Source organism: bacterium, from assembly GCA_041648665.1.
GTDB lineage: Bacteria > UBA10199 > UBA10199 > 2-02-FULL-44-16 > JAAZCA01 > JAFGMW01.
Genome location: JBAZOP010000019.1, coordinates 1 through 45,061, shown reverse-complemented (window position 1 = coordinate 45,061; position 45,061 = coordinate 1). Strand labels below are relative to the sequence as shown.

43 protein-coding genes, 2 tRNA genes and 1 other RNA gene are annotated in these 45,061 nt (G+C 56.7%); 25 read left to right on the top strand and 21 right to left on the bottom strand.

Translation table 11 applies throughout. The features are described from left to right. The 5 genes from WC683_08490 to WC683_08470 form a co-directional block, all read right to left on the bottom strand. The coding region (locus WC683_08490; GenBank protein MFA4972638.1) for a deoxyguanosinetriphosphate triphosphohydrolase at window positions 1-788 on the bottom strand (788 nt) is incomplete at its 3' end. After that, entirely contained in the window at window positions 785-1,528 is a 744-nt protein-coding gene (locus WC683_08485; GenBank protein ID MFA4972637.1) for a 7-carboxy-7-deazaguanine synthase QueE, read from the bottom strand. The genes WC683_08490 and WC683_08485, both read right to left, overlap by 4 nt. A 222-nt stretch (window positions 1,529-1,750) precedes the next feature. Further along, the gene (locus WC683_08480) at window positions 1,751-2,191 is read right to left on the bottom strand and encodes a HEPN domain-containing protein (protein ID MFA4972636.1); all 441 of its coding nucleotides are present in this window, start codon (window positions 2,189-2,191) and stop codon (window positions 1,751-1,753) included. Continuing rightward, entirely contained in the window at window positions 2,176-2,724 is a 549-nt protein-coding gene (locus tag WC683_08475) for a nucleotidyltransferase domain-containing protein (protein MFA4972635.1), read from the bottom strand. Before WC683_08475 ends, WC683_08480 begins: the two co-directional genes overlap by 16 nt. Window positions 2,725-2,917: 193 nt before the next feature. Next, window positions 2,918-3,403 carry a hypothetical protein gene (locus WC683_08470; GenBank protein MFA4972634.1) on the bottom strand — a complete coding sequence of 162 codons (486 nt, stop codon included), beginning with the start codon at window positions 3,401-3,403 and terminating at the stop codon, window positions 2,918-2,920. Window positions 3,404-3,519: 116 nt separating this feature from the next. Here WC683_08470 and WC683_08465 point away from each other — a divergent pair, with 116 nt between their 5' ends. Both WC683_08465 and WC683_08460 read left to right on the top strand, forming a co-directional pair. Then, window positions 3,520-4,029: a hypothetical protein gene (locus WC683_08465; GenBank protein ID MFA4972633.1), complete on the top strand. Its 510-nt coding sequence runs from the start codon at window positions 3,520-3,522 to the stop codon at window positions 4,027-4,029. Between the two features lie 138 nt (window positions 4,030-4,167). Further along, entirely contained in the window at window positions 4,168-5,391 is a 1,224-nt protein-coding gene (locus WC683_08460; GenBank protein MFA4972632.1) for a hypothetical protein, read from the top strand. Window positions 5,392-5,398: 7 nt separating this feature from the next. Here the strand turns inward: WC683_08460 and WC683_08455 are convergent, their stop codons facing one another. From WC683_08455 to WC683_08420, 8 genes are all read right to left on the bottom strand, one after another. After that, window positions 5,399-6,028, bottom strand: coding sequence for a hypothetical protein (locus WC683_08455; GenBank protein ID MFA4972631.1), 630 nt, complete (start codon window positions 6,026-6,028; stop codon window positions 5,399-5,401). 372 nt (window positions 6,029-6,400) lie between these two features. Beyond that, window positions 6,401-7,093 carry a hypothetical protein gene (locus WC683_08450; protein MFA4972630.1) on the bottom strand — a complete coding sequence of 231 codons (693 nt, stop codon included), beginning with the start codon at window positions 7,091-7,093 and terminating at the stop codon, window positions 6,401-6,403. Next, complete coding sequence (locus tag WC683_08445) at window positions 7,086-7,820, bottom strand: RNA-binding domain-containing protein (GenBank protein MFA4972629.1); 735 nt, start codon at window positions 7,818-7,820, stop codon at window positions 7,086-7,088. Before WC683_08445 ends, WC683_08450 begins: the two co-directional genes overlap by 8 nt. 232 nt (window positions 7,821-8,052) lie before the next feature. Beyond that, entirely contained in the window at window positions 8,053-8,889 is an 837-nt protein-coding gene (locus WC683_08440; protein MFA4972628.1) for a hypothetical protein, read from the bottom strand. A 30-nt stretch (window positions 8,890-8,919) separates the two neighbouring features. Then, on the bottom strand, window positions 8,920-9,405 hold the full coding sequence (locus tag WC683_08435; GenBank protein MFA4972627.1) for a DUF6650 family protein: 486 nt from the start codon (window positions 9,403-9,405) through the stop codon (window positions 8,920-8,922). Window positions 9,406-9,417: 12 nt separating this feature from the next. Then, window positions 9,418-10,644, bottom strand: a complete 1,227-nt coding sequence (locus tag WC683_08430; protein ID MFA4972626.1) for a hypothetical protein — start codon at window positions 10,642-10,644, stop codon at window positions 9,418-9,420. A gap of 406 nt (window positions 10,645-11,050) precedes the next feature. After that, a complete protein-coding gene (locus tag WC683_08425; protein ID MFA4972625.1) occupies window positions 11,051-11,959 on the bottom strand; it encodes a nucleotidyl transferase AbiEii/AbiGii toxin family protein in 909 nt (302 codons plus the stop codon). Continuing rightward, on the bottom strand, window positions 11,956-12,564 hold the full coding sequence (locus WC683_08420) for a type IV toxin-antitoxin system AbiEi family antitoxin domain-containing protein (GenBank protein MFA4972624.1): 609 nt from the start codon (window positions 12,562-12,564) through the stop codon (window positions 11,956-11,958). Before WC683_08420 ends, WC683_08425 begins: the two co-directional genes overlap by 4 nt. Before the next feature lie 433 nt (window positions 12,565-12,997). On the opposite strand from WC683_08420, the gene WC683_08415 reads away from it, so the two are divergent. Further along, a complete protein-coding gene (locus WC683_08415) occupies window positions 12,998-13,519 on the top strand; it encodes an ORF6N domain-containing protein (protein MFA4972623.1) in 522 nt (173 codons plus the stop codon). Window positions 13,520-13,551: 32 nt separating this feature from the next. Here the strand turns inward: WC683_08415 and WC683_08410 are convergent, their stop codons facing one another. Both WC683_08410 and WC683_08405 read right to left on the bottom strand, forming a co-directional pair. Next, window positions 13,552-15,777 (bottom strand): transglycosylase SLT domain-containing protein, encoded by a 2,226-nt coding sequence (locus WC683_08410; protein ID MFA4972622.1) that lies wholly within the window; start codon window positions 15,775-15,777, stop codon window positions 13,552-13,554. A gap of 7 nt (window positions 15,778-15,784) precedes the next feature. Next, the gene (locus tag WC683_08405) at window positions 15,785-18,883 is read right to left on the bottom strand and encodes a hypothetical protein (protein MFA4972621.1); all 3,099 of its coding nucleotides are present in this window, start codon (window positions 18,881-18,883) and stop codon (window positions 15,785-15,787) included. Between the two features lie 409 nt (window positions 18,884-19,292). Between WC683_08405 and WC683_08400 the strand changes: the two genes are divergently transcribed. Both WC683_08400 and WC683_08395 read left to right on the top strand, forming a co-directional pair. After that, on the top strand, window positions 19,293-19,670 hold the full coding sequence (locus tag WC683_08400; protein MFA4972620.1) for a hypothetical protein: 378 nt from the start codon (window positions 19,293-19,295) through the stop codon (window positions 19,668-19,670). A 34-nt stretch (window positions 19,671-19,704) separates the two neighbouring features. Next, on the top strand, window positions 19,705-19,941 hold the full coding sequence (locus tag WC683_08395) for a hypothetical protein (protein MFA4972619.1): 237 nt from the start codon (window positions 19,705-19,707) through the stop codon (window positions 19,939-19,941). A gap of 2 nt (window positions 19,942-19,943) precedes the next feature. On the opposite strand, the gene WC683_08390 is transcribed toward WC683_08395, so the two are convergent. After that, window positions 19,944-23,162 carry a CehA/McbA family metallohydrolase gene (locus tag WC683_08390; protein ID MFA4972618.1) on the bottom strand — a complete coding sequence of 1,073 codons (3,219 nt, stop codon included), beginning with the start codon at window positions 23,160-23,162 and terminating at the stop codon, window positions 19,944-19,946. 243 nt (window positions 23,163-23,405) lie between these two features. Between WC683_08390 and ald the strand changes: the two genes are divergently transcribed. From ald to WC683_08375, 3 genes are all read left to right on the top strand, one after another. Continuing rightward, window positions 23,406-24,497 carry an alanine dehydrogenase gene (gene ald / locus WC683_08385; GenBank protein ID MFA4972617.1) on the top strand — a complete coding sequence of 364 codons (1,092 nt, stop codon included), beginning with the start codon at window positions 23,406-23,408 and terminating at the stop codon, window positions 24,495-24,497. Then, window positions 24,488-25,543 carry a DUF362 domain-containing protein gene (locus tag WC683_08380; GenBank protein ID MFA4972616.1) on the top strand — a complete coding sequence of 352 codons (1,056 nt, stop codon included), beginning with the start codon at window positions 24,488-24,490 and terminating at the stop codon, window positions 25,541-25,543. Before ald ends, WC683_08380 begins: the two co-directional genes overlap by 10 nt. Before the next feature lie 93 nt (window positions 25,544-25,636). Further along, the gene (locus tag WC683_08375; GenBank protein MFA4972615.1) at window positions 25,637-26,671 is read left to right on the top strand and encodes a hypothetical protein; all 1,035 of its coding nucleotides are present in this window, start codon (window positions 25,637-25,639) and stop codon (window positions 26,669-26,671) included. A 9-nt stretch (window positions 26,672-26,680) separates the two neighbouring features. On the opposite strand, the gene WC683_08370 is transcribed toward WC683_08375, so the two are convergent. Together WC683_08370 and WC683_08365 are read right to left on the bottom strand one after the other, a co-directional pair. Continuing rightward, a complete protein-coding gene (locus WC683_08370) occupies window positions 26,681-27,430 on the bottom strand; it encodes a hypothetical protein (GenBank protein MFA4972614.1) in 750 nt (249 codons plus the stop codon). Window positions 27,431-27,650: 220 nt separating this feature from the next. Then, the gene (locus WC683_08365) at window positions 27,651-27,923 is read right to left on the bottom strand and encodes a hypothetical protein (protein ID MFA4972613.1); all 273 of its coding nucleotides are present in this window, start codon (window positions 27,921-27,923) and stop codon (window positions 27,651-27,653) included. Between the two features lie 93 nt (window positions 27,924-28,016). Between WC683_08365 and WC683_08360 the strand changes: the two genes are divergently transcribed. Together WC683_08360 and WC683_08355 are read left to right on the top strand one after the other, a co-directional pair. Beyond that, window positions 28,017-28,760, top strand: a complete 744-nt coding sequence (locus WC683_08360; GenBank protein ID MFA4972612.1) for a type III pantothenate kinase — start codon at window positions 28,017-28,019, stop codon at window positions 28,758-28,760. A 32-nt stretch (window positions 28,761-28,792) separates the two neighbouring features. Continuing rightward, window positions 28,793-29,950 carry a hypothetical protein gene (locus tag WC683_08355; GenBank protein MFA4972611.1) on the top strand — a complete coding sequence of 386 codons (1,158 nt, stop codon included), beginning with the start codon at window positions 28,793-28,795 and terminating at the stop codon, window positions 29,948-29,950. A gap of 10 nt (window positions 29,951-29,960) precedes the next feature. On the opposite strand, the gene WC683_08350 is transcribed toward WC683_08355, so the two are convergent. After that, the gene (locus WC683_08350) at window positions 29,961-30,932 is read right to left on the bottom strand and encodes a ParB N-terminal domain-containing protein (GenBank protein ID MFA4972610.1); all 972 of its coding nucleotides are present in this window, start codon (window positions 30,930-30,932) and stop codon (window positions 29,961-29,963) included. Window positions 30,933-31,044: 112 nt separating this feature from the next. On the opposite strand from WC683_08350, the gene tadA reads away from it, so the two are divergent. Further along, a complete protein-coding gene (gene tadA, locus WC683_08345; GenBank protein MFA4972609.1) occupies window positions 31,045-31,518 on the top strand; it encodes a tRNA adenosine(34) deaminase TadA in 474 nt (157 codons plus the stop codon). Here tadA and WC683_08340 read toward each other — a convergent pair whose 3' ends face one another. Next, complete coding sequence (locus tag WC683_08340; GenBank protein MFA4972608.1) at window positions 31,519-33,171, bottom strand: hypothetical protein; 1,653 nt, start codon at window positions 33,169-33,171, stop codon at window positions 31,519-31,521. It lies immediately after the preceding gene. Between the two features lie 186 nt (window positions 33,172-33,357). On the opposite strand from WC683_08340, the gene WC683_08335 reads away from it, so the two are divergent. The 10 genes from WC683_08335 (at window position 33,358) to WC683_08290 (ending at window position 38,299) form a co-directional block, all read left to right on the top strand. Beyond that, window positions 33,358-33,446: transfer RNA gene (locus WC683_08335), tRNA-Ser, on the top strand. Window positions 33,447-33,535: 89 nt separating this feature from the next. Then, complete coding sequence (locus WC683_08330) at window positions 33,536-33,697, top strand: hypothetical protein (GenBank protein MFA4972607.1); 162 nt, start codon at window positions 33,536-33,538, stop codon at window positions 33,695-33,697. Between the two features lie 26 nt (window positions 33,698-33,723). Further along, a tRNA-Ser gene (locus WC683_08325) sits at window positions 33,724-33,811 on the top strand. 6 nt (window positions 33,812-33,817) lie between these two features. Beyond that, window positions 33,818-34,225 (top strand): peptide chain release factor-like protein, encoded by a 408-nt coding sequence (locus tag WC683_08320; GenBank protein ID MFA4972606.1) that lies wholly within the window; start codon window positions 33,818-33,820, stop codon window positions 34,223-34,225. 69 nt (window positions 34,226-34,294) lie between these two features. Beyond that, window positions 34,295-34,393, top strand: an RNA gene (gene ffs, locus WC683_08315) — signal recognition particle sRNA small type. A gap of 22 nt (window positions 34,394-34,415) precedes the next feature. Continuing rightward, on the top strand, window positions 34,416-36,035 hold the full coding sequence (dnaX, locus tag WC683_08310; protein MFA4972605.1) for a DNA polymerase III subunit gamma/tau: 1,620 nt from the start codon (window positions 34,416-34,418) through the stop codon (window positions 36,033-36,035). Window positions 36,036-36,042: 7 nt separating this feature from the next. Then, window positions 36,043-36,357 (top strand): YbaB/EbfC family nucleoid-associated protein, encoded by a 315-nt coding sequence (locus WC683_08305; GenBank protein ID MFA4972604.1) that lies wholly within the window; start codon window positions 36,043-36,045, stop codon window positions 36,355-36,357. Continuing rightward, window positions 36,354-36,941: a recombination mediator RecR gene (recR, locus tag WC683_08300; GenBank protein ID MFA4972603.1), complete on the top strand. Its 588-nt coding sequence runs from the start codon at window positions 36,354-36,356 to the stop codon at window positions 36,939-36,941. The genes WC683_08305 and recR overlap by 4 nt, the downstream gene beginning before the upstream one ends. Window positions 36,942-37,051: 110 nt before the next feature. Further along, window positions 37,052-37,399 carry a hypothetical protein gene (locus WC683_08295; protein ID MFA4972602.1) on the top strand — a complete coding sequence of 116 codons (348 nt, stop codon included), beginning with the start codon at window positions 37,052-37,054 and terminating at the stop codon, window positions 37,397-37,399. Between the two features lie 45 nt (window positions 37,400-37,444). Next, on the top strand, window positions 37,445-38,299 hold the full coding sequence (locus WC683_08290; protein MFA4972601.1) for a cation diffusion facilitator family transporter: 855 nt from the start codon (window positions 37,445-37,447) through the stop codon (window positions 38,297-38,299). A 22-nt stretch (window positions 38,300-38,321) separates the two neighbouring features. On the opposite strand, the gene WC683_08285 is transcribed toward WC683_08290, so the two are convergent. Further along, entirely contained in the window at window positions 38,322-39,635 is a 1,314-nt protein-coding gene (locus tag WC683_08285) for a hypothetical protein (protein ID MFA4972600.1), read from the bottom strand. 790 nt (window positions 39,636-40,425) lie between these two features. Here WC683_08285 and WC683_08280 point away from each other — a divergent pair. The 4 genes from WC683_08280 to WC683_08265 all read left to right on the top strand — a co-directional run. Then, complete coding sequence (locus WC683_08280; GenBank protein MFA4972599.1) at window positions 40,426-42,186, top strand: FAD-dependent oxidoreductase; 1,761 nt, start codon at window positions 40,426-40,428, stop codon at window positions 42,184-42,186. Between the two features lies 1 nt (window position 42,187). Continuing rightward, a complete protein-coding gene (locus tag WC683_08275) occupies window positions 42,188-43,354 on the top strand; it encodes a transketolase C-terminal domain-containing protein (protein MFA4972598.1) in 1,167 nt (388 codons plus the stop codon). Then, on the top strand, window positions 43,355-44,065 hold the full coding sequence (locus WC683_08270; GenBank protein MFA4972597.1) for a hypothetical protein: 711 nt from the start codon (window positions 43,355-43,357) through the stop codon (window positions 44,063-44,065). 13 nt (window positions 44,066-44,078) lie between these two features. Next, on the top strand, window positions 44,079-45,061 hold a 983-nt coding region (locus tag WC683_08265; protein MFA4972596.1), incomplete at its 3' end, for an adenosine deaminase family protein.

Sequence of the window (45,061 nt, the reverse complement as noted above, 5' to 3'; positions counted from 1 at the left end):
AGATCTGTGACCAGCAGGTGTATGAGCCTCCTGATCGCCTGGCTCTTCTGCATCTTGGGCGCGATACCGGGGTGATCTTTCGAGACTTCAGAGTTGACCCGCTTCCAGAGCTCGACGTTGTCGAGGTCGGCCGTCTTCAGCATGCCGGACTCGAGCCCATCGTCCAGGTCGTGGTTCATGTAGGCGATCTCGTCCGCCACGTTCACCACCTGCGCCTCGAGCGAGGGATATCTCTTCATATCCACCGCTAGGCCGCCGAGCTCCGGGGAATCGTACTCGCCAGCGTGTTTGAGCAGCCCCTCAAGGACCTCGGCGGAGAGATTGAGGCCGGGAAAATCAGGATAGCGGCGCTCCAGCAGCGTGACCACGCGGTAGCTCTGGCGGTTGTGCTCGAAACCCCCGTGGTTCGCCATCAGTTCGTTGAGCGCGGTCTCGCCGCGATGGCCGAACGGCGTGTGCCCGAGGTCGTGCGCAAGCGCGATCGCCTCGGCGAGGTCCTCGTTGAGCCGGAGCGTGCGCGCGAGCCCCCTGGATATCTGTGCCACCTCGAGCGTGTGCGTGAGCCTCGTGCGGTAGTAGTCCCCCTCGTGGTTGACGAAGACCTGGGTCTTGTACTCCAGGCGGCGGAAGGCCTCGCAGTGGACTATCCGGTCGCGGTCGCGCGCAAAGCAGGTGCGGAACTCGCACTCGGGCTCCTTGTGCACGCGGCCGCGGCTGCGAGCGCTCTTGGCCGCGTAGGGCGCCAGCATCTCCTCCTCGCGGCTCTCGTATTCCTCTCTTGTGATCATAATACCCCCCACTGCCTGTGCATCTGAGGCTGGACGCGCACGTCCGTCAGGTAAGCGCCGCAGAGGCGCTCGATCGAGGAGAGCCTCTCCTCCGAGATGGCTGCGTTCAGGGAGAGATCGTCGAACGCCGGCTGGATGAATATAGGCAGGTACGTGTTGACGCTGCCCACGAGGCCTATGGCCCTCTGTATGTCGTTGTCCGAGGTGTCGCCCGTCACCACGATCTTCACGTACGCCTCGACTCCGGCCGCGAGCACCGCCCTCAGAAACTCCTCATGTTCCGCCCAGACGGCGGGCCTGCGCGTGGACGACGGAAGCTTCAAGTCCATGCTGACCACCGAGACATGGGGAAGCACCTTGCCGAGGGCCGAGTGCAGCACGCCGTTGGTCTCGAGCAACACCCTCCTCTTCGCAGCGACCGACGGCAGCCACTCGGCCAGGAAATCCGCCTGCTCCAGCGGCTCGCCTCCGGTGATACTCACGAACTCGTCGTCAAACGCCTCCATCATCTCCGCGAGCCTTGTGATCGCAACCGGATTCTTGTGCATGGAGAACGTCCGGGAGCCCGGCGGCGTCTCAACGCGGAAGCCGGCCTCGACCCTCTGAGCCCCCCTCGTGTCGCAGAACGCGCATCTCATCGAGCATCCGCTGAAGCGCACGAAGGTCATGGGCTCACCTACGTATCGCCCCTCCCCCTGCAGGGAGCTGAAGATCTCGACTATGTTGGCCCTGGTTTCCATGGCTGTAGAGACAATCTAGTTCGCATAATATGACACTGAAATCAAACCCATTCGCCTCCGGGTCCCTGCCTACCGGCAGGCAGGCTGTCGCCGGACCCACCCGGAGGCGACCGAAGGCTGATCTATCTGACAATCGGTGGCAGCGGGCGGCCCGTCCAAAAACGATCCGGAATGTTTTCAATTATCTAGGACGCGAAGAACCGACTCATTTTTTCAACATGGCTATTTGATCAGCAGCGTTTCCGCAGCTTCGATGAACTCCTGAGCCGCCTTCACAATCTTCTGTGCGCCTTCATGAGTAAACTCCTCCTCGTAATCGGCATTCTCACGCATGATTTTCGCCACCTGAAGGGCATCGACGTGTTTCTCCTCCAGAGCGCCTTTCTTCACGAAGAGCGCCTCCACCGCGACCCTCAGACAATGATGCGACTTTTCACGGTAACCTGCGCTGTAGATCAAAGCCCGAGCAGCATGAAACATCGAGTAGTAGGCCTGTATCGTGCACCACTTCCATCTCTTATCCTTCATCCCTGTCTGCGCAGTCTCAAGATCGCCCCTGGCTGCTCTCAACTCTTTGTCCACCAGTTCCTTTGCAGCGGAGAGCCTGGTTATCTTTCTCTGCTCTATGCACTCCTGAAACTGCGCCTCTAGCTTCTTTCCCATAGCACCCTTCCCTTTTTGATTTCTTTCGACAAGGCAGGTTCGTCCCTGTCGAACGTAAGCATCTGCTCCGGCCTTTTGATGAGAGGCTGGATCATCTCTGCAAAAGGATGCTTCTTTATTACCTTGAGCACACGATCCTCTGCCGAGGTCACAATGAATATGTCAAAATCGCTTTCGGATGTATGCGTGCCGTCAGCCCTGCTGCCGAAGAGCACTACTTTGGCGCAAAATGGCTTTATCCGCTCCGTCAGTTCCGAGACCGCGAGCATGTTGCTCAAGATCTTGAGCTCAAAGGCCAGAGGGCTTTCGATGAGTCTGCTGAAGTTCATCCTGCCGCGCGGCGTCCTCTCGATCAGGCCGAGCTCGGCGAGCCTGCGCAGGGCCATATTGACCGCCGACTTCCCTGCGCCAAAGAGCCTGCCGGCTATCTCGGTATCGTTGAGCTCGAGGTCGGGATGCTGGAGCATGAAGTCCAGCACCTTGTGGAGTGTTGTCGAAAAGACAGCGGACTTTATGTCGGTCTCTTTTTCCATTATTATGGATTATTATCCATTATTTTGGAACGAGGGTCAAACCTTCTTTTCTGTGGGCTCAGTCACAGGAATATTTCCTGAGATATATCTTAATCATTTCAATAGATTATTCAAATAATCTTATCTCTTCATCCATACCCACTTGAATTTCTTGCCGTCGCAGGGGCAGACGGTGGGGGACCTCCCTTTGCAGCTATTTCACCTTCCCCCAGATCGTCTTAGCGGCGCCTGCGCTCGGCCCTCCCCTGTAGGTGTAGACGAGCCCCCCGCCCTTCCCGTAGACAAAGACGCCCGTCGCGTCGCGAGCCTCGCCCAGGACATTGCGTACGCCCCCCTTCTCGTCGAGAAGGAGCATCGGCGGCACGCCCGGCTTCCAGTCCTTGCGCATGTCATTCTCGGCTATCGACTTCCAGGCGCTCACAGACATGTCCTCGATGAAGATGAGCATCCCCCCCTTGGGCATCGCATCCGGCAGGCACTTGCTCCAACCCTCCTGCACACCCTTCTCGGGAAGGGTCGGCGCTGTCATCACCAGCACCCCTCCGCCCTTGAGGAGCGAAGCCACGTTATGCATCCCCCCGTCCGGATCGGGCAGCGTCACGTCCGGGGCCTCAGCCGCCGCAAGCGCCGCGGCGGGAAATATGATCAAGGCCAACGCCGTCAAAACAAATATCTTCATCTGGCCCCCCTTTCACCAATTGCGAGTTATGATATCGTCGAAGCGGCGACAATGCAAAGGGCCTCTCCCTGACGCAGGTCACACCACCCTCTCCCGCCCATCTTGATTCGGTTGCAGTGAAAGTGGGAGGGGGGTATAGAGGCCTTGTTGATGAGGTGGGGCTTTATAAGCAAAGGATACTTAGCATGAATGGTTATTTGCTTGATACCAATATTTTTAATCATCTAGTGGAAGGTAAAATTAAACTGGACGATCTGCCGCTGGATTATCCAATTTTCGTGACACATATACAACAAACTGAGTTCATGCAGTTCCCCCACTGCGAAAAAAGAAGCCAACTGCTCAAGTTATTAAAAGTACTTCCAGATCATCAAGCGAACTTGCAAACTCTTCTTGCTGACATTTCATGTGCTGGCGATGCTTGTGGGAACGGGAAAATATATGATCAGATTTTATTACGCTTAAACAAAATAGAAAAACGAAAAAGTAACGCCAATGTTCATGATGCACTAATAGGCGAGACCTCCATCATAAACAGACTTGTTTTGATCACAAATGATAAGGACTTTGCACAGGCCGTTAAATCGTTAGGTGGTTATGCGCGTAATATTCCAAGTACAACTTAATTGAAATTCAGTTCAACAAAGAAGCCCTGCTGAAGAACAGGGCTTTATTTTTTGTGAATTATGTGTCCCTGGAATTTCTTAGAATTTGCAAAATAAATATTTTGAAACCGATAGTGCACAAATAGAATACGAGGCCATATGTCCGAACAATCAAACAAATCATCTTCATGCCCTTCTGAGAGCACATGGAAGACTCATTACGAACAACTTGTCAGGAAAGCCCAACAACCATTTAAGTCAACTGTTACATACACCTATCTTGATCATCCGGAGCGTCTTGTTGAACCATTTGGATTGCTGAAAGCACTTGATCTCGATGATTCATTCCTTTCGGATAGTGCTAAAAAAACACTGAGTTGCATAGAGGGAGTTGAGAGTCAATTAGACAATGAACTTTATTGTAAATTCAGATGGCAATTGATGTCATTTGTATATCTGCAAGATATATTTGATGCACCTCTATTTAATCCGAATCCCTTTCCAAACATGTTCCGCCAATGGTACTTCTATTATGAGAGCGGATATATCTTAAGGGAGTTGATTCTTTGTGGTTTAAATAATTTCCAAATATCCGTCCGGGTTTTGTTAAGGTTGTTCATGGAATTTAATATACAGCAGCTCTATATATACAGAGCTATTAACAGAGATAATAGCTATGCAATTCTAGAGAAATATTTTAAGGATCGAAAGAAGCCAAGTTGGAATACTCTTCTAAATGGTTGCCTTCCAAAGGATGGGTTTTCAAAGCCCATTAAAAAAAGATTACATATGCATATGTGCGGTTTATCAGAAAAAGCATCACACGCTTATCATCCAACATCATCTGCGATGCGTTCAGGCTGTTCAAAACCAGAACCTGTTTTAGAAGGGCTGTTCTTTTGGTGTACAGTCCAATTTATATTAGAGTCAGTGCTTTGGGCATATTATGTCAACTTCCCGATGCTGTTCCATCCAAAAAATATTCTAAGAAAGTTTGGCTACAACTCACCAGTCGGCATATATATAGATGAGATGGGCGGTCATGTCGTAAAATGTAGTCTGGATTCAGATGATTATACGCACTTCACTAGATATACGGGACAGAATGATGTCGTTATGGCTACAAATAAATTCTACGATGATCGAAAAGACCTTACTGATGAAGAGATAGCAAAAACATGGGATGGGCCCCTTAAGGGAAAATTGACTGGAATTGTTCAAGGTTATTGCCAAACCATGGCGGGGCAAAGAGGTTTAAAGGAGCTCATGGCAACCAGTTGGGATGATCCTTCATGCGACTATGCAGATAGTGACATTAAAAAATATATCGATATGTTTAGGTATGATCAATGGCGAGCTATATATAAGCATATCAGGTCATAATGACAAACTAAGATTGAGTCTCTTTTTTTAATGCATCCATAATATTATCGATCAGTTGGTTAAACTTATTTCCATATTCGTCACCAGAATCGGATGCAAAAATAATCTTTTCATCCCGCTCAAAAGCCGTTTTGCTTTTTATAGCTTCTTCTCTACCATATTCTTCACATATTAAACGAGATAATCCAAAGTAGAGGCTAACAGCCCTTCCAAGAGCAGACACCTGGTCTCTTAATTCTTCTAGCCATTGCAGATATTGAGGCAATTTAAATAATGCGCAAATATCAGAACGTAACGAAAGCAAGTTAATGAGATTTTTATTAATGGAATCAATTTGTTTTTCGTAGATCCGTACATACGCATCAGGAATTGCTGCTTCAAACGGTTCATCGGTTTCACACCACTCACTATGAGTAAGTCCAAAAGGCTCCATTGAACGCAGTTCATGTACTGACATTTGCAATTCATCGACATATCTGATTGCCATGCGCGCTATATCGAATTTGGTTTTTCCATGTAGCTCTCTACGCCACTGTCTAAATCCAGCAAAACCTAGAATGGGCACTAATAATGCCGATATACCTACCGCCACATTATGAAACCATTCACTCGAAATGCACATTAACAGGGAAATCATCTGTGACCTCTTTCATTACTAGTTGGTGCTTCCGATTTTTCTAGCTATTAATATGTAAGCAAATGCATCCATTAGAATCTTTAAATCTCTACATCCCCATCCCATATATAGTAGAGCTGGGATATGGAGACCATGGCGATATTAACCTCAAACATAACCCTCAATAGCCCTTATCAAACCGTCCTTGCCTCCCGCAATTTGAGTTAACAAGGGGAGTCCCACGCATTTGTATTCACCAGCTATCTTTCCGACCCAGAACTGCCTTTTGTTCCCTTTAGCCTCGTATGTGACTGTGCTTGTTGCGGGGTTTTGTTTTTTGAGTCGTATCCCCGGAACTTGCTTATTTCCAATTTTACTTAAAAACTAATTACCTCATATCCTTGATCTCATAAAGTCAGCTATAACTCCTTCAATAACACCTGGGGCAGGTTCCCATCCATCGAAAAGAATAAAGAGCTCTTTACATAGATCGACTGAATATGATTCGATATTATTTGTTAAGTCCAACAGGGAGAATTCAAGCGAAGAATCAAGTTCATCTTCGTGGCAAGTACGTTCATTCATAGAGAAAGCTCGATCGGGGTTGGATGCTGTTAGTACTCTATTGCTTAAACCATAGTGGTTTAAATCGAATCTGATCGCAACAGTTGGTTCTACACCGAGATTCGTATATAGTCTTTGACAGTGAAGAAGTGCTTCGGTTATTCGCCATATTCTGACGTCAAAAAATAGAATATTATTCTTCTTGCCCCCACGTTTTATATCTTCACCGAATACCCTCATAAAATAGAAGCTGCCATCACGCTTGAGTTTCCATTCATCATAACTGTCATTAGAAGTAATTATGGCAGCAATTGAATCCTTATAGTATTTAGGACGCGCATCCTCGCGATGAAGAGTAACCCCAATGGGCCATCCAGTATTTCTACATTCAGCCTTTTCTTTTGCAGTCAGAAGTTCTTTTTGGGACCAATTATACTTATGATCGCCACTAAGCCAATGCGCCACCTCCCAATAACCCATTCCTTTGATATAGTCTCTTTGTGTCATATTATTATCACCCATTTGTCACATCCTTCTTTGTCTTCTTTATTATATTGTCAATCCAGTTTGGACGTTTATATGGTTTGCTTTTAGTCAAAGATGGTTTTTTTTCTTCTGTGATTATCAACCCAAACTGATCTAGGACATTCTTCATCGCTTGTGCTAATTCTATCTTTTTAACATTAATGCAGTTATGAATTAATTGTTTCCAATGCTCCGTATCTGAAACACGTACAATTTCACCGGCGTTTGTTCTTAAATAAATTCGTCCTGATTCTAATATGTGACATTTATCTTCATTGCAGGTATCGCTCGGGTAGTTTTTCACACAAAAGATTGGGTCTGAAGTGAAAGGGAAAATGGAAAAAATAGGATATTTTTTACCTTCAAACGGAATGAGATCGATAGTAAATAATTCTTCCGCGTGATTAGATGTTGCTATAAATGAATTAACTGCCCTGCGAACTTGGGTAATATCATATGTCGACCAGATATCTTCAGATAAGGTGTCATCCCCAATCAATACGCGTTTTGAACCGCTACTGAATTCTTTAACGCCAACAACAATAGTACCACCACCAGCATTAGAAAAACCCACTATCTCTTTGATTAAGCGTGCTGTGAAATATCCGTTGTTTCTAATAGAAAAGGAACCTGCTGGCTTGTATTCAATACCAGGGTCTTCATAAGGATTAATCACCAAATCTAGTAATCTCTCCTTTTTTTTCTCTGCTTTTGCTTTATTCATTAGATATATTCCTCAATAGCCCTCATCAAACCGTCCTTGCCTCCCGCAATTTGAGTTAGAAAGGGGAAGCCAATGCATTTGTATTTGCCTGCTATCTTTGCAATCTAGAACTGCCCTTTCTTCCCTTTGGCTTTGTATGTGACTGCACATATTGTGATGTTTTATGAGTTATGTGTTGTGCCTGAAATTGCAACTCACACAAATCTCAATTGTACAGTTTCCTTGCAGATTCTTACTTAACTTCTTCTGTTCTTATCTCTCCCCAACTTATTTCATAAATATTTTGTTCACTACTTATGTTAGGCTTTGAGAAGGCACTGGGATTGAATTGAATTTGATAATTCGTATTATAGGTATTATTCTCAATATCGAAATATTTTATATTGACGGATAACTTAGGAAACTGATCAATCGTACTAAAAATAGTATTGTGATTCGGATTATTCAATGTGTACAGACTTACCATTACCAAATATAGTTCCAAATAAGCATTGGGAATTTGAATTAGCTGATGGGCAGAGTCAACATTTCGTAACATTGTACGGAAATGAGCTTTCGCTTGAGAAGTAAGAACGTGACCATGAGCATGTATGGTATTGAAGGGATCGCATGATTTAATTGTCAGCATTATTGAATTGTGTTCAAATTCAAATGTGTATAATTTGTCTGTATCAGCTTTTTTAAGAAACCGAAGAAGTTCGCACAAATCATAATTCCATCTTATTTCTATGTGTTTAGCATGACCATTCCCGATATTGGCGATTTCGAGTCCTACATCACCATCCTCAAAGTGAAGCCGTGAACCTCCAGAACTAGAATTGACCAAGGCAATTTTGTAATTGCTCTCACGAATTATGATATCTGGTCTTTGCGAGCTTAGCCGTTGTTTCTTGATTTCCCGCACCATACACCAGGTCACTATAGCTGTGATAAGTGTAGATACCCCAGCCAGTTCAGGCACATGGTGCGTAATGATGTCTATAAGTTTAGAGACAATTTGAAGAACAGTACTGAACACAACAACTATAAATGCGGTGACTACATGTATATAATCCATGATGCCATCCATATTCTCAGATACAATTTGAAAGGATTCAATTTATTCAACATCTTCCCTTGGAAGAATCAACGACAAATCATTTTCAACATTGAGTCCATAAGCAGCTGCAATTTTTGCGATATGTATGCCAAATACGCCTCTCAGTTCACCAAGCGCACCATTGAATTGCCAACTAGCCCAATGACCTGAATGTGCGCCGTATCTAACAATATCTCCATTTCTAGAATCGGTCAGCTCTAGGAATTTACGACAAGCTGCTCTCAAAGCACGTAGTGATTTTGCAAGTTCACTGTCCTGCTCCAGTTTTGATATCGCATCAGTCAAATATTTTCTGATCTCCAATATCGACATAACACAATGATGTGGCTGTTCCATTTCTGATGGGACATATAGTACACGTCTATCCTCTAAATACGTGACAACATCTTTAGCGATGTCTCGTTCTGTAGATGTGGGATTCCACGAAACTCCAAATACTGGGGTGCTTATTCCCGTAAGGCGTTTAATGATTTCCTTGAATTTCATTATTCCTCCTGTTTAAACAAGAGAAAATAAGCTACCTGGTTGAGCAACATGTGCCTTTCCGTCGAAAAGACGATCCATAATTAATTGAGGTACGATTCGCCGTGCAGCACCTTCCATGGCACGTAACACTGCGTAGCTTGCATCAAGTTCTCCTTCTCGAATTTCTCGCCATAGTCGTGGACGATATCTTACGAGAATGCTCGCTCCATATAAACAAGCAAATAACAGTGTCAGTGGTTGAAACTTTGTCCCCAAAAGAGGCTTTATCCACGACGTGGGGCAATTTGCAGAATGATACACACCAAGCTCACTCCCCCAATGCGATTCAGATGGAACGTATATTTTTCCAATCCAATAGTTGCTATCGTTTGAGGCATTATACAGCTGAATGTCTTTCAAGGGTAGCTTAAGGACATCACGAATAAATTCTTCTTCAAGATTGGTAACAGATTTAAAACCAAGCCACACATCTCCAAAACCAGGACGTGGTAAACTGGACATCGGTGTTCCACGTGAGATGAGTTCTGAGTTACGTTCAGTTTTCTCGTAGAAAGATCGATCACTATAGAAGACATGAACAGACAGAGGTGGCTTTCCATATGCTGTTACATATATGGAGGAGATTTCAGGTATTCTCGCAAGAATATCTCCCATGCTAAAAAGACGTGCCTGTTGCTCTGAAGAGAAGCTCTTGTATAACAAGTGAGACTTTACCGTATAGTTCTCCGGTTCGATACCTTCATATCGAAGCCAGTGGACAAAAAATCCGTCCCCCTTCACGAAGAGTTTGAAACTGTCTGGGAAATCTATGTCTTCATCAATTACGTTTCCCAGACCATGTCCCTGCGCAGTTGTTGCTTCCAACCGTTCCAGATCGTATGGAGTTTTAGGATCAGCGATGAGAAGCGCTCCAATGAACCAAAATAAACCATAATAAGAATTCAGAAGGCGTTGACTCCAATCAAGCACGCCTGTATCCCAGTAATTGAATGCGTTGCGGATACAATACGCAGCACCAGTTGCCTTAGCATTAAGAACTTCCGTTGAAAGAGTTACAGATATTCTTTCAGCACGCCGTTTAATCATCCGGCGAGCAACAACACGACTTTGCCACAATGAGAGGTGTACCCATATTTGCTCGATGGGGTTTTCTGATTGAATGATTAATTTCTCTTCATTTTCATTATTCACTTTGAACTCCGATTTTTTTACAAATTGATAGCAGTGCATAGACATCATTGCAGAAATTATATCTTGGTCAAGGGGCCTTGTCCCTCCCTCCCAAACAGATCCCCAACCCAGGCTCTGGCACGGATTTTTATAACTTTTTTTATAACAAATCCTCGTAACCCGACGTTCAGGGTCGGGACTGGGACCGCAATTGACACGATGCTGGATTGGGTGGGATATTTGGGAAAGGCTAAGGTATTCAATGACTTGCGGAAATGCGGGAAAGATTCGTGGCAGGCGGGTTTCGTCGAGCTGAAAACCACTGGATTCCCGCTTTCGCGGGAATGACGTGCATGCGCTAATGACGTGCATGCGCTAATGACGTGCATGCGCTGGCGTGTTCAACGCGTTCCTGACATGCTGAAATATTCTTAGCAGAGAAATGTAACCAGCCACCAGCGCCCTTTGCCGAGGTCTATCTCCATCCCTCGCCGGCCTTCCAGCGCAACTCGAAGTTCCCTTCGTTCAATAATCCCGCTGTCGGCGCCATCAGGAAATCGTGCAACCTCTTGACGGTTTCCCTTAAGTCAATTTGCTCCAATCCGCTCTTTCGGAGAAAGGCCTTCCATTGCGTCTGTTTCATCTCATCTTCGACAAACCGATCGCTTAAAGCTGTGGGGAGATCCGCGGGCAGCGCCGTCTTTCGTCTTCCAAACGTAACTTTGATGGCCTCAGCCAGCTGCTTTCCATCGAAGTTGAGATTGCCGGATAAGAGCCAGATGTCATAGAAATCCTTCATGCGGCTGTTGGCCATATCGAGTTCCACCATTGCCTGGTACTTCTCGGCAATCGCGCTTTCAGGTGTGTATGCGAGCAGGTGCGGCTTCTCATTGTCCAGCAGAACGGGATAATCGATCCAGAGCGGCTCGGGGACTACATCGTCTCCTATTCCCACATCGACCTGCAATGTGATATCGGCATTGCCCAAGGAAGCCTTGAACCTGATGCGGACGCCTTGATAATCGGCATCCTCCGTTATGGTCTCGGTCGTTATGGTACCGGTATGAAATACGAGCCCGTCATCGTCTACCGTCACTTCCATGCAGTCCTTGATGACACGGGCCAATGCATTCTCCGACGATTCGAGTCTTCCAAGCACATCTATATCCATCGTCGGCCTTACTATAGGCATCTTCCAGACCTGCAACAGGAGCGCGCCCTTGAGGAGGATTTTTTTGGAGTACTCCGATTTGCCGATACGATACAGGAAGCGCTCGATGGCATAGAGCTGCAGGATTGCGTTGAACGGCTGGTTCCGCTTGCGGGATTCATTGAGCAATCGTCGGTGAACCGAGTGCGCTACATTTTTGATATCGTTCTTCACAAGAGCGCCTCAAGATACGGCCTGATTATCTTCTCTACCCTGCATATCCTGGCATACTTCAGGATATCGGCGGGTGTCGCCTTCTTCTGCTTGTACCCTGACCGCAGGGCTTCGACCGCGATATCGATGCCGATGCGATTCCTGAACTTGAAGCAGTCAGCAATTGTTTTTGCTGGGTTGAATATCTTTACGATGACGCCGTCGATCGCAACCTCATCGACGCCCGTTTTAAAGGATTCCTCGGAAAATCTGACTATCTTCACCGGCGGATGCTTTATCTTCGGCGCATGGTGTCGCTCTGGCAGGGCCACGTCCACGACCTTGGGAATATGCGTCGTCATGCCATGGTGCTGAAGCGCGGAGAGGAGGCACACGACGCCGTCCGGAATTTTCTTGGCAACGATAACGAGATCGGGATTTGAAAGGTCGGGCATATCGACCAGCCTATAGAGCCCCTTGCCGATCCTTTCAATGACGCCCCGCTCGAGCAGCACATAGATGGTCTTGGGGTTGATACCTCGCTTTATGCCTTCGGATATCCTCATCACGCCACCTGATGACTTAAAGACCTCAATGGCCTTGCTGTACGAATCATCTTTTTCCATAAGTATAATATTATATATACTTATGGATAAATACAAAGACTTTTATACCACAAATATAAACGCCCGAAAGGCTGCGTTCATGGTCAAGACTGGACCGCAAGCGAAGAGTGAGAAAAGGGGACACGTAACGCGTACATGTCCCCTTTTCTCGTCTGTATTCAATAAGTTGCCGAAATGCGGGAAATATTAGGAGCGGAGCCTGGAGGCGCAGCGACTGCCGCGGACTGTCCCCTATATCAGTACTCGGAGCGAGTGCACAGAATCGCTGCAGATGTGCAGCGTTTCGCTGCACCCGATTTCTCTAACTCGTTGTTTTCCCGTCCATCCACGCAGGCATGAGAATTGCTATACCAGTTAATAAACAAGAGATTGCGCCTTTGAGGTCGCAAATTGCGATCTCAAACGTACAACTAATTGATTTCAGGAGGAAAATATGTCGCAGCACAACGAATTGATCCCAACCAAAACGATCGAAAACAAGATTTTGCTTTTACGCAACCAACAGATCATCCTGGATTCAGATCTCGCGGAACTTTATGGAGTCACTACAAAGGCTCTCAATCAGGCAGTAAAAAGGAACAGTGAGCGTTTTCCAGCAGATTTTATGTTTCAACTCAATATTGAAGAGGCTATGCGTTCAAGGTCACAATCTGTGACCTTGAAGAGAGGCACAAATATCAAATATCTCCCCTACGCCTTCACCGAGCACGGCGCTGTCATGGCAGCCAATGTTTTGCGGTCTGAGCGCGCGGTCGCAGCCAGCATCTATGTAGTGCGGGCATTCATACGATTGCGACAGTTCCTGGCGTCCCACAAAGAGCTGGCCGACAAGCTCGCCGAGCTCGAGAGGCAAGTCGGAACGCATGACAAGGCGATCGTGTCGCTCTTCCAGGCGATAAGAAAGCTCATGGCCCCGCTGCCTCAGAAAAAGAAAAAGGCGGGGTTGATACATTGAAACGATGAATTGAATTCTTTGCGGGCTGTCCCTTATTGCCTGGGGCCGATGTTGGCGATCGGCTGATCGCCGTAGAGCCTCTGATAATTCCAGTATGAGGTGAGGACCTTCTTCACGTAGAGGTTCGTCTCGGCGTAGGGGATCTCCTCTATCCATCCCTCGATGTCCTTGGCCCTGCTGTTGGCGCGCCAGCGGCCCACCGCCTCCTCGCCCGCGTTGTACGATGCGATCATGGCCACGGCGTTGCCGTCGAACATGTTGGAGAGCTTCCCCAGGTACGTGACGCCGTACGCGATATTCGTCGCGGGGTCGTAGAGGTCGAGGCGCGAATGGCCGTCCACGCCCGCATCGCCGGCGAGCCGTTGCGCGGTCGTCGGCATGAGCTGCATGAGTCCCACGGCGCCCGCCGGCGAGACGACCTGCGGCTTGAAGGTGGACTCGTTCTTCATCACGGACCAGACGAGCAGGGGATCCACGCCCGAGACCCGGGCGTAGCGTTCCACGACCGGCTCATACGCGCTGGGATAGGACTGCTCCCAAACGAAGCGGGCGAACGGATCGCCGCCGGGCGGACGGCTCAGGGTCTCCTTGTACGCGCCGTTGTTCACCATCCTGTAGGAGAAATCATGGGCAAAGTTGCGCCGCGCAAGCCACATCGCGGGCAACGCGAGGTGCGGATGTCTCTTCAAGTCTATGGCGCGCAGCTCGCGGCCGACCGCATCGTGCAGGCCCAGTCGGTCGAAGACAAGCGCCCTTGCCATATGCGGACATCCGTCGCTCGAAACCTGGCCCGGCTTCCAGTCCGCAGCCGAAGGCCAGCTCCCCTCTGCCCTGACGATGTCCCGTTCGCCGACGCTCCTCTCGGCCAGCCTCCGGCGCGCCAGCTCGGCATAGTAACCCTTGGGATGTCTCTTGATCACTTCCTTGAACGCCTCGCGCGATTCCGATTCCCTGCCCATCGACTGGAGCAGGCGGCCCTTCCAGTATCCGATCCTGTCGTCGATGCCGGCGCCGCGGGACTTGAGCATATCGTCGAAGACAGCGAGCGCCGCGGAGCTCGCGCCCTTCATCATGTGGCTCCACGCGATGTACCATCGCGCGAGCGACGCGGTGGAGCCGGCGCCGCGCATCGCGGCCACCGTCTCCCAGCGCTTTATTGCCTCGTCGTATCGGCCCTCGTCGAAATACAAAAAAGCTATCTTGAACGCGATCTCCGCGGCCGCGCGCGAGCCGGCGGGAAACCTCTCCAGCATCCGCCGGCGAATCGCCCTCGCCTTTTCGAACTCATTCTTTTTGGCGTAGATCATCGCGAGCGTGGACTCGATCCCGTTTACGCCCGGGCCGCCCGACGGGTTTTTGGTCAGCTCGTCTATGAGCGCTATCGCTTCGTCGTAGCGGTGGGTCCAGCGATAGCACTTGGCGAGCTGCCACTTGGCCTCAATGCGCTCGTCGGAATCCAAACCCGAACCGCGGAGCATATTCTCGAGGCGCACGCCCGCATCCCGCCACTGAGACTGCCCTATGAACGAACGGACCAGCGCCATCTGCCTCGACGGCGCGGCGAGCCACTTCCCCACGTCCACGCCGAAGCGCTTTTTCACATCCGACATGAGCTCTGAGAGGACCGCCAGATCCTGCTCGGAACCGGCCGATATCGCCAGGCGCTTCACGAAGTCGACCGCCTTCTCGGAGTCGCCCATCGCCACGTAGTTTCCCGCGATGAGCCTCTCGATGCGAGCGGCCTCGGAGTCCCGGGCGTCCCCGAGCGCCCTCCTCAGACCTGCCTCCGCCTCTCCATAGCGCTTCATGCCCGTGAGGGCCATGGAGCGTTCCACCAGAGCATCCCCCGCCAACGCCGTGTCGGGGAATGCCGCCGCGAGTTCATCCAGAAACGCCATGGCATCGGAATACCTGCCCAGCCTCACGGCGCACGCGGCGCGATGATAGAGGATGTAATCGGAGAGCTCCTGGATGCGGCCCGAGGCCGCGGCGAAGCGCCTCTCGGCCTCCTCGTATCTCCCCGCAGCAAAGTGGGCGTAGCCGAGCACGAAGTCCCACTCTGCGGGCGTATACGAAGATGCGCGCTTTTCAAGGTCGCGGATTCCGGATATCACGCCGTCGAGGTCGGCCGCCGATGCAATGGGTGCGGCCTTCCCGGACTGCGGGCCGGGCGCCTGGGCGGCCTTTGCCCCGCCCTGGGCGCACGCGACCACGCAGATGACGATCGCGAAAGAGATCCTCATTGAAAGAGTTTTCATCATAGCCTTAAAATGCATAGCCCAGGACGAGCAGGAGCGTGCCGTAATCTATGCTCGTGCCCAGCAGCGGATCGGTGAGGCGGCTTATGCGGTCCCGGTTCACCACTATTATGCCGTAGCCCAGCCTGCCGTGTATCGGAAGCCCGTGGCCGATGATGAAATCGCCGCGCAGCTCCGCGCCCACGCCCATGAGGAACTGGTCGAAGAAGGTCTTGAAGCTGTCGCATCCCCCCTCGTGCGCGTTCCACGCGTTGCCGTAGTCCACGAATATGGCGCCGCTCAAATGTTTGAGGAAGACCGGCGCAGTGCCTATGCCCCTGAGCGGCTCCAATATCGGGAAGCGGTATTCCGCGGAGAAGAGCATGGCCCTGGTCCTGGAGAGGGCGGAGATGGGAAGGCCGCGCAGCGGGAAGTACGTGTAAGAGCCCCCCGACGAAAGGGGTCCCTCGCCCACGGCGCCGCCCAATCCGAAGGTTCCCTGCACGAGCTGATCGCCCCACGTCATTCCGCCCGAAGCGCGCAGCGCGAGCACCTGATGCCTCCCCAGCCTCACGTACTCGCGCCAATCGCCGGAGAAGATCACCTGCTCGTTGCGGTCCGCACTCCCGAAAAACTTGTTCGTGATGTTGGTGGTGAGCCTTATCGTGCGGCCGTTCTCTTTGCTGATGGAGGCCGGGAACTCCTCCCAGTCGTTGTACTTGTATTCGAAGTTCATGCCGGCGAAGATGCCCAGGTTCAGCGCGTCCTGCTCCGGCTGAGTGAGCCTCGTCTTCGGCATGTGATCCTCGTAGAAATACGAGAGCGAAAAGAGGTGCTCGTTATAAGGCAGCATAAGGAACGCGTTCGCACCGCGGCGGTGCTCGAAATAGTGCACGGTCCTCTGGTCCGCAGCGGTTGCGGGATCGTTGTCATAATCGAACGTTATGCTGCCGAAGTCGACGGCGTAGTCCCTTACCCCAACGCCTCCTATGACCTTGTACCTGTTGTACCAGTAGCGGCCGAAATATCCGATGTGATTGGCGTCCAGCATATAGGTCATGCCCGCGAGCCAGTTCTGCCACCTGAGCGGGTCGGAGCCGCCGGTCATCACGCTGGCGAAAAGCGTATCATCCGCATATGCGGCCGCCGGGAGTATGAACCTGGGCAGGAGGAGGGGCGCTCCCCAGGCGACGTAGTTGCGGTCCATCAGCTTGAGCTCCTCTATGGGATACTGACCCTCGCCCCCCTCTTCAGGGCCGGCGCTCACCGTAGTCGTGGTCTCATCGCTAACTTTTCCCCTGGTCGTGAACGTGGTGCTCACCTTCACCCCGCGATCGAGGCCCTTGCCCTCGCGGTCCCAGTACTCCGACGTCCGGCTTTTGCGTTTCTCGATCGGAGGATACGACCTGAAGAGTTCGTTGAACCTCCCGATCACAAAACCCTTGGAGGTGTAATACTGGGCATAGACCGTGCCGCCCGTGGTGACGGTAGGCTCGTACACGCCCGATATCACGTTGGTGATTCGCTCGACCTTCTTTCCGCCGAGGCTCGCGCGATACAGGTTGGCGATCCCCCCCTCGTCGGAGGAGAAGACGATCGAACCGCCGTCCTGCGACCAGACCGGCCTGCTCTCGATGACGAGCCCCTTGCCGTCCGTCATCCGGCGGATGGGCCGGCCGTCAACGGTGTATTGCCAAACCCGCCATCCTGCGCCCGGCTGCCAGACCGAGAGCGCTATCGAGCCGCCGTCCGGCGAGACCCTGGGATTGGCGAACTGGGTATAAGGTTCGACCGCCGGCGTGAGCTCCACTATCTCCTTGGTCTCGACGTCTATCTTCTTGAGCTTGTCCGTCCCGGCGTCGCCGGCCACGAATATTATCGAATCGCCCGTGCGATCGAACTCCGGGTCGCGCGCCCTGGCCCCGGAGGTGAGCTTCGTGAGCCTCTTATTCTGTTTCTCTATCGAGAAATCGTACACCCACAGATCGAAAAATCTGTTGTAGTGTTTGTATCTGCCCATGTCCGAATAGGCGAGTTTCGTCCCGTCGGGGCTCCATGAAAACTGGGTAGCCTCGTGCCCCTTGTGCAGGCGGGTCTTCTCGCCGGTGGCCATATCCAGGAGCATTATCTCGGGCCTGCCGTGCGGAGAGAGGACCTGGTAGACCAACTTCGAACCGTCGGGCGAGAGCGTGGGGATCTTGAACTCCTCGTCGCGCCTGATCGGGAGTATCACCTCATCCGGCTCGCTGATCCCCACCTCCTCCAGCTCGACCTTCTCCTTGGCGTACTCATCGGAGAGATCCTGTTTCCATTCGTTCCAGAGCTCGTAGAAGGTCTTTCCGTAGACGTTTCGGGTCTTGTGGTTGAGCATCCCGAGCAGTGGGCTAGATCTGACCATTCGGTCGAACTCCAGGTACCGGTCGAGCCCGTAGCGGTCCACGAGCCACTGCGTGAACTTTATTCCATAGACGTACGCGCTCTTGTAACCGGGCCAGCGCCATCCCAGGCCGTCGGCCTCGTCGATCGTGAGAAATTCGTCATCCAGCACGTCCATGCGCACGATCATCTCGCTGTAAGAGCCGCGGCCTCGGCCGCCCTCGGTGAAGTAGGTTTCGGAAAACTGCGCCACACCCTCGCGGAACCAGACCGGGTTCATGCCCGACGGGGCGGCCGTCTTGCCGAAGATGAACCGGAACGGCCTCCAAAAACCGCCGACCGCGTCTATCTGGACGATGTGCGCAAACTCGTGGATCAGGAGCATCCTGAGCCAGTCGTCGTAATTCGCAAGAGAAGAACCGGGCGAAGGAGGGGCCACGTAGATCAGCATCCAGTCGTAGGGGAGCACGCTCGCCATGCCATTGGACTCGTCGCTGTTGTCGTTGAGCACGACCTGCGTGTTTCCGGACGGTTTCCAGCCCCAGAGCTCCACGGCCTTCGGGTAGTAGTCCTCCAGGATGACGGCCGCCTTCTCGGCGACCGTGCGGATGCGCTCCGGGTAATGGATCTTGAAGTGCGGGGAATCCAGCGAGCGCCAGCCGGCGCCCGGGTCGAATACGGCGGCATGGGCGTCGGCCGCAAACACAGCTGCGACAAGGGTCAGAACGAGAGCAATCGCCGTTCTTTTCAAATCCCCTCCCCCATAAAAATATCTTCCAAAAATTAGCAGATTCCCGGGAAAAGCTCAACGAATGAGTCGTGCGGCGATTTTTTTCTTGCACGGGCGCCATCTTTCCCCTAGGGTGCCTTTTCAATGAATTACACGGGCACACATATGGAGTTCTCCTTTGCGCGATTTATTATCGCGTCGAAGCGCGTGTGTCCGAAAAACTGGCGACCGCATCACGCGCATCACGCATTTAAAAACCCCGCTTTCAAGAAGTGACCCGCATCAAAACAGCATTCTGAATCAATAAATCTCTAGTGAATTTTCCCGCTGCCACGAGGCAGCGGCGACGCTCGTTTTTGCGCTTATCGCAGTTTGAAACGGACGATCTTAAACAACTTGCGGACATGATCCGCGGAAAGGAGAAGAGGAAATGAGTAATCTATGTGAAGTATCGGCGCTGCAGCAGAAGAGGTACGACGCAACCGTGAGGTTCCTGGTCGATCTGTTCTCGTCGGAGGACGAGGCGGAAGACGAGGCAACATCAAGGGCGATCGCACCTCAGAGCGGCTATCTCGGCATTGCCGAGGTGAACGCGGTCCCGACCTATTCACAGGCCGCTTCCTGCTCGATCTTCAGGGTCGGCGAGAGAAAGACGCAGACCTTCACGATTTTGGGGCTGATTCTCATGCTGTTCGGCAGCTGCGGCACGGTCGCTGTGGGCGCCAAGGAAACAACGCCCACAGTCAGGCCTGCATACAAGGATGATCCGTTCACCACCATGAACGGATACGGAGACAGGGTGTACTGAAGGCAAACATCAGCCAGATCAAAGGGAGGAAGAGATGTCAGAGACACGAATATGCCACATGGAATACAGCGGCGACACCGGCTACGGCGCAACCATGTCGAGGATGAAGGTCTGCGAAGATGTGATGGCGACAAAGCCCCAGACACAGGCAAAGCAGAGAGCTGAGACCGTCCAGCATGAAGTCTGCTATGATTATGAGGGTTATTACGGCCTCACCGGGATCGGAGGGATGTTCATCTCCATGTTGTGGAGGCACGCGAGTTGCAGGTAGGGCTATCTCTGCACGATCGGGGATATGCCTTCCCTCACGTACTTCGCCGTGAAGCCGTCGCCGTCCGCGTCTATGAAGAGCGGATTGGCGATGGCCCAGGCGGGCGCACCGACGAGATCGTCGGAGTGGAAAGAGGCCAGGTCCGCAGGGTCGAAGGCAGCCGGCTTCTTCGCTCGGTCGATCAGCACGTCCGTGACGATCGGAAAGAGGGAGCGATAGCCTTCGGTGCCGGGCGTGCCCCTCGCCACGATCACGACCCAGGTGTCCTCGGTGACCGCGAGGTCGAAGGATGCGACAGCGGTTATCGCGCCGCCCTCTTTCTTCCAGTCGGCGAGGGTGCCCCCCGAGAGCGCAAACGACTTCGCAGGCTGATAGGTGTAGCGCGGCACGTGGTACGGTCTGTAGAAGATCGCCGGATCCGAAGCTGTGCCCTGCATCGGCATGTCGGTGTCGTCGTCCACTGGTATGGGCTCGGTGTTGGCGTAGACCTCCACGGTGTCGAACCACGCCCACGAGGGAGCTGTGACCCGCACTTCGAAGTGTGCGTTTCCACCCGTCACCGTGCCGCCTACGGAGGCTTCGCCCGACTCCCCCTGCGCCTTCACGGAGATGAACGGGCCTGCGGAGACGACCACCCCGCCGTCGCGTATGGCCTTCGCATACTCCTCGATGTCGATCGCGTCGTGGCTCGCGCCGATCCCGTCCGCGGGATCGACCGAGCTGGCTATGAAGTTGCGCGGGAGCCCCATCGGGTTTGCGATCGCTGTGTGGCTGTCGGAGTCTGAGGTGGCGGTGACGATGAGCCCCAGGTTGAGGAGGTTGAACCAGGTCGGGAGCGCGGAGCGGTAGAGCATGCCGGTGTCATGCAGGTGCATGCCGACCATCAGCTCCAGGGCATCGAAATCGAGCGTCACCAGATCCGACGTGCCGTATGCGAGCGGGAACAATACGCCCTCGCTGCGCGGCTGCATGCGCCTCTCCACAGGGTCCGCGTAGCTCGAGAGGGGCGCGACTCCGAAGTCCTTCATGTAGAACGGCGTGGTGACCCAGCCGGCCGCCAGGGGAATCCCGGTCGGGTTGTCCATGATGTGATTTATCTGGATGACCTCTTCGCCCGGATCCTCGCGCAGAGCGGATATGAGATCGTCGAGCCCGAGACACAGGTCCGGGTCGGGCCCGACCACGTCCATGGGAGATGCGCTCCAGTCGAGCGCTCCTCCCTCGTGGTCAGCCGGATCGGCTGTCAGCGGGAAGGCGTTCATGTGCCCGTAGTGGTTGGGCGTGATCTCGTCGCCCGCAGCGGTCGCCATACCGCCGGCGCCTATGTACCCCTCCGAGACGAGCTCGGCGATGAACGGAGCGTAGTCGGTGACAAAGTCGTGGTCCGAGGAATGCAGGACATCCAGCCCCTCCGCCGCGGCCGACAAGGCCCTCAGCTTCTGCAGGAGCATGGAGTCCGGGCTCACGTTCGAGTGCACGTGGAAGTCGGCGCTTATGAAACCGGGTGTTGGGCTCACCCTCTTTAGAGAGATCCCTTCGAGCGAGAGCGTGCCTCCGGCCGTCACCTCCGCCACCTGCTCGTGCGCCGTGTACTCGGGGCCTCGGCTGACGACGAACAGATAGGTGCCGGGCTCGATGCCGAAGCTGGAGGAGCCCGTGAGATCGAACGTGCCCTTCGCTGTGATGTATTTCACGTCCACCGCCCCGAACGGCTGCTCCCAGTGGATGGTGGAGCGGAACCTTCCTGCGCCGCCCACCTTGTTGGGGCTCGGGTCCTCGCCCGCGATCGTGAGCCTCGCCGGGATCGCGGCGCCGGTATCCGCGTCGGTCACGGCGCCCGCGAGGGATACGGCGCCCGCCTGGCCGAGCGTGCATGTGACCGATGCCGCAGGCTGCGCCGCGAGATCGATCTCCGCCGGAGCGCAGCTGCCGGCATCCACCGTGCCGTTGGCGTGGTATCCCGGCTTTTCGACCACGGCCTTGTACTTTCCGTCTCCAAAGCGCCGCGACTCCATGTCCCCTCCGGTGGGGAGCATGCCCTGGCACTTGCCGAACGAATCCGTGCGATAGGTGATGAGCGTCGCGGAACCCGCCATCACCGCGACGGTCGCCCCGGCCACCGGGGCCCCGGCCTCGTCCACGACCTTGGCCGAGAACGGCCTGACCGATGCGCCGATCGCCTCAAGACCTGCGTCGAGCACAGAGCCCGCGGATCCGCTCCCCACGACGAAATAACCGGTCACGGTCCTCGTCTCGCCGGCGGGTATCGTGAAATTTATCTCGGGCGTGCCGCCCTGCCCGAGCGGAGCGACCTTCAAGAACTCCTCGCCGAGAAGGATGCCGGTGACATCGGAATAGGAAATCGTCGTGGTCCTGAAGGGCTCGTCGCTCTCGGGATCGATGAACTGCGCGGCTTTGAAGAAGTATCCGTACGAGACGTCCACGCCGTCGAAACCGGCGTAGACCACCGCCGGGCTGCTGCCGCCGACCTGCGTCATGAGGTCGGGCGTGAAACCGATCCCCGGGATCAGCATGGAGACCTGCCCTGAGCCGTTCATGATCTGGCCCACCGGCATCTTCACGTCCTCTTCGCCCGCGTTTTTGAAGGTCGTCTCGATCTTGAGATAATTTTTTCCCGGCGCCAACGTGTAGTCGGTGACCACGTCGAAGCTCAAGCCCTTGAGGTCGTCGTAGATCTCGAACGGGCTGCGGCGGTCGTCGAAGCGGTTGGCGAAGGTGATCGCCTGCCCCGCCACCCCCTGCGCCACCTCGCCTATGAAGTCGAGGTCAAGGTAGTCGTAGGCGTCGACGGTGCCGTAGGCGCGAAGGACCTGCGCGGAGCTGTCCTCTCCCTCTGAGACCGCCTCGTAGTTCGTGTAGTTGACGGTCCACTCTATGTTGACCAACGGGAAGATAGAGCCGAAGTTGTCCTGGCCGGCGCCGGACCTCGCGAGGTCCGCGTCGATGATGTTGCCGCCGAACGAGTTCACGCCGGAGTTCTTCGCAGGCTTCTGGATGATCACTCGGATCTTGTCGTTGGCGAGCAGCACGTCGCCCACCCTGCCCTGCGCGTTGGGCCCGCCGATCAGCTGCGACTCGCTCGTTATCGTAAAGGGCGTGACCGGCCATCCCGAGACGTCCGGGCTCGGGGCTGACTTCGACCCTGAGCATGAGGCGATCAGCGCACATGCCGCCGCCGTGACTATGATTTTTTCTCTCATATCCACCCTTTCAGCCGCTTCGCTTCTCTGCCCTGCCTTATCGGCCCCGGCCCAAACATGTTGCGTATTTATTGCAGGACATGGGTGCATATGCCTATGCGCCCTGCATCAGAGAGCATGTCCTGATGCGTCAGCTCAATAACTATACAAATCAACAAGTTGTACGGATGGGTAGGCTTTAAAAGGTTGACGCAGACGCTCCATGACGATAGAGAAAAGCACCCCATAACCAGGAGGCGTAAGATGATCATCGGCGTTCCGAAGGAAATAAAGACCAAGGAGTCCCGCGTAGCAGTCACCGCCAAGGGCGTGAAGGAGCTCGCCGCCGCAGGCCACACAGTCTACGTGGAGCGCAACGCAGGCATCCTTTCCGGAATCTCGGACGAGCAGTACGTCAAGGCCGGCGCAAAGATCGAAAACAACGCTGAGACGATCTGGAAGAACGCGGAGATGATCGTCAAGGTCAAGGAGCCGCTCGAGACCGAATACAAGTATTTCCGCTCCGACCTCAACATCTTCACATACCTGCACCTGGCCAGCGTGCCCAAGCTCGTGGACGCGCTGTGCGAGTACAAGACCCTATCCATCGGCTATGAGACGGTCGAGACCGACGACCGTAAACTCCCGCTGCTCTCCCCGATGAGCGAGGTCGCGGGCCGAATCGCCACGCAGATCGGGACATACCTCCTGCACCGCAACCACGGCGGCAAAGGACTGCTGCTCGGCGGCGTGACAGGCACCAGGCGCGGCACGGTGGTCGTGGTCGGCGGCGGAATCGTGGGCCACAACGCGGCCGACGTGGCCTTCGGGCTCAGGGCCGAGACCGTGGTGCTGGACATCAGCGACCAGAAGCTCCACGAGATCGAGAAACAGTACAACGGAAAGATGAAGGCGGTGAAATCCAACCCAGACTCGATAGCGGAATGGACAGCTAAGGCAGACCTCCTCGTCGGCGCAGTGCTCATCGCCGGCGACCGAGCGCCGCACCTGGTGACCGAGCAGATGGTGGCGACCATGCAGCCCGGCTCCGCGATCGTCGACGTCGCGATCGACCAGGGCGGATGCATCGAGACCGTCCGCGCGACGAGCCACGACGATCCCACCTACCTCAAGCACGGCGTGATCCACTACGCGGTGCCGAACATGCCGGCGCTCACGCCGCACACCTCCACAGAGGCGCTGACCACGGCCACGCTCCCGTATGTTCTCAATCTCGCGAACAAGGGCGTGGAGAAGGCGCTGGCATCCGACCACGTGCTCGCGAAGGGGCTTCAGACAAAGGGCGGCAAGGTGACGCTGCCGGTGCTCAAGAAACTGTTCCCGCAATGGGCGTAGCCAACAAAAAATCCAAGGTCTACATGCTGCCGTGGGCGAGGAGGAAGGAGCTCACGAAGTTCCTCGCTGCCAGCCGCGCACTCGATTGCGTGCACGAGGACGACCGGTGCGCGGTCAAGATGCACTTCGGCGAAGAGGGCAACGACGGCTACATCCGGCCCGAGTTAGTGAAGCCGGTGCTCGAGATGATCAAAAAGAGGAAGGCCAGACCCTTTCTCACGGACACCTGCACGATCTACCACGGCCCGCGCAACAACGCGATCGGCCACCTCGGGGTCGCGGCCGACCACGGATTCACCATCGAGTCCATGGGCGCGCCGGTGATAATCGCGGACGGCCTGCGGGGGACCGATTATCAAGACATCAAGGTGAACGGCGTCCACTTCTCCAAGGTCAAGATAGCAAGCGGAATCTGCGAGGCGGACTCGATCGTCGTGCTCTCCCATTTCAAGGGGCACCAGCTCACAGGCTTCGGCGGCGCGATCAAGAACCTCGGCATGGGGTGCGGCGCGCGCATAGGCAAGTTCGAGATGCACTCATGCGCTACGCCCGCATACGAGGAAGCGGACTGCATAGCGTGCGGAGCATGCGCAGAAGTGTGCGCGCACGGTGCAGCGACCGTGGAAAACAAGAAGGCCTCCATAAATCTTAAGCTGTGCGTGGGATGCGGCGAATGCGTGGTCGCTTGCCCCACCGGCGCGCTCTCGATCACCTGGAGCGAGGGGGCAGCGCAGGTACAGGAGCGCATGGTCGAGTACGCGATGGGCGCTGCGACCGACAAGAGGCTCTCGTTCGTCAACTTCCTCAACCACATCACGCCGAACTGCGACTGTCTGAGCAGGGGCGAGAGGCTCATGGTCCCTGACATAGGGATACTGGTCTCCGCCGATCCGGTGGCCATAGACCAGGCCTCGTTCGACCTTGTCCTCAAGTCGGGCGGCGACGTCTTCGAGGATGCCCACCCGGGCGTGGACGGCAGGATACAACTGGCCAGGGCGGCTGAAATGGGCCTCGGCAGCCGCGAATACGAGCTGGTCCAAATCTAGAGAAATCATACGGTTAAATCGAAAAATCCGCGCAACTTTTTCAAAAAAGGTGCGATAAGGGAGTGAAATCACGCAGGGCCCAGAGGGGGGCATTTGAGCGATTTCTGCAGACAGGTAAAGGCCGATGAGTCCGCGTTCGCGATCTGCCGGTATATGGCGGAGAACCTGGGCTATTCCCCCTCTTCCGATATCACTCCCGTAGACATCTATGCAGCAGCCATCGATGCCGCTGAGCGCGAGCAGGATGCGGACCATGAGCGCGCGGCAAAGAGCGTGTTTGTCGACGACAGCTTCGAGTTCGACTCTCCGTTCGCCTGTTTCCTCTCGCAGAGAGGCGACATGCGCATACCCTGGCTCTTCACCGACTGCGCTGCGGACACTCAGGCCGAGTGGTACTTCGAGCGGGTCGTGGCCAAGGTGGAGTCATTCAAGATGATGGCGGTATCAGACGGCCTGAAACCCGGAAGCCCGGAGTACAACAAAACCGTGGCCCTCGACATCTTCGATTTCATACGCAAGCCCGCAAAGCGCGGCGGCATGGGCATAGTCTTCGACGAGGAGCAGAAGGACCCGGAGAAGAACGCGCTCGGCGTGATAAAGGCAGGCAAGGCCACGTGTATCGAGTTCGTGATCCTCTACACCGCGCTCTCGAACCTGGCAGGGATCGATGCAAGGCCGGTACAGGTGCACTACGACAATGCGATCATGCCTGCCGATCACGCGCTGGTCGGGCTGGAGCTCGGGGACGACGAAGTGCTCTTCATGGACCTCATGGTGAACGACTCCGGGATCTTTTCAAAGAAACGGCCGGACGCCAGGTGGAAGTTCATGACCGAACTCGAGCTGCTCGCGCACGATTACAATATCAGGGCATCTCGCAACAACCCATCCGGCCCGTCCGAGACATGCGACGAATTCGTGAAAATGAGGCTTTTACGGTCGCTTGACTTTTCGCCCGACAACCACATCGTGCTCTCGAACTTGGGCCAGATCGAATACAGCTGTGCAAAGGACCTGGAGAGCTCGCTCAACTACTTCCTCATGTCTGAGAAGGTGCGACCCGAAGACCCGCACACCAAGGGCATGATATACATGGTCAGAAAAAAGATGGAAGAAGCGAAGAAATAAGTCCGCTCCCTATTCTATCTTCCATCCCTCCTTTTTACCATCCGGCAGAGCTTTGAGTTCCTTCATATTCGCAGGGGACATCAGATAGATCTCTTTGCCCTTTCTCAAGACTCCGAACTCGCCCTCGAGCTTGCCTTCGAACTCCTTCGTCAGTTTTTCAGCAAGCGCCTTACCCGAGGCAACGTCCCCCATCTTCGCCAGGGGTTCATACGGAATGCCGTTCACCTTGAATGCCATTTCAGGCCCTCCCAGATTCCTCAGGCCGGGATTGTGCGCATCCTGTTCATCCTGAAGTCTTGAGAGCACCTCTCCATACATATCATTGCTCATGCCCAGATCAGCGTGCTTGGGCGGACCGAAGATCTCGGCCTCCAGCCCTGCAGAGGGCTTTGGCTCTGCGAAGCGCTTGGCACCCACCTGCATCGCCTCTGCCCCGGGCGCAGGCGGAGGAGCAGGCTCTGCAACTGCGTAAGATGACGGCTCTTCGACGTCGACACCGGGAAGTTTGACCTCCTCGCCCTTATCATTGACCCATTTTATCCTCGGATCGGCTTGGAGCTCCGCAGAATGAAGATTTATATGAGTATCCACGTGCGCGATATATCTGCCGTCAGAGGCCTGTTTCAGGCCTTTGAGGAAGAGGCCCATCTGATGTTCAAAGGGTTTGATATCTATTCCCTTGTGCGCCTCCTGGTACTTACTCCAGTAATCCTCCACCTTGCTTTGAAGCGCTGGCGGTATCCTGCCTCCGCTATTCATATGACCCTCCCTCTCTCAGCGCCAGGGGGGTTGGCTGCCCTGGCAAAAAACACGGTTTTAAAGCCACTCATATGAATTGCATCATCCATGCCATTGGGCATAAGGGAGGAAACACTCAGAATGAAGATTATAAACGTTTTAGGAAGAGCAAACGGAAATGGCGTATAAACAAGGAGTTATCTTTTTGACAGGGACAAACGGAATCGTCAAAATTTTGGCATTATTTCTTCCAGAGCCTTGAGACAGGGGAGTTCGGTTTAGGGGCCTTTGGTTTGGGAGATTTTGTTTTAGGGGCCTTTGTAGCAGGGGGCTTGACCTCATCAGGGGACTCGGGGGATTCGCAATCATCGACAAAGGGGTTGGGCATCAGCTCATAGATATTGCCCGCCTTGTCTTTAAGAACGATCTTCTCTTTCTCCTTCTTCGGAAGTTCAACCTCGTCAAACGGATTGGGCATGGGTTTTGTGAAATCCAGTTTTTTTGTCGTCGACATAGCCAGATCTTATAGTCACGGAAGCCCTTTGCTGGCAATAGATATTCCACACAGGGGGTTGAGTTATTTTCCCGAGTGATGGAGTCTTGGCCCATGCTCATTGCGATCGACATAGGTAACTCGCGCGCATCCGTAGGGCTGTTCGCAGGGAAAAGGCTCCTAAAGAGGGGTTTTATCGATTATTCTACAAGGCCCTCTGCAGGGGCGATCGGCCGCAGGATGCGATCTTTTGCAGGCGCTGGAGCGAGCGCCGCATGCATCGCGAGCGTGGTTCCGAGGCTCACCCCGATCTTCGCTGAGGCATGCTTGAAACTCATCGGCGCAAAACCACACATCATCACGCCTTACAATGCGGGCATCACCATCAAGGGATACAAGAGGAGCCAGCTCGGCGTCGACAGACTGCTCGCAGCCGCCGCTGCATACGCAAGGCACAGGCGCGCGCTCATCGTGATCGACGCAGGGACCGCGATGACCATAGACCTCGTGACAGCACGGGGCGAGTTCGCGGGCGGCGCGATCTTCCCTGGCATCGATTCCTCTGCGCGCAGCCTGGCCAAAATCGCCGCCAGGCTCTCATACGTGAAACCCTCCCCTGCCCGCCGCATAGTGGCAAAAAACACCCGCGATGCTATTCGCGCCGGCATGTTCCACGGTTACGCGGGCCTGATCGATCACATCGTGCGCAGAATGTCGGCCGAGTCGCACACTAGGCCGCTGGTGGTCGTCACCGGCGGTGACGCCGCGCTCGTCAAACTCGCCTGCCCCATCGTCAGACATTTGCATCCCAATCTCGTGCTCGAAGGGCTCGCGATCGTTTCCAAGGGGATGCGTTGACAGTTGAAGCTTTTGCGGCTAATTTCATGTTTATGAAAAACACATTATTGATCGCGGCGTTCGGGGCCGTCATGCTGGCGACAGGCCTGGCCCACGCATTCACCACAGGCGGATTCACCAATCCCTACGGCGTGGCGGTCGACACCCGCACCGGCTTCATCTTCGTCTCGAACGTGAACGGCTCGCTCGACGCGAAGGACGACAACGGCTTCATATCCAGGCTCAAGGGCGACGGGTCGATCGAAAACCTCCGATTCATAGACGGCGCAAACAAGTCGATAGACTTAAACGCGCCCAAAGGGATGGCGGTCGTGGGGACCACCCTCTACGTCTGCGACATAGACAAACTGCGCGCGTACGACACGACCTACGGGAACCTCCTCTTCGACGTGAACTTCGGCAACCTCCCTGTGCAGCACTTCTACGACGTGAAGGTCGGTCCCGACGGGGCGCTCTATCTTGCCGACGGCCCGGGCAACCGCATCTACAGGATCGACCTCGCAAAACAGCACGAGGTCACGACCTTCGTCGCGGGCGACTCGCTCGGCCAGCCACACAGTTTGACGTGGTATGCCGCCAAACAGGTCTTCACGGTAGCGGGCTGGAGCTCAGGCCAGGTCACAGCATACAACCGTTCAGGGAAGATGAGGCCTCTGCCGGCCGTGTTCCTCCGCACACTCGAGGGGATGGATGCCGACGACAAGGGGAACCTCTACGTCGCGAGCACCGGGCTCGCAGCCATCTACAGGATCGACCTGGGGTTCGCCCTCAACAGCTTCAACACCGGGATAGATTCCCCCTCCGGCGTCGCGTTCCACAAGGCCGGTTCGGAGATACTGACCGCGTCATTCAACGGAGGGACGGTGGAGTCCATCAAAATCTCGCCGGAGACCACCGGCATCGTGCCATCCGACATGATGTTGCCTGCGCCTGCGCCCAGCGTGCCGGCCGCTCCTACCGCTCCGGTGAAGCCGCCTGCGCCCGAGTCCGAGGCAACCCAGACAGGGTCCTCGGCTGCGACATCAACTCCAGCCGCAACACCGCCTGCTGCAACACCCACGCCCGCTGTAGAGATCGCGCCACCTATAGATAAGCCTGCCTTGCCAAAGCCCGAAGACGATATTGCACCGAACGCAGGCGCACACAGCCGCGCCCCCATCCAGCAGCCGAAGAGTCCGCAATCAAATTAGAAGGAATTGATCAGGCCCTGTACCAATCGAAGATCTGGTGCCAATGCTGCTTCTGGAAGGCCTCCTGGATCTTTCTGGCCAGTTGATCGATCTCCTCGGGGGTGGAGAAGTGGCACTCGAGCTTGATCTTCTCGTCCTCGAAGTAAGGATCGTGAACGATCTTGGCCGAGTCCGGAAGATCGATATCCTGAATGAGGCTCGCGATCTGGTTCTGGCGCTCGGTCAGCTGCGGCAGCTTGATGCCGCGCAGTGCCTGCCTCAGCTGCTTCACCTTTTCGGCGGCCGACGTGGCCCTGTCGGCCACGACCTGCATGAACTGATAGCGCTGCAGGATCTCCTCGACGGTGAGGCCGTCCCGCGCCGCGATCTCGCGGATGAGCGTGAGCAACTCGCCCAGTTTGTTGGCCGAAGGCCTGACCTGCGTGATGACCGGCAGGAGCTCCTGCTGCGTCGAAGGGCTGAACTCCGCTATGCGGCTCGCGGAGGAAAGCGCGAGGTCGTTCGAGACGACGTAGTTCTTGAGCGGCTCGGTCAGATCGCCCAGAGACATGAGCTGATGCAGGGTCTTGTAGCTCGGGTCGAGGCTGAAGAGCGGCAGAAAGCGCTTGACCATGTCCTCTTCGGAGACCTGGCAGAACTGGTTGAGCTTCGCGAGAGCGATGCTCTTCTCGATGAGGTTGAGCTCCCTGGTGGCGGAATTGTCGTGCAGGCTCCACATGAACGCCTGGGTGGGCGACATATCGCCGGGCTCATGCACGAGCGCCGGAACAGTCTGACGGCCCAGCTCCTGCATGACCAGGACGCGTTTGTAACCGGTCACCACCTGGTAGGTGTGGTCGGGCGTGTGGCGCACGTTGATCGGCTGGATGATGCCGACCGCCCTGATCGAGCGGGAAAGCGCCTCCAGCTCAGGCGCGAACGTGATCCTGTAGCTCGAATCTGCGACGTTTATCTCTGAGATGGATAGATATTGTAGTAACATGGCGGCGGATAATGGAGAAAGAGACATGAGATTGCAACTTTTTTCTGTAAAAAAATCATCCACAAACACTTCTCGTTTGCATCGATGCGGAGAATCGCAGTATGAGACGGTCATGCGAAAGACGGCAAACACAGACGAATCGTGGATGCGCGAGGCGCTGAAAGAAGCGCAAAAGGCGGGCCGAAAAGCAGAGGTCCCCATCGGCGCCGTCGCCGTAAAAAACGGAAAGATCGTGGGCCGCGCGCACAACGTGCGCGAACAGACCCAGAATCCGCTCGGCCACGCCGAACTTTTGCTCGTGGGAAAGCTCTCGAAGAAGCTCAAGAGCTGGCGGCTGGACGACATCACGATCTACGTCACCTGCGAGCCGTGCCTCATGTGCGCCGGAGCGATGCTGCAGGCCCGGATCCCCCGGGTGGTCTACGGATGCGCAGACCCCAAGGCAGGGGCCATGGGCACGCTCTACGACGTGTCGCACGACCCCAGGCTAAATCACTCCATGGAGGTGAAATCAGGGGTGTTGGAACCGGACTGCAGAAAGGCGCTCAACGATTTTTTCAGGGCGCTCAGGGGTAAAAAGTCTTGATCATAGCAGAGGCATGATCGGATTCCCTCTGAACAGAGGCACCGTTATTCTGACGTGGCTGACCGGCATCCCCGGCTTGAAAAAATCGCTGGCAGGAATCAACGGATTTTCAGCTCGCAGAGAAGTCACGGACACCCCAAACCCGGCGCGTCTGAGAAAACCGTAGTCAAAATTCTTCGAGTTGAACTTGTATATGTCGACTGTCCCGCCGGGACGCACCGCCAGAAGCGCCGACAGCATCATGGGCGCCCACCCGAACGACGGCGGAGCGACCATCACGGCCTTGTCCGCAAAAGGCTTATCAAAGGCGTACGGCACGACCTCCTCCGCCCTCCCCCTGAGTATCACGTGGTTGCGGGGGACAAAGCCGATCTGTTCTATCCGCTCTTCGGAGATCTCCGGCACGGTCGGATCGATCGAGAACACGAACGCGGAAGGATCTTCGGCCGCCATCCGCAAACCGTTCAAGGCGGAGCCGCCGCCTAGCTCCAACAGTATCTTCCGGCGCGAACGGAGGGTACGGCATAACCGGGCCTCGAAGAGGGTGTCCTCGAGGGAACTCTTTTCCACGGCCTGCGGCACCTCGCGAACCCTGCAGAGCAGAGCACCCCTTATGAAGGGGGCCATCTCCTCATTGTAGGGAATGGACAGATCGCCCATGCGGTTTGCGAAGACTGCGTCTATCATCGCCGCTTCGACAAACGAGGGGTCATGGGGCAAGGACTTGATCTTCGTGAGCGCCTGCGAAGGCCGCATCGAAGACATGGCCGCGAAGGCGAAACCGGAGGCCTCTTCAAAGTCGGCCAGCAGCTTCGCGCCGTTCTGCCCCGCATCCGCCGTGAGTTCCGGCGCAGGCGCCCCCGGCTCATGCGCCCAGAGGATCTCTAGGGTGAGGATGTGCGCCTCCGCTATAGCCTCCCGTTCCAAGACCCCGATCCTGCCGGACGCGAGCGCCTTGACGATCACCGACTGCAACGCCTCGACGATGCGCCTGGTCCTCGGATCCGTCAGCTCCCGCGCCGCCGTCATGCCGCGCAGGAGGAGCATGAGATCGAAATCCATCCCCTCCGTCGAATCCTGGAGCACTGCAAGCGCATCAGAGACCTCGATGTTTATCTCCCAGAGCCTCTTCCTCGCCTTCGCAAGCTCGTTCTTTCCGGCCGACCTTATCTGCGACAGCTCCTCAAGCTGCATGTCTATCATGAGTTTCAGATGCTCGCTCTCGACCATGGATCTCAGCCCGCACAAACGCTCCTCCGCCAAACTCGCGGCGCGCCCGATATCCTTATAGAACCTCATGAGCTCGTGCTTCGCGGGATGGGAGCGGAGAATTTTCCAAGGCAGGGATTCAAGCGAACGTAGCACAACGCCGGTATCGGCAAAAAACTCGAACCTCTTCGCGAACCCCTGCGAGTGAAGGGATAACAGGGGCGCGCGCCTGACCACCGATTCGTAGGCCTGCCAGAACTCCCACCAAAGCCTGCGGCCCTGCGGGGTGGCGAACACCGAGGGGTCGTCCATCGCGCCGAGCAGTTCGTCGTGCAAAAGCTCGACATCGGGATCGCTGCGGAGCGCCTCTTCTATGACAGAGCGGCCCCAGTCCCTGGCATCGGGGGCGCTGAACATCGAGTATGTCTGATCGAGCCGGTTCATCCGCCCCATCTCCTCCGGTTTACCGCCACCAGGGTGTTATCGGCCCAGACCCGCGGCGGTTGCGTGAAAAATTAGGCGGCCTTTTCAAGGCGTTAGCGGCCAGATTTGGTGTTGCGCAAAGCCACCCCCTGTGTTTAATAGGCAAGTTTCGTTCGTTCTTTCAAGATAGGGGCTTGGATGTTGAGCGGAGAGGTGCCAGAGTGGTCGATCGGGGCGGTCTCGAAAACCGTTGACCTTCGAAAGGAGGTCCGTGGGTTCGAATCCCACCCTCTCCGCTGAATGTTCCTAATTTTTTTACCGCCCCTGACGATTGCATCGGCGTTGGCAATTAATTATACTTCCAAAAATACAAGAGGAGGAAGATATGAGGAAGATAGTGCTGGCGATACTCTTATTGGCGGTCGTGGTCTATTTCTTCAGCAATAAATACATCATCAAGTCCGGTCGATCGACCGACGGCAAGTACAGCCTCGTGCTCGTAGACAAGAACGACGGCAGCGTCAAACAGCTGATCGGCGGAAAGTAAATATCGCATCAAAGAAGACTGAGTCCGGAGAGGTGACCGAGCGGCCGAAGGTGCACGCCTGGAGAGCGTGTGTACTGAAAGGTACCGCGGGTTCGAATCCCGCCCTCTCCGCCAATTTTTATGCCCGTCTCCCCGAAGAAGCAGACCCTGCTGGCAAAGCGGATGCGTGATCTCGGCATACGGGAGGCCGACATCATCGAGCATTTCATCCGCTCGTCGGGAAAGGGCGGCCAGCACGTCAACAAGACGTCGACATGCGTCGTACTCCGCCATCCGCCCACCGGCATGGAAGTCCGCTGCCAGACCGAACGCAGCCAGGCGATAAACCGCCACCTCGCGCGCGTGCGGCTCATGGAGAAGATAGAGCGGATGATGATTGGCAGGAAGAGCGCGGAGGAGCAGCGCCGATGGAAGGTGAAAAAACAGAAACGCCGCAGGTCCAGACGCGCGAAAGAGAAGGTCCTGGAGCTGAAGCACAGGCAGTCCGAGAAGAAACGCCAGAGGAAGCCCCCCTCCTTCGACGAATGAGGGGCGAAATCCTCTTGCCTTTTGAGGCCGCCTCCGGCTAGACGAGTGAAGAGTCGCGATTACGGGGGCGGTCGGGTCCCATGCGATCGGGCGGCGGCTAACCCCGCCAGGCCCGGAAGGGAGCAACGGTACCCGCTCGTCGATGCGCCGTGGAAAAACCTGGCCGCCCTTGTATTTTTTCAAACATCCTATGAGCTACCAAGTATTGGCGAGAAAATATCGCCCCCAAAGATTCTCCGAGGTGGTGGGACAGGAACACATCACCACCACGCTCCGAAATGCGCTCGCCCAGGGCAGGATCCATCACGCTTACCTGTTCACCGGGGTGCGCGGCGTGGGCAAGACCACGGTGGCGCGAATACTCGCCAAGGCGCTCAACTGCAAGGAGCCCAGGGACTTCGAGCCCTGCGGGGAATGCGGCCCCTGCCGCGAGATAACCGAGGGCAGGTCGCTCGACGTGCAGGAGATCGACGGCGCCTCCAACACAGGGGTCGACGACGTGCGCGAGATCCGCGAGCGGGTGAAGTACATGCCCTCCTCCGGCCGCTACAAGATCTACATCATCGACGAAGTCCACATGCTATCCACGCCGGCGTTCAACGCGCTGCTCAAAACGCTGGAGGAACCGCCGGCGCACGCGGTCTTCATATTCGCGACCACCGAATCCCACAAGATTCCGGCCACGATCCTCTCCCGCTGCCAGAGGCATGACTTCAGGCGCATACCCTCCGTGCTGATCGCATCGACGCTCTCGAAGATCGCGAGTCAGGAGTCCGTATCCATAGAGGAGGACGCGCTGAGGCTCATCGCGCGGGAGGCGACCGGAAGCCTGCGCGACGCGCAGTCGCTCTTCGACCAGGCGATCGCGTACTCCGGAAAAGAGATAAGTTCGAACTCGATAAAGGGCATGCTGGGATTCCTCGACAGGGCGCTGCTCTTCGGCACGGTCGAGGCGGCGCTCGAAAAGGACGCGAAGCGCGCGCTAGCGGCGCTCGACGAGGTCTTCGCGACCGGCGCGGACCTCGTCCGCTTCTCGGGTGACATACTCGAGGTGTTGAGGCACCTGCTCGTGCTCTCCGAGTGCGGGAAGGAGAAGATGAACCTCGACCTCACCTCCGACGAGGCCGATGCCCTGAAGAAGCTCGCGGCGCGCACGGAGGCGACCGAGCTGCACCAGATATTCTCCATCTGGTACAACGTCTCGGAGCAGGTCTCGCATTCGCCCTTCCCGAAGATGCTCCTGGAGGTGGGGCTGATGAGGCTCACCCGCGTGGGTCCCTCGCAGCAGATAAGCGAGATCGTGGCGAAGCTCGACGCCCTGCTGGAGGGCGAGGGCAAGCCAACGCCGATGCCCACGAAGATTGAGACGAAGGAGCCGGAGGCCGCAGATCCGCACGCGGCGAACCTCGCCTTCGAGCCCGTGGACGTGGAGGGCGAGCGCCGCTGGCAGGAGTTCATGCGATGGCTCGTGACCGAGAAACCTCAGGCCGCAGCCATCCTCGATCAGGGGTCGCTTGAATCGCTGACGCAGGACACGGCGAAGGTGAGGTTCGACAACCGCCATCTCGCCGACATGCAAGCCGAGGAGGAGAGGCGCACCGCGGTCGAGTCCCTGCTGGCGAGATTCTTCAAGAGGCCGATGAGGCTCGTCCTGAATCAGGATGCACCACAGGAGAAAGCGGGTGAGAAACCCGGCCGCGCGCAGAAGAACAAGGACTTGGTGAAAGAGGCGCTCAGCGACGACATCGTGCGCCAGGCTGCCGACATACTCGGAGCGAAACTGCACGACGTGAAGACCAGCGCAAAGTGAGATGAACATGGACATGAAATCGATAATGAAACAGGCGCAGGCCCTCCAGGCCGAAATGGCGAAGAAACAGGAGGAACTGGCAAAGCGGACGTTCGAGGCCAGCTCGGGCGGAGGCATGGTCACGGCCCGGGTCAACGGAAAGCACGAGCTCATCGCGCTCTCAATCGAGCCCTCCGTGGCGAGCGCGGGCGACGTGGAGATGCTGCAGGACCTGGTGCTGGCGGCGGTCAACGAGGCATTCAAGAGGGCGACGGAGGCGGCGCAGTCCGAGCTCTCCTCGATGATGGGGGGGATGGGCGGGCTCGGGGGCATGTTCGGATGACTCCAATCGACAGGCTGATACACGAGCTGGCGAAGCTGCCCGGCATAGGCGAGCGCACCGCTCAAAGGCTGGCGTTCTTCATACTGCGCCAGCCGAAGGAATATTCCGAAGCGCTCGCAGGCGCGCTCTCGGACGTCAAAGAGAAGGTCCGCCTCTGCTCGGAATGCCAGAACCTCACCGAACACGACCCATGCGGGATCTGCAGCGACCCACGCCGCATCCGGGAGACGATCTGCGTGGTCGAGGAACCCTCTGATGTGATGGCGGTGGAGCGCACGCACTCCTTCCGCGGCCGCTACCACATTCTGCACGGCGCGCTCTCGCCGCTGGACGGCATCGGCCCCGAAGACCTCAAGATCGCGGACCTCATCCGCAGGCTGGAGTCAGGCGGCGTCTCCGAAGTCATCGTGGCCACCAACGCCTCGGTCGAAGGAGAAGCGACCGCGCTCTACATATCGCGCCTCATCAAGCCCACGGGCATCAGGGTCACAAGGCTCGCCTCAGGCATCCCGGTCGGCGGCGACCTTGAATACATCGACGCCTCCACCCTCACCCGGGCGCTGGAGGAGCGTAGGGAGATCTGACCCTCTTAACCATTGGTAATCATTAAACAATTTAATTTTTAAGGGACGCAACTCCCGGGGGCCTGCCTGCCGATAATATTGTCGGGGGCAGCATATCATCAGGAGGCGGCATGTCAGATGCAGTGGGATCCATCTCGACGGCAAAAACCACCAATACCAATTCGACCACCACTTCAGGGGCCACGGAGAAACCCAAAGTAAACCCTGATATCGCCGAATCAAAGGCAATGCTTGAGGCAGGCCAGGCGACGTTGATATGCGTCCTGAGCCAGCCGAACGTAGGCGCGTGCATCAGCGCCGCGGGCCTGGGCGCACCACCCAGCTTCGGAACACCGGCGCAACCGGTTGTAACGGAGTCAGGCGACAGCACGAAGTCCGGCGGAATCAACATCACCTGCGGCGAGCCCCCAGAAAAAACAAGCACCGAACCGGTTGTTCCACAAAAGATCACCGGATAAGCCGATCATTGCATTTCTATCCCCACCCAACTATTAATCCTTATCGTGAACCTCAAGTCGCGCAGCATGCTCGTGGCGCTTTCCGTCTCCGCGGCGCTCGCCATAGCGAAGGTGGTCGTGGGGCTCATCACCATGTCCATGGCGGTGCTGGCCTCGGCGCTGGATTCGCTCATGGACATATTCTCCATGGCCATTGGCTTTGCGGCTGTCCGCACCTCTGAAAAGCCTGCGGACGACAAGCACCAGTACGGCCACGGCAAGGCTGAGGCGATAGCGGGCCTTCTTCAGGCAACCCTCATCGCGGTCTCCGCCTCCTTCCTCATCTGGCAGTCCTTCCACCGCATCATCGACGGCTATCATCTCCAGGACGAGGAGCTGGGCCTCGGCATGATAGTGGTGGCGCTGGTGGTGAGCTCCTGGCTGGCGAGGAAGCTAAAGAGGGTCGGTGAGTGCGAGAGTTCGACCGCGCTCGCCGCGAGCGCGCTCAACTACGGCTCCGACGTCTGGACCAACGCCGGCGTGCTCGTGGCACTGGGGCTCGAGAGGTGGGCGCAGGTCAAGAACGCCGACCCTATCATCTCGATCCTCATCTCCCTCTACATCGCGATCTCCGCGGTCCGCATCGCGCGCGACGCGATCTCGCAGCTCATGGACCTCTCCCTTCCCAGGGACATGATCCGCAAGATCGACCACTGCGTGCGCTCGTACCATCCCAGGGTGCGCGGCTATCACAGGCTCCGCACGCGCATGGTCGGCCAGGAGAAGCACATCGAGTTTCACCTGGAGGTCGAGCGCGGCCTCTCCTTCGAGGACGCGCACCTGCTCACGGAACAGATCATCGCCGACATCAGACACGCCATCCCCAACTCGTACGTCACGGTGCACACGGACCCGGTCTAGACTCCGGGTTCCAAGGATAGAATTACGCTCCACCATCCTCGCCCGCAGCCCCGTCTGAAACCGGGAGCAGGAAAGGCGGAATCTGGAATTCCTCTCCACCCTTCACGTCCGAGTAACCTGAAAAGATCCTCACGAACGTGGTTCTGCTAAAGGCGTTGCGGAAATAGTCATAAAGGTCCGTTTCGCCGGCGCGCTCCTCGATCCGTGAAAGCCAGGCAAAGAGATGCCGCCTGCCTTGTTCGCTCAGCACCCGTTGAAGGAGTGTATCCAGGATCGCATAGTCATATTCCGTCTTCCGGGGGAATGACATCTGCATGTCGAGCCAATGGCGCGCGAGAAAGACGAACGCCCATCCGAATCGCGTGGCGCCCTGCCCATTGTCGAGAAAGAGCGACTGCACGCGCTCCGGAGGATACTGCTCCCATGCCGCAGGCAGGGCGCCGAAGATCGTGAAGGCTTGTTTGCCGTACTGCTCAATGAGCCGCAGGAAGAAGGCGTGGGTCTCGTGCGCCTCCAGCCGACCCTTGGTGGCCTCATATGCCTTGCCGAGGGTGTCGTAGGTTTCCCGCAACTCAAAGTAGCTGGGGTCCGCGACGAGGACAGCCTTGCGAATCTCCATGATCTCGGCCACGGGCTGTCCCGCTTCCAACACAGGCACGAGACCCGTGAGGATAGATATGGGCGCTTCACCGTTCGAGAACATCCACGAACGAATGCGATCGATGAACTGGCACGAACCGATGATGAGCGACAAGGCCTCTTCCTCGCCAATCCCCTGTCGGATGGCCGTCTCATAGACCTTGAAGGCGATACCCGCGTGTCCGCGGCAGGAGAGCACGAGTTCCTCGATCAGCTCCTCCTTGCCTGAGATATCGCCATCAAACTCTCGAAGGACTTTCACGAGCCCCTCCAACGCATCGAGCTCGTAGCGATTGTCACGGTTCTCCTTTTTATACAGGTGTCGCAGTGCGGTCTGATAGAGGATCGCGCCGTCATAATCCCTTCCCAGTTTATCCTCGCTGAGTCTCCCCTTGAAGCGCAGATGTCCGCTGCCCCCATTGGCGAAGTACCGCTTCAATACCTCCGCATCGTCGCCCGCCACCGTAATGACCTCACGCCTAGTTAGGACACGATTGATGAGGGCATCCAGCAGGGCGAAAGCCTTTTCGCGATCGAAACATCGCTTCCTCATGAGATGGAAAGCGCGCTCCAGGTTAAAGAAAGATGCACTCGGGTCGTCGTGCCAGAACTGCACCATCCGTCCGAACTGATCGCGGACCTGATCGGAGGTATAGCCAAACTTCAGGGCCGCAGTGACGGCTTCAGGCAACACCATTAGAACTTCTCCCCGTGCCCACGGCTGAGTTGATGATGCAACCTCATCGACAAGCTTCGAGAGTCTCCGCTTGTTTCCCCCGTCGCCGCCATCATCGCCGCCGCCGATACCGCCCGGCGCGGATGGTGAGTCGCCAGATCCGCCTGAGGTTATGGATTGAGGCGCGGTGAAGAGCGGATGCATGCGGATATTTGCGAATGGAGAATGGATCAGGTGTGAGGCGATTGTTTCCATACTGGAGAAAATCGAAATGCCGCCCAACGCAGGGGCACTCACTCCAGGCGCGTTCACAAATACGCCTGCACCAGCGACACAGACATTCGTCTGGCCAACAGGGAACACTAGGCCTCCTGTCCATATATCGGACCTTCGTCTATATCGGCACCCCCCTGTATTTTGTTGTGCGATAAATAAACTTGATAATTCATATGGTTAGCGCAGCGGTCCCATTGAGGGGCAGGCTCCGCTTCCAAGCCTTTCAGTAGTATCACTGCGACAGGCGCAGGGGACGCCCCTTTGCGACAATCGGGCGCGGCTTCGAGCGTAGTGCATGAGGAATGGAAAAATCGGACTGGTTTCGTGAGTTTGGGGCCTGACAGGCAGGAAGACACCAAGTTCACAGAAACCAGCCGATTTTTTCGGACGAGTAACGGAGCGAGTGGCGCCGTCGCAATGGGGCGTCCCCGACGAGCCTGTCGCAACGATTTGAGAACTGGGACACGGAGATTTGGTTTTGACTTCGACTACTTATACGCTATGAATGATCCCTCAAACAGGGGTTCAGGGGGAGATGAAAAAGCCGGAAACAACCATACCGAAGCCGATCGAGCTCATGACCGAGAGCAAGATGCCTCTCTCCCCGGTCTCCATCGCCACGATGGAGCATAGGAACACGGGCCTGTGCAGGACGCAGAGGCCTGTGTTCGTGGAATGCGTCCCCGCCTGCCAGAGCGCATGCCCCACGGCGAGCGACGTGGAGTCGTGGATCAGATTGCTTCAGGCCGGAAAGACGGCCGAGGCCTATGAGGCGGCGACCGTCGAGAACCCCTTCCCCGCCATCACCGGACGCGTCTGCACGCACCCGTGCACAACGGCCTGCAACCGGGGCAAACTGGGCGGGGCGGTGAACATAAAGTCGCTCGAGCGCACGGTCGGGGACTCGCAGGCAGGAGCCCTCCCCGCGGCGCAGCCCTTCTTCAAGGCCTCGGGCAGAAAGATCGCGGTCGTGGGCTCAGGACCCGCAGGGCTCGCCTGCGCATACCACTCGCGCAGGATGGGCCACGACGTGATCGTCTTCGAGGGCGCGGAGCGGGCCGGCGGAATGCTCCGCTACGGCCTCCCATCCTTCCGCCTGCCCAAGGAGATCCTCGACCGCGAGATCGCAAGGCTCGCCTCGATGGGCGTGGAGGTAAAGACCTCGAAGCCGGTGCCGGACGCGACTCACATGCAGTCGCTCCGCCAGGAATACAATGCGGTCTACATAGCCATCGGCTCGCTGCGCGCCAAGACGCTCGGACTCGGAGAAGAACACGTCTCCGGCGTAATCCCCGGGCTCTCATTCCTCAAGGGGGTGAGCGAAGGACATAAACCCAAGCTCGGCAAGAAAGTCGTGGTCGTCGGCGGCTGCAACACCTCCATCGACGCCGCGCGCACGGCGCTCCGGCTCGGCGCCGAGGTCACGGTGATCTTCGCGGGCCCGCGCGATTCCATGAGCGCGTTCGCAGAATCGATAGACGCGGCCCTCGAAGAGGGAGTGAAGATCGAGGAGATGACGGAAGCGGTGAAGGTGCTGACCGCCCAGGGCCGCGCGTCGGCAGTCGCCTGCCGGAAGGATGCCTCTGAGATCGAGTTTGCGGCGGACACGGTCATCGCAGCGCCGGGCGAAAGGATCGACACCTCGATAATACCCTCCTCCCTGCACGTGCAGGGGGGGTCGCTGATAGTGGACGAGACCGGCCGCACCGAATGGCTCAACGTCTTCGCGGGCGGCGATTTCACAGGCGGCCCGCACTCGGTGGTCCATGCGCTGGCAGCGGGCAAGCGCACCGCGATAGCGATCGACTGCCTCCTCAGGGGCGAGGGAGGGGTAGGATCGATCGAGGGGTGCAGCATTGAAGGCAGCGGCCCGGCCTTGATCTCCAGATACGTCGAGAAGAGGTTGGGCTCGTCGCCTGCACGCAAGACGATAGGCGCCGCCGTGCTCCGCGATAAAGTCGTTCGCTTCGAAGACTTGAACAGCGCCTACTTCGCCGACTCCGCTCCATTTGCCGCGCCCCGGAGGAACGCCAAGGCCTCCGTCGCCGACGAGCCGTTCGCTGAGATCGAAGGCCCGCTGGACGCCAAGTCAATGGCCGCGGAACTCGCCCGCTGCTTCCACTGCGGCCGCTGCACCGAGTGCGGCAACTGCTATATATACTGCCCGGACCTCTCCATAGCGAAACGCGACGGCGGCTACGACCTCGACCTCCATCACTGCAAGGGCTGCGGCATCTGCAAGACCGAATGCCCGCGCGCCGCGATAGAAATGGCGAGCGAGGAGAAAAAGGCCTGATATGAAACAGGGAGGGCCCATCACGTTGAATCAGGCGGTGGCAAAAGCGGCGGCGCTCACGCGCGCGCAGGTCATATGCGCCGCGTCCGGCGCGCTGCAGGATGAGCTGCGTGCGCTCCTCGCCTCTCAATGCCAAAACGCGGGCCGCGGCCGCTTCATCGCGGCCGAATCCGGCCGCTCCGCCCTGGCCGTCGCCGCGGGCGCGGCGCAGGCAGGCGCGCGCGTCTTCGCTGCGGCGTCCGCAGAGCAGCTCGCAGCTGCGCAGGACATCCTCTTCTGGACCGCATACGCCAGGCTCCCGATAGTCCTGGCCTGCGCCTCCGGCGCCATGGGCCCGGCAGCAGGCACGCAGGGCGACATGACCGGCGTCGCGGCGCAGCGCGACACGGGCTGGATAACCCTGCTCTGCCGGACCGGCCAGGAGATCATCGACTCCGCCATCATCGCCTGCAGGCTCGCAGAGAAAGCGAGGCTCCCGGCCATGGTCTGCTACGACCCCCTCTCCCCTGCCGGGGATAACGAAAGGGCGTTCATCCCGGAGGAAAAGTCGGTGGATCGCTTCCTCGGGGAGCCCCGAAGCGAGTTCGCGATCGATCCTAAAAACCCCCGCGCCCTCTGTCCGTACGTGGGCCCGGATTACGACATGGAGTTCCGGCGTAAGATCGGCTCTGCGCACAAGGCTGTGGAACAAGCCTTCGCGGATACGGCCGGTGATTTCTCGAGGACGTTCGATCGCAAGTACAGGGCGATCGAGGAGATCGGCGCGAAGGATGCGGAAACCGTGATCGTGGCGTCCGGCGCCATCGCCGAATCCGCGCGGACAGCTGCGGAGGGTTTGAGACAGAGGGGCGAATCCGTGGGGCTCATCAACATGAGGATGCTCTCTCCGACCCCTGTCATGGAGATAAGGGACGCAATCGCGGGGATGAAGGCCGGGACCAAGAGACTCGTGGTCATCGACAACAGCCCCGGGCACAGCCTTGGCGGAGCGCTGGTCCAGGAGATAAAAGTCGCGCTCGCCGGCATACCCGGCGCGCCGATCACGGTGGCAGTGCACGCGGGCCTGGGGGGAAGGACCGTGGGCCCAGCGGACATAGCAACGGCTTGCTCCCGCGCCAGGGAAGCGGATGCAGGCGCAGCTCCGATCTGGATAGGGTTGAGGGAATAGATGAAAGAGGATCCGAAGCAAACAGGGCAGGGCGTCTCTTTGCAGGGCTATGACCTGCGCGAACTCCTCTCCGCCGGGCACGCAGCCTGCCCGGGATGCGGATCAGCGCTCGCCCTGAGGCTGGCGCTCAAGGCGCTTGGCCCCGATTCGATCATGGTGATCCCGCGCTCCTGCACGACCTTCTCGATGGGTCCATTCCCCTATACGGGCGCCTGCGTCTCGATCTTGCACGCAGCCGAAGGCACGGCCGCAGCATCCGCCTCCGGAGTGCGCGCAGCGCTCGATCAGACGGGGAAAAAGGAAACGACGGTCGTGGCGTGGGCGGACGCAGACGATGCACTGGGAGCAGGTCTCCCGCAACTCATCGAGGCCGCCCTCCGCGACGAGGACATCATCTACGTCCTGTGCGACAGTTCCAGCCCCTCCGACCGAAAGAATCGGGCGCCCATAGACGATATCGTCGCAGCGCACGAGGTTCCCTACCGCGCCTCCACGACTCCGGCGCTTCCCATGGATCTCGACGGCAAATTCAAGAAGGCGCGATCGCTCCGGGGATTCAGATTCATACACGTGCTCGCCGCCTGCCCCGCAAGGCAAGGCTGCGACCCGTCGCAGTCGGTGGAGATCATGCGCAACGCCGCCCTCTCCGGCGAATTCGCGATATACGAGGCCGAAAGCAAAAGCAGCATGCCGATAAAAACAGACGAATGAGGAGACATCTTAAATGACAAAATACCCTCGGGAGTTTCTGCTCGCAATACCCAAGACCGATCTCCACGTTCACCTGGACGGGAGCCTCAGACTCGATACGCTGATAGAGTTAGCGAAGAACCAGCAGATCGCGCTGCCCTCGTACACGGAGGAAGGGCTCCGCAAGAGCGTGTTCAAAAACCGCTATCGCGACCTCGTCGACTACCTCCAGGGATTCCAGTACACCACAGCCGTGCTGCAGACGCCCGAGGCGCTGGAGCGAGCGGCTTACGAGCTGTGCCTCGACAACTTCGCCGAGGGGGTCCGATACCTCGAGGTGCGCTTTGCGCCGCAGCTGCACGCGAACCCCTCGATGAACGCGGACGACGTGCTCAAATTCGTAAACCGGGGGATGCAACGCGCCGAGGAAGAGATAAACTCGAAGCCGGAGATAAGATCAGGCGGAGAGCCGCAATTTCACTACGGCATCATCGGCTGCGCCATGCGCATGTTCGACGCGCAGTCGGCCTCGTACTACCGGAGACTCGTGGAGATACATCCCTACATGCCGATGGACGAGCTCCAGGCGCTCGCATCGCAGGACCTCGTACGCACGCTCATCCATGCGCGCGACGATCTGGGGATACCGATCGCGGGCTTCGATCTTGCGGGGGCCGAACACGGGTATCCGGCCGAGAAGCACAGCGAATCCTACGACCTGGCGCACAAAAACTTCATGAAGAAGACGGTCCATGCCGGCGAGGCGTACGGTCCGGCATCCATCTTCCAGGCAATAACCGATTGCCATGCGGACCGCATAGGCCACGGCACCCATCTCTTCGACGCGGAGATGGTCGATCTGCCCACCAAGGAAGAGAAAGAGACCTACGTGCGCAAACTGTGGGAATATATCGCGGACCGCCGCATCACCGTAGAGGTCTGCCTCACCTCGAACCTGCAGACCATGCCTCGGATAAAGTCCATCGACAAGCATCCGCTCAAGGAGATGTTGGCAAA

Excerpts from the sequence above, each read along its gene's own strand:
- WC683_08330 (MFA4972607.1), top strand. The coding sequence starts at position 33,536 with ATGAGGAAGATAGTGCTGGCGATACTCTTATTGGCGGTCGTGGTCTAT.
- WC683_08390 (MFA4972618.1), bottom strand. The coding sequence starts at position 23,162 with ATGAGAGAAAAAATCATAGTCACGGCGGCGGCATGTGCGCTGATCGCC.
- WC683_08410 (MFA4972622.1), bottom strand. The coding sequence starts at position 15,777 with ATGAAAACTCTTTCAATGAGGATCTCTTTCGCGATCGTCATCTGCGTG.
- WC683_08415 (MFA4972623.1), top strand. The coding sequence starts at position 12,998 with ATGTCGCAGCACAACGAATTGATCCCAACCAAAACGATCGAAAACAAG.
- WC683_08340 (MFA4972608.1), bottom strand. The coding sequence starts at position 33,171 with ATGAACCGGCTCGATCAGACATACTCGATGTTCAGCGCCCCCGATGCC.
- WC683_08480 (MFA4972636.1), bottom strand. The coding sequence starts at position 2,191 with ATGGGAAAGAAGCTAGAGGCGCAGTTTCAGGAGTGCATAGAGCAGAGA.
- WC683_08355 (MFA4972611.1), top strand. The coding sequence starts at position 28,793 with ATGAAAAACACATTATTGATCGCGGCGTTCGGGGCCGTCATGCTGGCG.
- WC683_08350 (MFA4972610.1), bottom strand. The coding sequence starts at position 30,932 with ATGTTACTACAATATCTATCCATCTCAGAGATAAACGTCGCAGATTCG.
- WC683_08450 (MFA4972630.1), bottom strand. The coding sequence starts at position 7,093 with ATGGGTGATAATAATATGACACAAAGAGACTATATCAAAGGAATGGGT.
- dnaX (MFA4972605.1), top strand. The coding sequence starts at position 34,416 with ATGAGCTACCAAGTATTGGCGAGAAAATATCGCCCCCAAAGATTCTCC.
- WC683_08305 (MFA4972604.1), top strand. The coding sequence starts at position 36,043 with ATGGACATGAAATCGATAATGAAACAGGCGCAGGCCCTCCAGGCCGAA.
- WC683_08320 (MFA4972606.1), top strand. The coding sequence starts at position 33,818 with ATGCCCGTCTCCCCGAAGAAGCAGACCCTGCTGGCAAAGCGGATGCGT.
- WC683_08285 (MFA4972600.1), bottom strand. The coding sequence starts at position 39,635 with ATGGTGTTGCCTGAAGCCGTCACTGCGGCCCTGAAGTTTGGCTATACC.
- WC683_08380 (MFA4972616.1), top strand. The coding sequence starts at position 24,488 with ATGGGCGTAGCCAACAAAAAATCCAAGGTCTACATGCTGCCGTGGGCG.
- WC683_08435 (MFA4972627.1), bottom strand. The coding sequence starts at position 9,405 with ATGAAATTCAAGGAAATCATTAAACGCCTTACGGGAATAAGCACCCCA.
- WC683_08420 (MFA4972624.1), bottom strand. The coding sequence starts at position 12,564 with ATGGAAAAAGATGATTCGTACAGCAAGGCCATTGAGGTCTTTAAGTCA.
- WC683_08460 (MFA4972632.1), top strand. The coding sequence starts at position 4,168 with ATGTCCGAACAATCAAACAAATCATCTTCATGCCCTTCTGAGAGCACA.
- tadA (MFA4972609.1), top strand. The coding sequence starts at position 31,045 with ATGCGAAAGACGGCAAACACAGACGAATCGTGGATGCGCGAGGCGCTG.
- WC683_08365 (MFA4972613.1), bottom strand. The coding sequence starts at position 27,923 with ATGTCGACGACAAAAAAACTGGATTTCACAAAACCCATGCCCAATCCG.
- WC683_08455 (MFA4972631.1), bottom strand. The coding sequence starts at position 6,028 with ATGATTTCCCTGTTAATGTGCATTTCGAGTGAATGGTTTCATAATGTG.
- ald (MFA4972617.1), top strand. The coding sequence starts at position 23,406 with ATGATCATCGGCGTTCCGAAGGAAATAAAGACCAAGGAGTCCCGCGTA.
- WC683_08440 (MFA4972628.1), bottom strand. The coding sequence starts at position 8,889 with ATGGATGGCATCATGGATTATATACATGTAGTCACCGCATTTATAGTT.
- recR (MFA4972603.1), top strand. The coding sequence starts at position 36,354 with ATGACTCCAATCGACAGGCTGATACACGAGCTGGCGAAGCTGCCCGGC.
- WC683_08370 (MFA4972614.1), bottom strand. The coding sequence starts at position 27,430 with ATGAATAGCGGAGGCAGGATACCGCCAGCGCTTCAAAGCAAGGTGGAG.
- WC683_08275 (MFA4972598.1), top strand. The coding sequence starts at position 42,188 with ATGAAACAGGGAGGGCCCATCACGTTGAATCAGGCGGTGGCAAAAGCG.
- WC683_08280 (MFA4972599.1), top strand. The coding sequence starts at position 40,426 with ATGAAAAAGCCGGAAACAACCATACCGAAGCCGATCGAGCTCATGACC.
- WC683_08470 (MFA4972634.1), bottom strand. The coding sequence starts at position 3,403 with ATGAAGATATTTGTTTTGACGGCGTTGGCCTTGATCATATTTCCCGCC.
- WC683_08475 (MFA4972635.1), bottom strand. The coding sequence starts at position 2,724 with ATGGAAAAAGAGACCGACATAAAGTCCGCTGTCTTTTCGACAACACTC.
- WC683_08360 (MFA4972612.1), top strand. The coding sequence starts at position 28,017 with ATGCTCATTGCGATCGACATAGGTAACTCGCGCGCATCCGTAGGGCTG.
- WC683_08400 (MFA4972620.1), top strand. The coding sequence starts at position 19,293 with ATGAGTAATCTATGTGAAGTATCGGCGCTGCAGCAGAAGAGGTACGAC.
- WC683_08295 (MFA4972602.1), top strand. The coding sequence starts at position 37,052 with ATGTCAGATGCAGTGGGATCCATCTCGACGGCAAAAACCACCAATACC.
- WC683_08430 (MFA4972626.1), bottom strand. The coding sequence starts at position 10,644 with ATGATGTCTATGCACTGCTATCAATTTGTAAAAAAATCGGAGTTCAAA.
- WC683_08485 (MFA4972637.1), bottom strand. The coding sequence starts at position 1,528 with ATGGAAACCAGGGCCAACATAGTCGAGATCTTCAGCTCCCTGCAGGGG.
- WC683_08395 (MFA4972619.1), top strand. The coding sequence starts at position 19,705 with ATGTCAGAGACACGAATATGCCACATGGAATACAGCGGCGACACCGGC.
- WC683_08445 (MFA4972629.1), bottom strand. The coding sequence starts at position 7,820 with ATGAATAAAGCAAAAGCAGAGAAAAAAAAGGAGAGATTACTAGATTTG.
- WC683_08270 (MFA4972597.1), top strand. The coding sequence starts at position 43,355 with ATGAAAGAGGATCCGAAGCAAACAGGGCAGGGCGTCTCTTTGCAGGGC.